52 protein-coding genes (2 of these 52 running past the window's edge) are annotated in these 56,712 nt (G+C 69.5%); 24 read left to right on the top strand and 28 right to left on the bottom strand.

Annotation, left to right across the window (positions count from 1 at the left end):
- The 3 genes in view from A8G15_RS10010 to A8G15_RS10000 are tightly spaced (at most 51 nt apart) and all read left to right on the top strand, a layout consistent with a single transcriptional unit that may run on beyond the window.
- Positions 1-770, top strand: partial view of an alpha/beta fold hydrolase gene (locus A8G15_RS10010; protein WP_068158607.1) — the 3' portion only. The gene continues 10 nt to the left of window position 1, outside the view; 770 of the gene's 780 nt are visible here — the last part of the coding sequence; the start codon falls outside the window, past its left edge; its stop codon occupies positions 768-770.
- A 51-nt stretch (positions 771-821) separates the two neighbouring features.
- Positions 822-1,259, top strand: a complete 438-nt coding sequence (locus tag A8G15_RS10005; RefSeq protein ID WP_245687782.1) for a hypothetical protein — start codon at positions 822-824, stop codon at positions 1,257-1,259.
- Positions 1,260-1,294: 35 nt separating this feature from the next.
- Positions 1,295-2,272 carry a pseudouridine synthase gene (locus A8G15_RS10000; RefSeq protein ID WP_068158605.1) on the top strand — a complete coding sequence of 326 codons (978 nt, stop codon included), beginning with the start codon at positions 1,295-1,297 and terminating at the stop codon, positions 2,270-2,272.
- Positions 2,273-2,324: 52 nt separating this feature from the next.
- On the opposite strand, the gene A8G15_RS09995 is transcribed toward A8G15_RS10000, so the two are convergent.
- The 4 genes from A8G15_RS09995 to A8G15_RS09980 form a co-directional block, all read right to left on the bottom strand.
- Positions 2,325-3,311: a glycoside hydrolase family protein gene (locus A8G15_RS09995; RefSeq protein ID WP_068158603.1), complete on the bottom strand. Its 987-nt coding sequence runs from the start codon at positions 3,309-3,311 to the stop codon at positions 2,325-2,327.
- 128 nt (positions 3,312-3,439) lie between these two features.
- A complete protein-coding gene (gene ychF, locus A8G15_RS09990) occupies positions 3,440-4,519 on the bottom strand; it encodes a redox-regulated ATPase YchF (protein WP_068158601.1) in 1,080 nt (359 codons plus the stop codon).
- Between the two features lie 20 nt (positions 4,520-4,539).
- Complete coding sequence (locus tag A8G15_RS09985; RefSeq protein WP_068158599.1) at positions 4,540-5,136, bottom strand: class I SAM-dependent DNA methyltransferase; 597 nt, start codon at positions 5,134-5,136, stop codon at positions 4,540-4,542.
- A gap of 28 nt (positions 5,137-5,164) precedes the next feature.
- A complete protein-coding gene (locus tag A8G15_RS09980) occupies positions 5,165-5,647 on the bottom strand; it encodes a hypothetical protein (protein ID WP_068158653.1) in 483 nt (160 codons plus the stop codon).
- 185 nt (positions 5,648-5,832) lie between these two features.
- Here A8G15_RS09980 and A8G15_RS09975 point away from each other — a divergent pair, with 185 nt between their 5' ends.
- Positions 5,833-7,023 (top strand): AI-2E family transporter, encoded by a 1,191-nt coding sequence (locus A8G15_RS09975; RefSeq protein ID WP_068158597.1) that lies wholly within the window; start codon positions 5,833-5,835, stop codon positions 7,021-7,023.
- Between the two features lie 16 nt (positions 7,024-7,039).
- On the opposite strand, the gene A8G15_RS09970 is transcribed toward A8G15_RS09975, so the two are convergent.
- Together A8G15_RS09970 and A8G15_RS09965 are read right to left on the bottom strand one after the other, a co-directional pair.
- Positions 7,040-10,018 (bottom strand): AAA family ATPase, encoded by a 2,979-nt coding sequence (locus A8G15_RS09970; RefSeq protein ID WP_068158595.1) that lies wholly within the window; start codon positions 10,016-10,018, stop codon positions 7,040-7,042.
- A complete protein-coding gene (locus A8G15_RS09965; RefSeq protein WP_068158593.1) occupies positions 10,015-11,199 on the bottom strand; it encodes an exonuclease SbcCD subunit D in 1,185 nt (394 codons plus the stop codon). Before A8G15_RS09965 ends, A8G15_RS09970 begins: the two co-directional genes overlap by 4 nt.
- 86 nt (positions 11,200-11,285) lie before the next feature.
- Between A8G15_RS09965 and A8G15_RS09960 the strand changes: the two genes are divergently transcribed.
- Both A8G15_RS09960 and A8G15_RS09955 read left to right on the top strand, forming a co-directional pair.
- Entirely contained in the window at positions 11,286-12,449 is a 1,164-nt protein-coding gene (locus tag A8G15_RS09960) for a DNA recombination protein RmuC (RefSeq protein ID WP_068158651.1), read from the top strand.
- A gap of 22 nt (positions 12,450-12,471) precedes the next feature.
- A complete protein-coding gene (locus A8G15_RS09955; protein WP_068158591.1) occupies positions 12,472-13,413 on the top strand; it encodes a DUF6542 domain-containing protein in 942 nt (313 codons plus the stop codon).
- A gap of 63 nt (positions 13,414-13,476) precedes the next feature.
- Here the strand turns inward: A8G15_RS09955 and A8G15_RS09950 are convergent, their stop codons facing one another.
- Entirely contained in the window at positions 13,477-14,475 is a 999-nt protein-coding gene (locus A8G15_RS09950) for a 4-hydroxy-3-methylbut-2-enyl diphosphate reductase (RefSeq protein WP_068158590.1), read from the bottom strand.
- A gap of 100 nt (positions 14,476-14,575) precedes the next feature.
- Here A8G15_RS09950 and A8G15_RS09945 point away from each other — a divergent pair, with 100 nt between their 5' ends.
- Genes A8G15_RS09945 through A8G15_RS09935 form a run of 3 tightly spaced genes read left to right on the top strand, consistent with a single transcriptional unit; the run spans position 14,576 to position 16,705 of the window.
- Positions 14,576-15,214, top strand: coding sequence for a lipid droplet-associated protein (locus tag A8G15_RS09945; protein ID WP_068158588.1), 639 nt, complete (start codon positions 14,576-14,578; stop codon positions 15,212-15,214).
- Positions 15,211-16,458 carry an exodeoxyribonuclease VII large subunit gene (xseA, locus tag A8G15_RS09940; protein WP_068158585.1) on the top strand — a complete coding sequence of 416 codons (1,248 nt, stop codon included), beginning with the start codon at positions 15,211-15,213 and terminating at the stop codon, positions 16,456-16,458. Before A8G15_RS09945 ends, xseA begins: the two co-directional genes overlap by 4 nt.
- Positions 16,459-16,474: 16 nt before the next feature.
- Positions 16,475-16,705 carry an exodeoxyribonuclease VII small subunit gene (locus A8G15_RS09935; RefSeq protein WP_068158584.1) on the top strand — a complete coding sequence of 77 codons (231 nt, stop codon included), beginning with the start codon at positions 16,475-16,477 and terminating at the stop codon, positions 16,703-16,705.
- Positions 16,706-16,724: 19 nt separating this feature from the next.
- On the opposite strand, the gene A8G15_RS09930 is transcribed toward A8G15_RS09935, so the two are convergent.
- Positions 16,725-17,294, bottom strand: a complete 570-nt coding sequence (locus A8G15_RS09930; RefSeq protein WP_211270139.1) for a DUF4245 domain-containing protein — start codon at positions 17,292-17,294, stop codon at positions 16,725-16,727.
- Positions 17,295-17,479: 185 nt separating this feature from the next.
- On the opposite strand from A8G15_RS09930, the gene glpX reads away from it, so the two are divergent.
- Together glpX and A8G15_RS09920 are read left to right on the top strand one after the other, a co-directional pair.
- Positions 17,480-18,514, top strand: a complete 1,035-nt coding sequence (gene glpX / locus A8G15_RS09925; protein ID WP_068158583.1) for a class II fructose-bisphosphatase — start codon at positions 17,480-17,482, stop codon at positions 18,512-18,514.
- A 90-nt stretch (positions 18,515-18,604) separates the two neighbouring features.
- On the top strand, positions 18,605-20,014 hold the full coding sequence (locus A8G15_RS09920) for a class II fumarate hydratase (protein ID WP_068158582.1): 1,410 nt from the start codon (positions 18,605-18,607) through the stop codon (positions 20,012-20,014).
- A gap of 25 nt (positions 20,015-20,039) precedes the next feature.
- Here A8G15_RS09920 and A8G15_RS09915 read toward each other — a convergent pair whose 3' ends face one another.
- From A8G15_RS09915 to A8G15_RS09900, 4 genes are all read right to left on the bottom strand, one after another.
- Complete coding sequence (locus A8G15_RS09915; protein WP_068158647.1) at positions 20,040-20,231, bottom strand: hypothetical protein; 192 nt, start codon at positions 20,229-20,231, stop codon at positions 20,040-20,042.
- A 56-nt stretch (positions 20,232-20,287) separates the two neighbouring features.
- A complete protein-coding gene (locus A8G15_RS09910; RefSeq protein ID WP_068158580.1) occupies positions 20,288-20,728 on the bottom strand; it encodes a hypothetical protein in 441 nt (146 codons plus the stop codon).
- 10 nt (positions 20,729-20,738) lie between these two features.
- Positions 20,739-20,969, bottom strand: a complete 231-nt coding sequence (locus tag A8G15_RS09905; RefSeq protein WP_068158578.1) for a hypothetical protein — start codon at positions 20,967-20,969, stop codon at positions 20,739-20,741.
- 94 nt (positions 20,970-21,063) lie between these two features.
- A complete protein-coding gene (locus A8G15_RS09900; RefSeq protein WP_068158645.1) occupies positions 21,064-21,675 on the bottom strand; it encodes an LGFP repeat-containing protein in 612 nt (203 codons plus the stop codon).
- Between the two features lie 195 nt (positions 21,676-21,870).
- Here A8G15_RS09900 and A8G15_RS09895 point away from each other — a divergent pair, with 195 nt between their 5' ends.
- From A8G15_RS09895 to A8G15_RS09885, 3 genes are read left to right on the top strand one after another with little or no spacing between them, the layout of a single operon-like run.
- Positions 21,871-23,472 carry a serine hydrolase gene (locus A8G15_RS09895; RefSeq protein ID WP_068158576.1) on the top strand — a complete coding sequence of 534 codons (1,602 nt, stop codon included), beginning with the start codon at positions 21,871-21,873 and terminating at the stop codon, positions 23,470-23,472.
- Positions 23,469-23,897 carry a limonene-1,2-epoxide hydrolase family protein gene (locus tag A8G15_RS09890; protein WP_068158574.1) on the top strand — a complete coding sequence of 143 codons (429 nt, stop codon included), beginning with the start codon at positions 23,469-23,471 and terminating at the stop codon, positions 23,895-23,897. Before A8G15_RS09895 ends, A8G15_RS09890 begins: the two co-directional genes overlap by 4 nt.
- Before the next feature lie 48 nt (positions 23,898-23,945).
- Positions 23,946-24,344, top strand: coding sequence for a carboxymuconolactone decarboxylase family protein (locus tag A8G15_RS09885; RefSeq protein ID WP_068158571.1), 399 nt, complete (start codon positions 23,946-23,948; stop codon positions 24,342-24,344).
- A gap of 68 nt (positions 24,345-24,412) precedes the next feature.
- Here A8G15_RS09885 and phoH2 read toward each other — a convergent pair whose 3' ends face one another.
- The 3 genes from phoH2 to A8G15_RS09870 all read right to left on the bottom strand — a co-directional run bounded on the left by phoH2 (position 24,413) and on the right by A8G15_RS09870 (position 28,604).
- Entirely contained in the window at positions 24,413-25,777 is a 1,365-nt protein-coding gene (phoH2, locus tag A8G15_RS09880; protein WP_211270138.1) for an RNA 5'-3' helicase PhoH2, read from the bottom strand.
- A gap of 246 nt (positions 25,778-26,023) precedes the next feature.
- A complete protein-coding gene (gene glyA, locus A8G15_RS09875) occupies positions 26,024-27,319 on the bottom strand; it encodes a serine hydroxymethyltransferase (RefSeq protein ID WP_068158570.1) in 1,296 nt (431 codons plus the stop codon).
- Positions 27,320-27,413: 94 nt separating this feature from the next.
- Positions 27,414-28,604 carry a DUF885 domain-containing protein gene (locus A8G15_RS09870; protein WP_068158568.1) on the bottom strand — a complete coding sequence of 397 codons (1,191 nt, stop codon included), beginning with the start codon at positions 28,602-28,604 and terminating at the stop codon, positions 27,414-27,416.
- Between the two features lie 174 nt (positions 28,605-28,778).
- Here A8G15_RS09870 and coaA point away from each other — a divergent pair, with 174 nt between their 5' ends.
- On the top strand, positions 28,779-29,711 hold the full coding sequence (gene coaA, locus A8G15_RS09865) for a type I pantothenate kinase (RefSeq protein WP_068158566.1): 933 nt from the start codon (positions 28,779-28,781) through the stop codon (positions 29,709-29,711).
- A 66-nt stretch (positions 29,712-29,777) separates the two neighbouring features.
- On the opposite strand, the gene A8G15_RS09860 is transcribed toward coaA, so the two are convergent.
- On the bottom strand, positions 29,778-30,545 hold the full coding sequence (locus A8G15_RS09860; RefSeq protein WP_068158564.1) for an isoprenyl transferase: 768 nt from the start codon (positions 30,543-30,545) through the stop codon (positions 29,778-29,780).
- A gap of 160 nt (positions 30,546-30,705) precedes the next feature.
- On the opposite strand from A8G15_RS09860, the gene trhA reads away from it, so the two are divergent.
- Together trhA and A8G15_RS09850 are read left to right on the top strand one after the other, a co-directional pair.
- Positions 30,706-31,374 carry a PAQR family membrane homeostasis protein TrhA gene (gene trhA, locus A8G15_RS09855; protein WP_068158561.1) on the top strand — a complete coding sequence of 223 codons (669 nt, stop codon included), beginning with the start codon at positions 30,706-30,708 and terminating at the stop codon, positions 31,372-31,374.
- Between the two features lie 65 nt (positions 31,375-31,439).
- Positions 31,440-32,357 (top strand): mechanosensitive ion channel family protein, encoded by a 918-nt coding sequence (locus tag A8G15_RS09850; RefSeq protein WP_068158560.1) that lies wholly within the window; start codon positions 31,440-31,442, stop codon positions 32,355-32,357.
- Positions 32,358-32,427: 70 nt separating this feature from the next.
- On the opposite strand, the gene A8G15_RS09845 is transcribed toward A8G15_RS09850, so the two are convergent.
- On the bottom strand, positions 32,428-34,509 hold the full coding sequence (locus A8G15_RS09845; protein WP_068158553.1) for an ABC transporter permease: 2,082 nt from the start codon (positions 34,507-34,509) through the stop codon (positions 32,428-32,430).
- 197 nt (positions 34,510-34,706) lie between these two features.
- On the opposite strand from A8G15_RS09845, the gene A8G15_RS09840 reads away from it, so the two are divergent.
- Positions 34,707-35,369 carry a TetR/AcrR family transcriptional regulator gene (locus A8G15_RS09840; RefSeq protein ID WP_068158551.1) on the top strand — a complete coding sequence of 221 codons (663 nt, stop codon included), beginning with the start codon at positions 34,707-34,709 and terminating at the stop codon, positions 35,367-35,369.
- Positions 35,370-35,373: 4 nt separating this feature from the next.
- Here A8G15_RS09840 and A8G15_RS09835 read toward each other — a convergent pair whose 3' ends face one another.
- The 3 genes from A8G15_RS09835 to mca all read right to left on the bottom strand — a co-directional run bounded on the left by A8G15_RS09835 (position 35,374) and on the right by mca (position 38,682).
- On the bottom strand, positions 35,374-37,371 hold the full coding sequence (locus tag A8G15_RS09835; RefSeq protein WP_068158549.1) for a thioredoxin domain-containing protein: 1,998 nt from the start codon (positions 37,369-37,371) through the stop codon (positions 35,374-35,376).
- 64 nt (positions 37,372-37,435) lie between these two features.
- The gene (locus A8G15_RS31765) at positions 37,436-37,807 is read right to left on the bottom strand and encodes a hypothetical protein (protein WP_245687781.1); all 372 of its coding nucleotides are present in this window, start codon (positions 37,805-37,807) and stop codon (positions 37,436-37,438) included.
- Positions 37,804-38,682 carry a mycothiol conjugate amidase Mca gene (gene mca / locus A8G15_RS09825; RefSeq protein WP_068158548.1) on the bottom strand — a complete coding sequence of 293 codons (879 nt, stop codon included), beginning with the start codon at positions 38,680-38,682 and terminating at the stop codon, positions 37,804-37,806. Before mca ends, A8G15_RS31765 begins: the two co-directional genes overlap by 4 nt.
- Before the next feature lie 152 nt (positions 38,683-38,834).
- Here mca and A8G15_RS09820 point away from each other — a divergent pair, with 152 nt between their 5' ends.
- Both A8G15_RS09820 and greA read left to right on the top strand, forming a co-directional pair.
- Positions 38,835-39,269 (top strand): DUF4307 domain-containing protein, encoded by a 435-nt coding sequence (locus A8G15_RS09820; RefSeq protein WP_068158546.1) that lies wholly within the window; start codon positions 38,835-38,837, stop codon positions 39,267-39,269.
- Positions 39,270-39,490: 221 nt separating this feature from the next.
- Positions 39,491-39,985 (top strand): transcription elongation factor GreA, encoded by a 495-nt coding sequence (greA, locus tag A8G15_RS09815; protein WP_068158544.1) that lies wholly within the window; start codon positions 39,491-39,493, stop codon positions 39,983-39,985.
- Between the two features lie 104 nt (positions 39,986-40,089).
- On the opposite strand, the gene A8G15_RS09810 is transcribed toward greA, so the two are convergent.
- Positions 40,090-41,448, bottom strand: coding sequence for a C40 family peptidase (locus tag A8G15_RS09810; protein WP_068158542.1), 1,359 nt, complete (start codon positions 41,446-41,448; stop codon positions 40,090-40,092).
- 218 nt (positions 41,449-41,666) lie between these two features.
- Positions 41,667-42,305: a TetR/AcrR family transcriptional regulator gene (locus tag A8G15_RS09805; RefSeq protein WP_068158541.1), complete on the bottom strand. Its 639-nt coding sequence runs from the start codon at positions 42,303-42,305 to the stop codon at positions 41,667-41,669.
- A gap of 44 nt (positions 42,306-42,349) precedes the next feature.
- Here A8G15_RS09805 and A8G15_RS29795 point away from each other — a divergent pair, with 44 nt between their 5' ends.
- Genes A8G15_RS29795 through A8G15_RS29790 form a run of 3 tightly spaced genes read left to right on the top strand, consistent with a single transcriptional unit; the run spans position 42,350 to position 46,376 of the window.
- On the top strand, positions 42,350-44,113 hold the full coding sequence (locus tag A8G15_RS29795; protein WP_082899792.1) for an alpha/beta fold hydrolase: 1,764 nt from the start codon (positions 42,350-42,352) through the stop codon (positions 44,111-44,113).
- On the top strand, positions 44,110-45,642 hold the full coding sequence (locus A8G15_RS09790; RefSeq protein WP_068158538.1) for an LVIVD repeat-containing protein: 1,533 nt from the start codon (positions 44,110-44,112) through the stop codon (positions 45,640-45,642). Before A8G15_RS29795 ends, A8G15_RS09790 begins: the two co-directional genes overlap by 4 nt.
- Positions 45,639-46,376, top strand: coding sequence for a DUF305 domain-containing protein (locus tag A8G15_RS29790; protein WP_156665325.1), 738 nt, complete (start codon positions 45,639-45,641; stop codon positions 46,374-46,376). Before A8G15_RS09790 ends, A8G15_RS29790 begins: the two co-directional genes overlap by 4 nt.
- Here the strand turns inward: A8G15_RS29790 and A8G15_RS09780 are convergent.
- The 6 genes from A8G15_RS09780 to A8G15_RS31760 all read right to left on the bottom strand — a co-directional run bounded on the left by A8G15_RS09780 (position 46,258) and on the right by A8G15_RS31760 (position 53,451).
- Complete coding sequence (locus A8G15_RS09780; RefSeq protein WP_068158535.1) at positions 46,258-48,132, bottom strand: SEC-C domain-containing protein; 1,875 nt, start codon at positions 48,130-48,132, stop codon at positions 46,258-46,260. The genes A8G15_RS29790 and A8G15_RS09780 overlap by 119 nt on opposite strands.
- A 64-nt stretch (positions 48,133-48,196) precedes the next feature.
- The gene (locus tag A8G15_RS09775; RefSeq protein WP_068158533.1) at positions 48,197-49,348 is read right to left on the bottom strand and encodes a cystathionine gamma-synthase; all 1,152 of its coding nucleotides are present in this window, start codon (positions 49,346-49,348) and stop codon (positions 48,197-48,199) included.
- Between the two features lie 106 nt (positions 49,349-49,454).
- Positions 49,455-50,840, bottom strand: a complete 1,386-nt coding sequence (locus tag A8G15_RS09770; RefSeq protein WP_068158530.1) for a cystathionine beta-synthase — start codon at positions 50,838-50,840, stop codon at positions 49,455-49,457.
- Positions 50,841-50,981: 141 nt separating this feature from the next.
- Positions 50,982-51,836 carry a Bax inhibitor-1/YccA family protein gene (locus A8G15_RS09765; RefSeq protein ID WP_211270137.1) on the bottom strand — a complete coding sequence of 285 codons (855 nt, stop codon included), beginning with the start codon at positions 51,834-51,836 and terminating at the stop codon, positions 50,982-50,984.
- Between the two features lie 107 nt (positions 51,837-51,943).
- Entirely contained in the window at positions 51,944-53,092 is a 1,149-nt protein-coding gene (locus A8G15_RS09760) for a class I SAM-dependent methyltransferase (RefSeq protein ID WP_068158521.1), read from the bottom strand.
- The gene (locus tag A8G15_RS31760; RefSeq protein WP_068158519.1) at positions 53,086-53,451 is read right to left on the bottom strand and encodes a hypothetical protein; all 366 of its coding nucleotides are present in this window, start codon (positions 53,449-53,451) and stop codon (positions 53,086-53,088) included. Before A8G15_RS31760 ends, A8G15_RS09760 begins: the two co-directional genes overlap by 7 nt.
- Positions 53,452-53,593: 142 nt before the next feature.
- Between A8G15_RS31760 and A8G15_RS09750 the strand changes: the two genes are divergently transcribed.
- A protein-coding gene (locus A8G15_RS09750; RefSeq protein ID WP_068158517.1) for a serine/threonine-protein kinase crosses the window boundary here: on the top strand, positions 53,594-56,712 show its 5' portion. It continues 439 nt past the right edge of the window; 3,119 of the gene's 3,558 nt are visible here — the first part of the coding sequence; it begins with the start codon at positions 53,594-53,596; the stop codon falls past the right edge of the window.

The following is a 56,712-nucleotide window of genomic DNA, read 5'->3' as shown; positions in this document are numbered from 1 at the left end:
TCAGTGTTCCGGGAGCCGAACTGGACGTGGAGCTGAGCGACGAGGGTGGCCACCCGGTCGTGCAACTCCACGGACTCACGTCCAGCCGCCATCGCGACCGCCTGATGGATCTCGACCTCGGACGTGGGCTCAGCGGGACCCGGCTCCTCCGGTACGACGCTCGCGGACACGGCCGTTCGACCGGGCGCGCGGTGCCCGAGGACTACCGCTGGCAGGTTCTCGCCGACGACCTGCTGCGACTGCTCGACCACTGGTTCCCCGGTGAACGGGTGCACGGCGTCGGCCCGTCGATGGGTGCCGGAACCCTGCTGCACGCCGCCGTACGTGACCCGGAGCGGTTCAGTGGCCTGACCCTGCTGGTGCCCGCGACCGCCTGGGGTACACGCGCCGCCAAGGCCGAGATCTACCGGCGCAACGCGGTCGTCATCGAAGAACAGGGGCTCGACGCGTTCCTCGGGGCCGACCTCGCCCTACCGCGACCACCGGCAACCGCCGGGACCCCCGAGACCGTGCCGGACGTCGTCGAACATCTGCTGCCGTCGCTGTTCCGCGGAGCCGCACTGAGCGACCTGCCCGACCCGTGCGAGGTCGCCGGAATCGGCATTCCCACAACCATTCTCGCGTGGACCGACGACCCGGGGCACCCGGTGTCCACCGCCGAGGCGCTGTTGGACCTCCTGCCCGACGCCACGCTGGAGGTGGCCCGCACGCCAGCCGATCTCGCCCGCTGGCCGAGCATCCTGTGCACGGACGTGGCACGGCACGGTTAGGCACGACGCTCGTGGCCCGCCGACCCCGCGACGTCTCGTTACGATCGTCCGGTGTCCCACGATTTTCCGGCCGTCCGTTCCGGCTGGGGTGTGTTCGGCCGTGCCTCCACCACGCTGACCGACAGTGAGGTCCTGATCCACGACTGGTACGTCGCGGACGGCGACCCCGAACTCCTGCTCCGCACCGCCGATGCCACCGAGGCGAAGGGTCTGCTCCCACACCTCGCCGCCTTCTTCGCCGAGCGGGCAGCGTGGCACCGGCGCGCCACGGACGCGGTCGTCACACGATTCGGCGACGGCATTCCGACCCCGGCCGAACTCGCCGATGCCGAGACCGATCTCGTCCTGACCACTGTGGAAGCTCATCCCGGAGGGGACCTCGTGCTGCACCTCGACGACTCGTGCCGCACACATTTTCTCCACGGACACTGGCCCGCAGTGCGGTTCGGCGAAGACGGATCCGTGAAGGACGTCACCGTGGAGGCATGAACGATGCCGTTCACGGGCGGCGGCCGGATAGGGGGATGATGACGAGCGTGCCGATGCCCTCACCTCTTCCCGTCCGGAACGGAGTCGGAGCGACGCGACTGCGCGTCCCGGCGTCCGGCCCGTGGGCGACGGTCGCCGAATACGTCGTGGCGAGATTCGACCACCTGGACGCCGACGACCTGCACCGACGGTTCGACGCCGGCGAGATCGTGAGTGCCGACGGCAGTCCGATCCGTCGCGACACCACGTTGGGAACGCACCCGTTCATCTGGTACTACCGCGATCTGCCCGCGGAAGAACCCGTGCCGTTCCGCGAGGAGATCCTGTATGCCGACGACGATCTCGTGGTCGTCGACAAGCCGCACTTCCTGCCCACCACCCCGGGCGGGCGCTACCTGCGCGAGTCCGCGCTCGTCCGGTTGCGGACCCGTCTCGGCAACCCGGACCTGACGCCGATCCATCGACTCGACCGCGCCACCGCCGGACTGGTGATGTTCTCGGCTCGCCCCTCCACGCGGGGCGCGTACCAGTCACTGTTCGAGAAGCGGCACGTGACGAAGGTCTACGAGGCGGTGTCTGCGCTGCCGCCCGAATGGGCCCCGGACGCACCGGCACTCGGCGGGCAGACGTTTCCGTTCGTGTACCGCAACCACATCGAGTCGCGCCGCGGCGAGCTACGGGTCGTCGTCGACGATTCACGTGACCCCAACTCCGAAACCGTGATCGAGTTACGAGGCACCGGCGTGAGCGGATCCGGACATGCTGTGCTGCACACGATCCTGCGTCCCCACACCGGACGGATGCACCAGCTGCGGGTGCATCTGGCAGCACTCGGCCTCGGAATCCTCGGTGACCGCTGGTATCCCGAACTGCTGCCCGAGGCACCGGACGATCATTCCCTCCCGCTCCAATTGCTCGCGCGGGAACTGGAATTCACCGATCCCCTGTCGGGGACGGCGCGGCGGTTCGTCACCCGGCGGACACTGAGCGAAGCGCCCCTGCCGGAGCGCTGAACGGGCCCGATCCCAGCCGCAGACGAGGCAGGCGGCCGATGTGCGCCGATCGTCAGGCTGGCTCGCGTATCACGCCGAAATGGCGCACCGTCCCGGACAGGCCGGGAAGCTCCCGCACGGGCGACCAGGTGTTCAGCCCGTCCGTGCTGTCGGAGTAGAGATATCTTCCTTCGGTATAGGCGTCGAGGTAGATCCGCCACGTGCCGTCCGGCAACTGCACCACCGCCGGCCCCTCGCGCATCGCTCCCCAATCTCCGGCCGGCACGAACGAATAGGGTCCGGCCAACGACGACGCGACCGCATGCTCGACGATCTTTTTGTGCTCGTTCTTGGTGAACGCGTGATACGTCGAGCCCACCTTGACCACGGTGGTGTCGATATGGTCCGCGCCGATCCCGGCGAGCGGAACAGGCGGCCCCCAGATGCGCAGCGACGGTTCCAGCGCGGTCATCAGATACGGCACGAACCCGCCACCGGTCGACATCGACAGGATGACATGCACACGGTCGCCGTCCACGAACCATTCGGGTGCCCAGGCCTTGGTGGTGAACGGGGAGAGCGACGGCCCGTCCCGGAACCCTGCCGACCCCGAGAAGCCCGGCGGGCTCACAGGACCCTTACCGTCGCCCGTGCCCGGCATGAGTGCGCAGCAGAACGGGACCGGCCAGACTCCCAGGAACGTCCAGTCGACGCGGTCGCTGCTGCGGGCGAATCCGATGTTCGCCCCGTCGACCGTCGTGTAGGTGAGGTAGTAGAAGCCGTCCGTGTGCCGGAAGATGCTCGGATCGCGCACCACCCCCGACGGGGGCCGATACGCCGACAGCCGGACGGGCTGGAAGTCCGTGCCGTCCCCCGACTCGTAGACGTCCAGGTCGCGGTCGGAGGTGTTGCTGAACGCCACCATCGTGTATCGCCAGCCGGGCGGTGCGGCGCCGGCGTTCCCCGGAGCCGCGACCAGCAGGCCCGCGACAACGAGCATCACCGTCCACAGGGCGGAAAGGCAGGTTCGTGGGGTCACGATCACCGGTGAAGTATCCATGACCGCACAAGCACCACGGGTCACTTCGGCCACAGATCGTTATCGGTCACAGCCGCCGACGAGAAAGACAGCCGCACGGTGTCCGCACCGCGCGGCTGTCCTGTCGGCACCTTCGTGCCCAGCGGGGCTCAGACGTTGAAGCGGAACTCCACGACGTCGCCGTCCTGCATGACGTAGTCCTTACCCTCCATGCGCACCTTGCCGGCGGCCTTGGCGGCGTTCATGGAACCCGTCTCGGCGAGGTCGTCGAAGGAGACGATCTCGGCCTTGATGAAGCCGCGCTCGAAGTCGGTGTGGATGACGCCGGCGGCCTGCGGGGCGGTGTCGCCCTTGTGGATCGTCCAGGCCCGGGATTCCTTCGGACCGGCCGTCAGGTAGGTCTGCAGGCCGAGGGTGTGGAAGCCGGTGCGGGCCAGCGCGTGCAGGCCCGGCTCGGACTGGCCGATCGAGTCCAGCATCTCCTGCCGGTCCTCCTCGTCCAGTTCGAGGAGCTCCTGCTCGACCTTCGCGTCGAGGAACACGGAGTCGGCGGGGGCGACGGACGCGCGCAGCTCGGCGACCTTCGCCTCGTCGGTGAGCACCGCCTCGTCGGCGTTGAAGACGTACAGGAACGGCTTGGTGGTCAGCAGGTGCAGCTCGCGCAGCAGACCGAAGTCCAGGGTGTCCTTGACGCTGAACAGGGTCTTGCCCTCTTCGAGGACGGCCTGAGCCTTGACGGCCTCCTCGTACTGGGGTTTGAGTTCCTTGTTCTTCTTCGCTTCCTTCTCGAGGCGCGGCAGCGCCTTCTCGAGGGTCTGCATGTCGGCGAGGACGAGTTCGGTCTCGATGATCTCGATGTCCGATGCCGGGTCGACGCGACCGTCGACGTGCACGACGTCGTCGTCGGAGAACACGCGCACCACCTGACAGATGGCGTCGGCCTCGCGGATGTTGGCGAGGAACTTGTTACCCAGGCCGGCACCCTCGGACGCGCCCTTGACGATGCCGGCGATGTCGACGAACGACACGGTGGCGGGCAGGATGCGCTCGGACCCGAAGATCTCGGCCAGCTTGACCAGCCGCTCGTCCGGCAGCTCGACCAGGCCGACGTTGGGCTCGATCGTGGCGAACGGGTAGTTCGCGGCCAGCACATCGTTCTGGGTCAGCGCGTTGAAGAGCGTCGACTTGCCGACGTTGGGGAGTCCGACGATTCCGAGAGTAAGGCTCACGGAATCAGCATTCTACGTGGTTACGCGCGGGCACCGTCAGCCGCACGACATGCGACGGCGACGAACCACTCCGCGTCGTCGTGCCAGGGACGCAGATCCCACGTCGCGAACCGTTGCTCGAGCGTCATTCCGGCAGCGATCAGGTCCGATTCGAACTGCTCCGGCCGGTAGGCGCTACGGGTGGTGAACCCGGCGACGAACACCCCTCCGGGTCGCAGGTAGGCGGCGATCGCAGCGAGCACCCGTCGTTCGCTGCCCGGTTCGAGGAACACCATGACGTTGCCGGCGGCGACGACCGCGTCGAACGGGTCGCCGGGCAGGTCCAGGGTCGCCAGGTCCGCGAGGTGCACGGACAGTTCGGGATGGCGGCGGGCTTCGTCGAGCAGCACCGGATCGAGGTCGACGGCGGTGACGCGGTGACCGCGCCGGGCCAGTTCGGCGCCCACCCTGCCGGTGCCGCATCCGGCGTCGAGCACCCGGCTGCCGCGCGCGAGGACGACATCGACGAAACGGGCCTCACCGTGCATGTCGGCGCCGGACGCCTCGAGCCCGTTGAACCGTTCGATGTAGGCGCGGGAGTCGTCGGCGCTGCGTTCGGCCTGCCATCGGGTGCTCATGCACCCGAACGTACCGAGGGTGCAGCGGCTACGGGCAGGCGACCTGCACGAGCTGCGCGATCCGCGCCGCCTGGTCGTCGGTCGGCACGACCGATCCGTTGGTTGCGAGTTCCTGGACGGTCGCGTTGATGTCCTGCTGCGGCGACCCGTTCTCGATCATCGGGCAGGTGTCGGTGACGATCTTCTCGATCGACTGGGTCTCCCGGTCGGCCGCCAGGTTCGGGTAGGCGGTGCGGAACGTGCCGACGAACGCACTCAGCTTCGCCTGATCGATCGCCTCACCGGCCTGTTCGGCGGCGCTCGACGCGACGCTCTGCACCGACGACACCGCGCCCTCGGCCTGCTCGCGGACGCTCGTCACCACCGCACCGAGCGACGACTGCGCTTCCTCGCTCGCCGGGGTGTTGTCCTCGTCGGAGCTGCACGCGGCCAGTGCGCATGCGACCGCGACCGCCGCCACTGCGGCCGGCACGGACTTCCGGAACCGGGATCCCACGCTTGGTGTGCTCATGCAGTCGAGGGTCCCACGCGCCACGCCGCCGAACGGCGGAAATCGACGAATTCCGGCAGGTACGAGACCCGCAGCCTACGGGCCTGCCGACGGCGGATCCGTGTCCGACGCAACGCGCCCGTGCACCGCGCGCCGGGCCTCGACTCCGTTAGATTGTCGGAACCAGGCCGTCGGAAGGATCACCGTTGAGCGAGACGAAGTCCACGCCCGAGAAACCCGCACGTCCCGTCGACCGGGGCGCGGTCATCGGCGCCGGCGGTATCTGGCTCGCCAAGGTGTCCGCGTGCGTCGTGCTGATCGCAGCCGGCGCGCTCGTCCTCGGCTGGATCATCGAGAAGATGTGGGTGGTCGTGTTGCCGGTCGCCCTCGCCATCGTGGTGTCGACGGTCCTGTGGCCGCCGACCCGCGGACTGATGAAACGCCGTGTCCCACCCGCGGCGGCCGCGTCGATCACCCTTCTGGTGTTCTTCGCCGTCGTGGCCGGCATCATCGCCGGCATCGTGCCGTCGGTGGTGTCCCAGGCCCCGGAGCTGGGCAACAAGGCCACCGAGGGCATCCACAAGGTGGAGGACTGGATTCAGGGGCCACCGTTCAACCTCCGCGACGAGCAGCTCGAGAACGCGGTCCAGGTGGTGGTCGAGAAGGTCCAGGGCAGCGCCGCGTCCATCGCCAGCGGTGTGTTCTCGGGGGTCAGCACGGCCGGCTCGTTGTTGGTCACCCTCGGTCTGGTGCTGGTCCTGACGTTCTTCTTCATCAAGGACGGGCCGCGGTTCATCCCGTGGATGCACGCCGTCGGCGGTGGCCGCGCGGGACGTCACCTCGAAGAAGTGCTCATCCGCATGTGGGACACGCTCGGCGGCTTCATCCGCACCCAGGCACTGGTGAGCTTCATCGACGCGTTCTTCATCGGGCTCGGGCTGGTCATCCTCGGTGTTCCGCTCGCCCCGGTGCTGGCGATCATCACGTTCATCGGCGGGTTCATCCCGATCGTCGGCGCGTTCGTCGCCGGCGCTCTCGCGGTGCTCGTCGCACTCGTCGCGAACGGCCTGACCACCGCGATCATCGTGCTGGTCATCATCATCGCGGTGCAGCAGCTCGAAGGAAACGTACTGCAGCCGGTCCTGCAGTCGCGCAGCATGCACCTGCACGCGGTCATCGTGCTGCTCGCGGTGACGGCCGGATCGTCGTTGTTCGGCATCGTCGGGGCGTTCCTCGCGGTGCCGGTCGCGGCGGTCGCCGCAGTGGTGATCCGCTACGTCGGCGAACAGATCGACGTACGCGTCGAAGCCATCAACAAGGAAGCGGCCGGGAAGGACACGGACGAGACCCTCGCCCTGCCCGCTCCCGGGGAAGGTTCGGCACCCGAACCGAGCTGACCGAGCCCGGCCGGGCTCAGCTCGCGATCTCGACGGTCGAGCCGGCCCGGCCCCGGACGACGTGCAGCCGGCTCGGGATGCGCTGGCGCATCTCGTCGACGTGGCTGACCACACCGACGACACGGCCACCGGCGCGCAGTTCGTCGAGCACCCCCATCACCGAGTCGAGAGCGTCGGCGTCGAGCGTGCCGAACCCCTCGTCGATGAACATCGTGTCGAGCACGAGTCCCCCGGATTCGGCGGCGACGACGTCGGCGAGCCCGAGGGCCAGCGCGAGCGACGCCTGGAACGACTCACCGCCGGACAGCGTCTTCGTCGACCGGACGACCCCGGTGTATTCGTCGTGGATGTCGAGGCCCAGCCCGCCGCGTTTGCCGTGGCTGCCCGCGGCGTCGGAGTGCACGAACTCGTAGCGGCCGCCCGACATTCGACGCAGTCGCGCCGACGCCGCCTCCGCGACCTCCTCGAGCCGCGCCGCGAGCACATACGAGCGCAGCGACATCTTCCGGGAGTTCTGCCCGCCCCCCGCGATCACGTCGGCCAGCCGGGCCAGTTCGTCCTGTTCGGCACGCAACGGCGCCAGCTTCGCGTCCTCCTGCTCGAGACGCATCGTGTACTTGTCGATGTCCGCGAGGCGCCGATCGGCCTCGGAGGCAGCGCCGAGCGCCGCGTGCAGTTCGGCGGCGGCGACAGCCGCGGCGTCCTGCCGCGCCGCGACGTCGGCCGTCTCGTCGCCGGTGAGCGCCGCGATCCCGGGTTCGGCGAGGGTGGCCGCCGCCACCGCCCGGGTCTCGTCCGCGGCACGGACGACCGTGTCGATCTCGGCCAGCCGCGCGTCGGGCCGGACGGCGGCCAGCGCGGTGTCCAGGTCGTCGAATCCGGCGTCGATGGCGGCCTGCGCGGCGTCGCGGGCCCGCTCGTCGGCGAAGGTCCGGGCGCGGGCGGCGGCGACCCTCCGGTCGAGCAGTTCGGTCGCGGCGGACGCGAGCGCCGCCACCCGCGCACGGCGATCGGCGAGCGAACCCCCGTCCCCGACCGCGGCGTGGATGCGCGCCCGGATCTCGTGCGCTTCGGCCGCCGCGACCGCGTCGGCCTGCGCGACCTCGGCGGCTTCGGTCTGCGTGGTGCGCAGCCGCTCCTGCAGGTCGGTGTCGAGCCGTTCGAGCGTGTCGACCTGCGCGCGGCGCCGATCGAGCTCGGCGGCCTCCGCGGCCGCCGTGTCGTGCGCGGACGCGGCGGCCTCGTGTTCGGCGGTGAGTTCGCCGACCGGCCGGTCGCCGCATCGCTGACGCAGGGCCGCAACGATATTCGCTGACTCGGCGACAGCAGCGGTCGCGTCGGCGAGCGCGGTGTCGGCTCGCTGTTCGCTCTCGCGGGCCGCATCCTCGTCCGCCTTGGTGACGGTGTCCGGCGCGGGCCGCGCCGGCGCGGGATGGTCGGTGGATCCGCAGACGGCACACGCCTGTCCGTCGGCGAGTTCGGCCGCCAGTTCGGCTGCCATACCGGCGATTCGCCGCTCCCGGATGTCGAGCAGCGCGGACCGGGCATCGAGGTGCGCGCTGCGCAACTCCACAACGCGCTGCTCCCGCTGTTCGAGTTCGACTCTGCGAGAGGCGAGTTCGGTCGCGGCGGCGACCGCGTCGGCGGTGCGGTCGCGGGCCGCGGCGAGCCCGGGCAGCGATGCAGCGGCCTGTTCCGCGCCGCGCACGGCCGCGGCGGCCTCGGCGCGGCGGGCGGGCAGCGTCTCCCGCTGCGCGGTGAGTCGTTCGGTATCCGCGGCGAGCGCACGGCGACGTTCGTCCAGCCGGGACCGTTCGTCGTCGAGGGTCGCGACGCGACGCTGCTGCGCGATGAGGTCGTCGAGCCGGACGATCTCCGCGGACCAACGCTGTTCGTGCGGCCGGATCCGATCGCGATCGCCGTCCTCCGGACGGTCGGGCAGTGCGTCGAGCAACACACACCCGTCGTCGTCACCGACCAGCGCTGCGGCGGCATCGGCCGCCGTCCGCAGTGCCGCTTCGGCGGTGGCCGCGGCGCGGCGGGACTCCTCACCGCTGATCGCGACGGGGGCGGCCCGCAGCGCGGCCGCCCGCTCGGCGGTGAGCACGGCCCGCGTGTCCGCGGCCGCGTCGAGTTTCGCGAGTTCCGCGTGCGCGGCGGCGCGGCGCTCCAGGCGACGCGCCAGCGCGACCGCGTCCTCGAGGGCAGCGCGGGCGCTGCGATCGGCTTCGCGGGCCGCGTCGAGCGCGACGACGGTGCTGTCCCGGGTGTCGACGGCATCCGCGCGCAGCTTGCGCGCCCAACCGACCGGATCGGCGTCGGCCCCGGCCTCGATACCGGCCGACGCGTCGACCTTCGCGCTGAGCACGTCCACCTTCTTCTGCTGCTCGGCGAGTTTCCGGGCGCCGGTGGCCGCGCGTTCCCGGAACCATTTCTCGACGTCACCGAACCGGGTGGTGTCGAACAGGCGCTCGAGCAGCTTGCCGCGTTCCTTGCTGTCGGCGCGCAGGAACTGCGCGAATTCGCCCTGCGGCAGCAGCACCACCTGGAAGAACTGTTCGGCGCTCATGCCGAGCAACTCCCCGACGACGACGCCGATGTCGGGGATCCGCGAAAGGTTCTGGCCGGATCCGTCCAGCCACGTCAGCGTCGCCTTGGCGTTCTGCTTGACGGTTCCGGTCCCCCGCAGCTTGGCGCGTTCGTAGTCCGGGCTGCGAACGATCCGCAGCCGGCGTCCGGCGATGGTCGCCTCGAGCGTGACCTGCGGTACCGCGCCCTCGCGCGCATGGTCGGACAGCAGGCGACGGCCGTCCGCGCGGGCCCCCGGCACCGTCCCGTACAGCGCGAAGGCGACCGCGTCGAGGATGGACGTCTTGCCGGCGCCGGTGCGACCGTGCAGCAGGAACAGTCCGTCCGCGCCGAGCTCGTCGAAGTCGACCCGAACGGTGTCGGCGAACGGCCCGAACGCGGTGGCCTCGAGGACGTGCAGCCTCATGCCGGCACCTCCGACACGCCGAACGCGACGTCGGCGGCCGGGACACTGTCGCCACCGACGCGGTCCGCCTCCCGCAGCGCCTGTTCGATCCAGCGGGCTTCCCGGGGCGAGGGCTCGGAGCGCACATCCGACAGGAACGCGCACGCGACGTCGAGATCGCCGCGCCCGTGCACCTTCTCCCGGTAGGTGGTTCCCGGCGTCGCGTCGGGACGTTTCCAGACCACGTGCACCGCATGCGGAAACCGCGCCTGCAGCCGCCGCATCGCGTCGAGCGGGCGGACCGCATCGGTCAGTTCCGCCGCCACGTAGTGATCCTCGACGCCCGCGTGCACGGGATCGGCGAGCAGATCCTCGAGCGTCCCGGACAGCTGGCTCAGGCCCCGCACGATCGGCAGGTCCACCCGGTCGACGGATGCGAGTCCGGTCTCGTCGAGATCGACGAGCCACACGGCCTTGCGGTGGCTGCGCTCACCGAACGAGTACGGCAGCGGCGACCCCGAGTAGCGGATGTGCCCGGCGACCGTCTGCGGGGAATGCAGGTGCCCGAGCGCGACGTAGTCCATGGCGTCGAACGCGGATGCCGACACGGTTTCGACACCCCCCACCGAGATGGATCGTTCCGACCCCGTGGCCTCTCCCCCGACGACGAACGCGTGCGCGAGCAGCACCGTCCGGGCGCCGCGCGTCCCGGCGTCGGCGCGGACCCGCGCCATCGCGGCGTCGAGGATTTCCTGATGCGAGCGGGCCTTCGGCACGCCCAGCTCGGCGCGGGTGATCTCCGGCTCGAGATACGGGATGCCGTAGAACGCGACCGGCCCGTGGTCGTCGTCCAGGATCACCGGCCTGTCCAGCTCGGACACCTTGGTGATCAGGTGCAGACCGCCCTTGGCCGCGAACGCTGCGCCGGCGCCGAGCCGCACCGGCGAGTCGTGGTTGCCGGACGTCGCGACGATGATCGCGCCGGCGTCGCGGATCGCCTCGAGACCGGCGTTGCACACCGCGACCGCGTCGGAGCTGGGAATCGACCGGTCGTACACGTCGCCGGGCACGACGACGACGTCGACACCGCGTTCGGCGACGAGGTCGGCGATCGCGGTCAGTGCGCGTGCCTGGTCTCCCAGCAGGTCCACACCGTGGAAGGTGCGGCCGATGTGCCAGTCGGAGGTGTGCAGGATCCGCATGGCGTCGACCGTAGAGGACCGCACCGACACGTCCGGTTCGGGGTGAGTGCGCCCGGATGTCGGTCCGGTGCGGCATCATCCGCCCCATGACTGCTCTCACGGCACTCGGGCTGATCGTGGCGCTCGTTCTCGGGTTCGGGCTCGGATGGCTGGCGCAGGCGTCGCGGACCGGCGACCGGGCCGCACGTGCCGAGGCCCAGCTCGCCGCGCTGCGCGACAACGAGGCGCAGTTGCGGCAGTCGCTCGGGGCGGTGAGCGAGGATGCGGCGCGCAGGCAGTCCGGCGCGATCGGTGAGCAGGTGTCGCGGCTGGTGGGGCCGCTGCAGGACGCAGTGGGGGCGCTGGCACGGCAGGTCGAGCACGTCGAACGCAGCCGGGTGCACGCGTATGCGGGGCTGACCGAGCAGGTGGAGGGCATGCACCGGGCGTCGCAGTCGCTGTCGCAGCAGACCCAGCAGCTCGTGACCGCGCTGCGGGCACCGCAGGTGCGCGGCCGCTGGGGTGAGATCCAGCTCGAGCGGGTCGTCGAACTGGCCGGGATGGTCCGGCACTGCGATTTCGACACCCAGGTCGTCGCCGAGGGGGTGCGGCCGGACCTGCTGGTGTATCTCGCGGGCGGCAAGCAGATCGTCGTCGACGCGAAGGTCCCGTTCGCCGCGTATCTCGACGCGGCGCAGGAGGAGGACGTCGCCGAGCGGGATCGGCACCTGGCGCGACACGCCCGGCAGTTGCGCACCCACGTCGACCAGTTGTCCGCGAAGGCGTACTGGGAGTCGTTCGATCCGACCCCCGAGTTCGTGGTGCTGTTCGTGCCGGGCGATCCGTTCCTCGATGCCGCGCTCACAGCGGACGCGGGTCTGCTCGAGTACGCGTTCGGCCGGAACGTGATCCTCGCGACACCGACGACCCTGGTGGCGTTGCTGCGGACGATCGCGCACACCTGGCGGCAGGAGGCCCTGTCGCGGGACGCCGCGCAGATCCACCGGCTCGGCCGCGAGCTGTATCAGCGGCTCGGCACGGTGGGCAGCCACCTCGACCGGCTCGGCACGCAGCTCGGCAAGGCGGTCGATTCGTTCAACCTGACGGTGTCGTCGATGGAAACGCGGGTCGGGGTGACGGCGCGCAAGCTCAGCGAGCTGGAGATCTTCGACGGCGACGTGCCCGAGGTGCATCGGGTCGATGCGTGGCCGAGGCGCACCACACTCACCGAAACGCCGGATTCGGCCGGTCCGGTCGACGAAGCAATCTGATTCGACCGTCTACTGTTTATGTGTGTCTGCATCCCAACGTGCTCGCTCGGCGGTGCCGCTCGACATGCGCTCGCTGGCTCCGACCATGCCCGGAGTGCCCTGGTGGGGTGCCATCGTCATCGCCGCCGGGGCGACATTTCTCGGTGCCGCGCTCGATGCCTTCCGCGGTGACGAGCTGACGACGGTCTTCTCCGTCTTCTACGTGCTCGGATGCATCGCCGCGATCGTCGCGGTACAGCATCGCGGTGTGTTCACGGCAATGGCACAGCCCCCGTTGCTGCTGGTCGCGGCGATTCCCCTCACCCAGAAGCTGTTCTTCGAATCGAGCGGCTCGGGGTTGCGGGATCTCGCCCTGAACGTCGCGTACCCGCTGGTGAACCGGTTCCCCGCGATGCTCGTCGCGACCGCGGCGGTGCTGATCATCGGTGGCGTCCGGATCTACATGGCGCAGCAGGAAGGCGCACCGGCCCGACCGGGCCGGGCCGCAGCGAAGTCGTCCCGCCCGTCCGCATCGAGAAAGACGGCAGCGAACCGGAACCGTCCGGCGACGAAGACGCCGGCCCGGGAGACCGCCCCGCGCAGGGACCGCGCCGAGCGTGTCGACGACGCGGCCGCGCGGCCACGCGCAGCCGCGGCACAGGCGCGCACCCGGCAGAAACCGGACCGTGCCCCGCAGAAACCCGCCCGCGTGCGCCGCGAACGCGAGGCGTCCGCTCCCACGAAAGCATCGGTGCGTCAGGTCGCCGACACCCGCGACAATCCCGCCGTGCGGCGCCGCCCGGCGGACGAGGAGTACCCGCGTCGAGCCGAACCGGTGTCGCGTCGCGACCCGGACCCCCGCCGCCGCGACTTCGACGACCGGCCCGAACGACAGGCACCGCGACGGGCGACGCCGCGACCGCAGGTGAGCACGCCCGCATACCCGCCGCCCGCGGTGCGCTACCGCGACCGCGTCGAGGACTGAACCGAGCGTCCCGCCCGTGCGTCCGTCGGACTTCCGACCGGACGCATCGGCGGCGCAGCCGCCCTACCGCCGGGCCGCGCGCAGCTCGCGCGGCAGCGCGAACACCAGAGTCTCGTTGGCCGTGGTGACGGTCTGCACGTCGCGGTACCCGCTGTCGGCGAGCAGGTCGAGCACCCCGCGCACGAGGATCTCGGGCACCGACGCCCCCGAGGTGATGCCGATGGTCTCCACCCCGTCGAGCCACGCGGGATCGACCTCGCGGGCGTAGTCGACCAGGTACGCGGCCTTCGCACCGGCACCGAGCGCGACCTCGACCAGACGCACCGAGTTCGACGAGTTGCGTGAGCCGACCACGATCACCAGATCGCATTCGGGAGCCATCGCCTTGACCGCGACCTGACGGTTCTGGGTGGCGTAGCAGATGTCGTCGCTCGGCGGGTCCTGCAGCAGCGGGAACTTCTTGCGCAGCCGGTCGACCGTCTCCATCGTCTCGTCGACGCTCAGGGTCGTCTGGGAGAGCCAGATCACCTTCGCCTCGTCGCGCACCCGGACGGCGTCGACGGCGTCGGGGCCGTCGACGAGCTGCACGTGGTCGGGGGCCTCACCGGCCGTGCCCTCGACCTCCTCGTGGCCTTCGTGCCCGATGAGCAGGATGTCGTAGTCGTCGCGGGCGAAGCGCTTGGCTTCCTGGTGGACCTTGGTCACGAGCGGGCAGGTCGCGTCGATGGTGTGCAGGTCGCGGGCGGCGGCCGCGTCGTGGACCGCAGGGGAAACCCCGTGCGCGGAGAAGACCAGTACCGAGCCGACAGGCACCTCGTCGGTTTCGTCGACGAACACGACGCCGCGTTCGGCGAGCGTATCGACGACGTGCCGGTTGTGGACGATCTCCTTGCGCACGTAGATCGGCGCTCCGTGCTTCTCGAGCGCCTTCTCCACGGTTTCGACGGCACGGTCGACGCCGGCACAGTAGCCGCGAGGTTCGGCGAGCAGCACCCGCTTACCTGCCGACGCGGTTCCCGCCGACCGTGTGATACCGACTTCGAGTGGAACAGGCGCAGACATGCCTCCAGGGTACGGGGAGTCGGAGGGCGGAGCCTTTCCCGGCCACCGGCAGGCCCGTCTCGGCTACCAATCACGGGGCTCGTGAGGCACTCTGGGGGGCATGATCCGTCCACCGTTCATGGCTCGGGTGGCGGCCGGGGTCGCCGTCACCGCCTACGAAGAGACCCTCAAGCTGCCGTCGACGGCCCTGGCGCTGCCGATGACGACGGTCAGCCAGGTTCTGCAGACGACGATGAGGGTCCAGCAGTCGATGACCGCGCTCGCGATCAAGGGGGATCGGTTGCTCGAGGCGCTCGGGGCCTCGGCGGAGGAAACCCCGGCGTGGGCGGTGTTCGACGAGGACGACGCTGCGGCGGCGGACTCGCGACCCGCGAACAACGGCACGGAGGCGTCGGACGCACCCGGCCGCTTCGCCCTCTACTCGATGCCACCTGCGGTCGACGCCGAGCCGCCCGGGGCCGCGGAGCCGGCCCCGGCGCGGAAGGCCGCGACGGAACCCGACGGGCCGAAACCCGCCGAGGGTGCGGCGCCCACCGAATCCGCACCGGCTGCCCAGACACCCGAGATCGCCGAGTACCTCGACTACGGTTCGCTGACCCTCGCACAGTTGCGGGCGCGGCTGCGCACGCTGTCGGTGGACGACCTGACGACGCTGCTCGCCTACGAGAACGCGACGAAGGCCCGGGCACCGTTCGTGACGATGCTGTCCAACCGGATCACGACCGCCAGCGCGAAGTGACGTCGGCACATCCCTCTGCCCAACCGAACTCCGCGGACAATCCGTGGCCGGTGCGCACCGTGTCGCAGAAGGTCGCGGGCTGGATCGATCGGCTCGGCACGATCTGGGTCGAAGGTCAGATCACCCAGATGAACGTGCGCCCGGGGACGCGTACGGCCTATCTGACGCTGCGTGATCCGTCGGTGGACATGTCCCTGTCGGTGACGTGCTCGCCGCAGCTGATCCACAACTCGCCGGTGACCCTCACCGAGGGTGCGCGGGTCGTGATGTTCGGGAAGCTCTCGTTCTGGCCGACGCGCGGCAGCGTCTCGCTGCGGGTCACCGAGATCCGCGCGGTCGGGATCGGTGAACTGCTCGCCCGCATCGAACGACTGCGCGCGCTGCTCGCCGCGGAAGGTCTGTTCGATCCGCGGCTCAAGCGTCCGCTGCCGTTCCTTCCCGGCCGGATCGGCCTGATCACCGGACGCGGCGGCGCCGCCGAGCACGACGTGGTGTCGGTCGCGCAGCGACGGTGGCCCGCGGTGCGGTTCGAGATCCGCAACACCGCGGTGCAGGGCCCGGCCGCGGTCCCGCAGATCCTCGAGGCCCTCGAAGAACTCGACGCCGATCCCGCGGTGGACGTGATCGTCCTGGCCCGCGGCGGCGGCAGCGTCGAAGATCTGCTGCCGTTCTCCGACGAGACGCTGTGCCGCGCGATCGTCGCGTGCACGACGCCGGTGGTCAGCGCGATCGGCCACGAACCGGACAGTCCGCTGTGCGATCACGTCGCCGATCTGCGGGCCGCCACCCCGACCGACGCGGCCAAACGCGTGGTCCCCGACGCCGTCGCCGAACAGGACCTCGTCGACGATCTGCGGGCGCGGGCCGCGTCGGCGCTGCGCAACTGGGTGCGCCGCGAGGAACACGTGGTCGCGCAGTTGCGGAGCCGGCCGGTCCTGGCCGATCCGTTGCGTGCCGTCGAGCAGCGCGGCGAGGAGGTCGAGCGATTGCGGCAGGCCGGTCGCCGTGACATCGATCGGGTCCTGGCCGCGCAGTCCACGACGATCGAGCATCTGCGGGCCCGGCTGGCGACGCTGGGTCCGGCCGCGACCCTGGCGCGCGGCTACGCGGTGGTGCAGCGCATCGTGCCCGACGGCGACCCCGAGGTCGTCCGGTCGATCGACGAGATGCCGCCGGGGACCCAGTTGCGGGTGCGGGTCGGCGACGGTGCCGCCCGGGCCGCTGTGATGGGACGAGAGAAATGACGACGAGGATGACGGTGTGAGTGACACGAACGCGGATGTGGCGGAGCTCGGCTACGAACGGGCCCGCGACGAACTGGTCAACGTCGTGAAGATGCTCGAGCAGGGCGGTCTGGACCTGGACGAGTCGCTGGCGCTGTGGGAGCGTGGCGAAGCCCTGGCCAAGCGATGCGAGGAGCACCTGGCAGGTGCACGGCAACGCGTCGAGAACGCTCTGTCGCACGGCGAGGACGACGACCGGACCGAGTGACGGCCCGGTCACCCGCCGGTCACGGGGTGAGCGGTTGCGCTACGTTCGCCGCGGCCGCGAGGGTCGCGAACTCGGCCTCGTCGCCCGATCCGCCGATGAGGATGCGCACGTCACCGAAATCCGAGACCCACAGCGGCTCGGAGCCCTCCTCGCCGTACACCGTCCAGTCGCGGCCGTCGACGGTCTCCGTGCCGGTGACGAACCGGCTCGAGCCCGCCACGAACCGCACGAGCTCGTCGACTCCCGCGTCGGATTGGGTGAACCGCACGTAGCGACCGGCGGGGGTGATGAACCCGACAGTGCTCGAGTCGCCTCCCTGCTGGCCGGTGATGATGCTGCGGCTACCGGAGTTGGCCTGCCAGTCCTCGGGGACCTCGGGGTGCCGGACGGGGAATCCGAGTTCCTTCGCGTCGTACCGGAGACCGGCGTCGATGTCGAAGCTCGGCACCGGACCGGCCGTGGGACCGCCCGGGTTGAACGAACACTGGCTTGCGATCGCAGCGATGACGAGGCAGGCCAGGACGAGCGGAATGAGCGACCAGGCCATATCACGGGCGTCGTTCAGGATGCGGGGTTTCTCGGAAGCCACGCGTCCAGTCTGACAGCCTCCGCCCGTTCGGGCAGCGACCGGTCCGGGTCCCGGCCTCCACCGACCCGGCGCTGATGAGACAATTGGAACCTGAACCACCATCGGATTCGGCGGCCCCACGACTCGGCGGCCGTCCCTCGTGCCGACGTACCGCGTCGACCGACAGCATCAGGAGGCAGTAGCCCATGACGGCCACCCCATCGCGCCGCGAAGCTCCGGACCGTAACCTCGCCCTCGAGTTGGTCCGTGTCACGGAGGCCGCGGCGATGGCAGCAGGCCGCTGGGTCGGCCGCGGCGACAAGGAAGGCGGCGACGGCGCCGCCGTCGACGCGATGCGTCACATGGTCAGCTCGGTGTCGATGCAGGGCATCGTGGTGATCGGCGAGGGCGAGAAGGACGAAGCCCCGATGCTGTACAACGGCGAGGAGGTCGGCAACGGCGACGGACCGCTGTGCGACGTCGCCGTCGACCCGATCGACGGCACCACGCTGATGTCGAAGGGTGCGCCCGGTTCGATCGCGGTCCTCGCGGTCGCCGAACGCGGAGCCATGTTCGATCCCTCGGCCGTGTTCTACATGGACAAGATCGCCGTGGGCCCCGAGGCCGCCGACGTCATCGATCTGTCCGCCGGTGTCGCCGAGAACATCCGCCGCGTCGCGAAGGCCAAGAACCGCGCCGTGTCCGACACGACCGTCACGATCCTGGATCGTCCGCGGCACGCCGAGATCATCCGTGAGATCCGCGAGACCGGTGCGCGCATCCGCCTCATCTCCGACGGGGACGTCGCCGGCGCGATCGCGACCGCCCGCCCCGATTCGGGTGTCGACATGCTGCTCGGCATCGGCGGTACCCCGGAGGGCATCATCGCCGCGGCGGCGCTGCGCTGCATGGGTGGCGCGCTGCAGGGCAAGCTGGCACCGAAGGACGACGCCGAGCGGCAGAAGGCCCTCGACGCCGGCCACGACCTGGACCGTGTGCTGACCACCGGGGAACTCGTCACCGGCGAGAACATCTTCTTCTGCGCGACCGGCGTCACCGACGGCGATCTGCTCAAGGGCGTGCGGTACTACGGCGGCGGCGCGACCACGCAGTCGATCGTCATGCGCAGCAAGTCCGGCACCGTCCGCATGATCGAGGCCTACCACCGTCTCGAGAAGCTGCACGAGTTCTCCTCGATCAACTTCACCGGCGTCGACGGAGCACAGCCGCCGCTCCCCTGATCGTGCGCTGCGCGCCGGTGTGTCTTTGTGGCGGCCAGATGCGCACAGACACACCGGCGGCGGAGCCGCCGCGGTGGCAAGCTGAGGTTCATGACTGAGAACAGCGAACCGCAGTTCCGCATCGAACACGACACGATGGGCGAGGTCCGGGTCCCGGTCGACGCCCTGTGGCGCGCGCAGACGCAGCGCGCGGTGGAGAACTTCCCCATCTCGGGTCGCGGGCTCGAACGCGCCCAGATCCGCGCGCTCGGCCTGCTCAAGGCCGCGTGTGCCCGGGTCAACAAGGATCTGGGCCTGCTCGACGCGGGCAAGGCCGACGCGATCATCGCCGCGGCCGAGGAGATCGCGGCCGGTGAGCACGACGACCAGTTCCCCATCGACGTCTTCCAGACCGGTTCGGGCACGAGCTCGAACATGAACGCCAACGAGGTCATCGCGTCGATCGCCGCTCGCAACGGCGTCACGGTGCATCCCAACGACGACGTCAACATGTCGCAGTCGTCGAACGACACCTTCCCGACATCGACGCACGTCGCCGCCACCGAGGCCGCGGTCCGCGACCTGATTCCCGCGCTCGAACACCTGCACGCGGCCCTGGCCGGGAAGGCCGCCGAGTGGCGCACCGTCGTCAAGTCCGGTCGCACGCATCTGATGGATGCCGTGCCGGTGACGCTCGGACAGGAGTTCGGTGGGTACGCCCGTCAGGTCGAGGCCGGCATCGAACGGGTGCGGGCGAGCCTGCCACGGCTCGGCGAGCTCCCCATCGGGGGGACCGCCGTCGGCACCGGGCTCAATGCTCCCGACGGTTTCGGGCCGCTCGTCGTCGCGGAACTGGTGAAGGCCACGGGTATCGACGACCTGCGACCCGCCCGCGACAGTTTCGAAGCGCAGGCCGCGCGTGACGGGCTCGTCGAGGCGTCGGGTGCGCTGCGTACGGTCGCGGTGTCGCTGACGAAGATCGCCAACGACATCCGGTGGATGGGGTCCGGGCCGTTGACCGGACTCGGTGAGATCCGGCTGCCTGACCTGCAGCCCGGCAGCTCCATCATGCCCGGAAAGGTCAATCCCGTTCTGCCCGAAGCGGTCACGCAGGTCGCGGCGCAGGTCGTCGGAAACGATGCGACGGTCGCGTGGGGCGGCGCGGCCGGCGCGTTCGAACTGAACGTGTACATCCCGGTGATGGCGCGGAACCTGCTCGAATCGCTGCGGTTGCTCGCGAACGTCTCCCGATTGTTCGCGGATCGCTGCATCACCGGCCTGGAAGCCGACGTCGACCGTCTGCGGACGCTGGCGGAATCGTCGCCTTCGATCGTGACCCCGCTGAATTCGGCGATCGGCTACGAGGAAGCCGCGGCCGTCGCCAAACAGGCGCTGAAGGAGAAGAAGACGATCCGGCAGACCGTCGTCGACCGGGGGCTGATCGGCGACGGCCTGACCGAGGCCGAACTGGATCGCCGGCTCGACGTGCTCGCCATGACGAACGTCGAGCGCGAGTCCTAGCCGACCGCGGGGCGCGGCGCGGTCGTCACTGCGCCGCGCCTTCGGTGTCGTCGAAGAAATGCCAGGTGCCGTCCTCGTGCCGGGCCTCCATCCGCCAGCCGAGTTCGGCATTGTCGGCGCGCTGATCGACGAACCAGGCGTGCGCGTCCTCTGCACTCTCGATGTCGCGGGTCTCCACGACGTCGCCCTCCGGGTTGATCACTCTGTATGTAGCCATGACGACGGTCTTCCCGCCCTCGCGGCCGGTCAAACGTCCCGCGGCACCGTGCGGCCTCAGCCGGTCGCGAACGCGGCCGGTTCCTGCGACACCCGTTCGGGCCGTCCGTCGTTCCGGTCGGCTGCGGCGGTGAGCACATCGAGGTGGTTGTATCCCGGCAGGTCCACCAGCCGTTCGTTCGGGTAGCGGTTCTCGGGCACCGCCGATCCCCCACCGGCCCGCAGCGTCAGGACCGGGTTCCGCGACACCCCGTCCCGGTGGAGATGCCCCGTGCGCCGGGAATCCGTCACGAGGTCGAAGGACAATTTCGCCGGGAAGTACCGTTCGGTGAAATCCAGCGGTGGTTCCGAAAGGCTCCGTGCCAGTTCGGAAATCGAAGTGACCTCCGAGGCCGGATTCGTGTGGCGCGACTCGTCGGGCAGCGATGCCGCGGTGCCGGCCTCGTCGTAATGGAGCCACCGGTGGGCGGCACCCGGGTCGTACCCGGCGGGCGACACCTTCGGCGCGTCACCGAACAGGCCGGTTCGCCGCGACCTCCGGTGTGCCCGGCAGCGGAAAACTCTTGTCCTCCATGGGCGCTCCTGTGATGAACCCGAGGCCGGCCTGCAGGAAACCGACGGTTTGCGAGTTGTCGTCGAGGACCGCGCCGACAACGACCTCGTTCGTGCCGTCAGCGTCCGCACGTCCGGCGTCCCGGAGACGAACATCCCGTAGTCCCACGAAGACCCCCACCGGCATCCACCTCCTCCGCACCCGTTGTGTCCCGGTGTATTGAATCCGGTCTGCCGAAATCACGGAACCGAAGCGACGAGGCGGTGGCCCGTCGGGCGCGCTAGTCGTTGACGACCTGGGTCCGGCCGTCGATGAAGGTGATGTGCCCCATCTCGAAATCGCTCTGCACGCCACCCTCGATGGGATGCTCGTCGCTGATGGGGAACCCGAGATCGCCGCCGGCGCCGCCGACCGCCTCCCACGCGACCTGGATCTCGCCGCCGACGACGTAGGCGCCGGTGTCCGGGCTCCACGCGATGACACCGCCCTGGAACTCGCCGACGCTGCCGTCGCCGACGCTCTCCTGACTGCCGGTCGGCGGACCGAGCGGTCCGGACGCTCCCCCGGTCTCGTTGTACTTGTCGAGGACCGCCCCGCTGATCTCGTATTCCTGGCCGTCGGGGCCGGGCACCACCGTGGTCGCATCGCCCGCGATCTCGTTCCCGGCGCTCTCGGCGGCACTCTCGGCGCTCTCGGCGGCCCCCTCGGCCCCGGATCGGGCGTTCTCCGCCGCGGACTCGGCGGCGGACTGCGCGGCCTCGGCGGCACTGGTCTCGCTGTTGTAGACCGTTTCGGAGGTGGTGTCGTTCTCGTCGCCGCAGCCCGCAACCACGAGTCCGACGGTGGCGAACGCGGCGGCTGCGGTGGCGACCCGGCGTGGTATTCGCTGCATGATTGTCTCCTCGCTGATGAAGTACGCGGTCGGGGACCACGCGTGCGTCCCTTCGCACGGTGCCACCCGGTCGCATGCCTCGCCGCGGTTCCCGGCAGATTCGTCCGAATCGTTGCGGTTCCCCGCCGTCGGCCGCGGTTCCACCGACAGGCGGCCACATGCGGGACTATCATGCGACGGACGGAAAGGTCGCACATGCGCGCATTCCATCGCTTCGCCCTCGGTGCCGTGCTCGCTCTCGCCGCATCGACGGCCGCGTGCGTCTCGGTGGACACGAGTGATCGGGACAGGCCCCCATCACCGCCCGCGACCGCCGACCTCGCGCCCGACCAGGTTGCCGGAGTTCCCATTCCGGACGGGCAGATCGACGATGCGGTAGCGCGACTGGACGATCTCGCGCAGAAACTCCTCGACCGTACCGGCATCCCGGGTATGGCGGTCGCGGTGGTGCACGGCGGGGAAACCGTGTACGCGAAGGGCTTCGGGGTCCGCGCGGCCGGTTCCGACGAGCCGGTCGACGCGGACACCGTGTTCCAGCTCGCGTCGATGTCGAAACCTGTCGGTGCGACCGTCGTCGCCCAGCAGGTCGGCGAGGGGAGCATCGGCTGGGACACTCCGGTGATCGAGCACCTGCCCACGTTCGCGCTCGCCGACCCCTATGTCACCGAGCACGCCACCGTCGGCGACCTGTACGCGCATCGGTCCGGACTGCCCGACCACGCCGGCGACGACCTCGAGGATCTCGGCTACGACCGCGCACAGGTCATCGAACGACTGCGGTTCCTTCCCCTGTCACCGTTCCGGATCACCTACGACTACACGAATTTCGGTGTGACGGCTGCAGCGCAGTCGGTCGCGGACGCGGCCGGTGAGGACTGGGCGGACCTGTCCCGGCGCGTGCTCTACGAACCTCTCGGAATGAACTCGACCAGTTCACGATTCGAGGACTTCGCCGCGCGGGACAACCGGGCACCGGGACACATGCTGGTGGACGGGCAGTACGTCGCACGGGAGGTCCGCGATCCGGACGCGCAGTCACCGGCCGGCGGGATCTCCTCGTCGGCGAACGACGTGGCGAAATGGCTCACCATGCTGCTCGCCGACGGGCAGTTCGACGGCCGCACCGTCGTCGACGCCGCGGCGCTGCAGCCGGCGTTGTCCCCACAGGTGGTGTCGCGCGCTCCGCAGACCCCGGACAGCCGGGGCGGTTTCTACGGCTACGGGTTCAACGTCGGAACACTCGCGTCGGGCCGCACCTCGGTCGGCCACGCCGGGGCATTCGCACTCGGCGCGGCCACCGCGTTCACCGCGGTGCCGTCCGCCGACGTCGCGATCGTCACCCTCACCAATGCCGCGCCGATCGGGGTGCCCGACACGCTCAATGCCGAGTTCGTCGACCTGGTGCAGTTCGGGGAGATCCGCGAGGACTGGGCCGGGCTGTACGAGCAGGCCTACTCGACCTATTCCGACCCGAAGGGTTCACTGGTCGACCGGGCGCCTCCCGCCGATCCGGCACCGGCGAAGCCGCTCGGCGACTACACCGGCACCTACGACAATGCGTACTTCGGACCGGCACGCATCGACGAACGGGAGGGCGGACTGACCCTCTCGATCGGGCCGATGGCGCAGACCTACCCGCTGAGCCACTGGGACGGCGACGTGTTCACGTTCGAACTCACCGGGGAGAACGCCCCGGACGGCACGATCTCGACAGCCACGTTCACCCCCGAGGCGGTCACGTTCGAGTACTGGAACGCCGACGGTCTCGGGACCTTCACCCGACAAGGACCATCATGACCACACCCGAGACAGACGTCACCGCGTCCGCAGTCGCGGTGGTACGCAACTTCCTCGACGCCCTGACCACATCCGACATCGCCGCCGCCGTCGCCCTGCTCGATCCCGACATCGCCTGGTACAACACGGGACTGCCGACGGTGCGCGGTCTCCCGCGGGTGCGTCGCGTGCTCGAGGGAATGGCACGTCCTTCGGTGGGGCTCGAGGTGGTCATGCACCACATCGCCGACGACGGGCACGGTGCGGTGCTGACCGAACGCACCGACGTGCTCCGGGTGGGCCGGGTCTCGTCCCGGTTCTGGGTGTGCGGCACGTTCGAGGTGCACGACGGCCGGATCCGGGTGTGGCGCGACCACTACGACATGACCACGTTCCTGGGAGCTACCGTGACCGGAGTCGCACGGGCGTTTCTGCGCCGGTCGTAGAATTCTCACGCCGCCGAACCGTTCGGCGGCGTGAACAGGAGCAGCACGATGAGCGACGCCGAGCACACCCCCGGTTTCGAGGCCGGACTCGAGATCCGCCGGGAGGTGATGGGCGACGACTTCGTCGAGCGTGCCTTCGACCGGGCCCGAGGCACCGACTCGGAAGCCTTGCAGGAGTTCGTGACCGAGCACGCGTGGGGCGCGGTGTGGTCCCGTCCCGGGCTCGACCGCCGCAGCCGCAGCCTGCTCAACATCGGCATGCTCATCGCCCTCCGCGCCGAGAACGAGCTGCGCGGCCACATCCGCGGGGCTCTCCGGAACGGTCTGACGCGCACCGAGATCACCGAAGCGGTCATCCATTCGGCCGCCTACTGCGGCTCCCCCGCCGCGCTCGCGGCGATGCGCGTCACCCAGGAGGTCCTGGAGGCCGAACTCGGCCCGGCCTGAACCACCCGCAGGGTGATGGGACCATTCGTCCGGTCAGCCCGGACGAATGGTCCCATCACCCAACCGGTTCAGGCGCCGGGGGCGAATTCCTCGAGCATCTCGGTGACGAGCGCGGCGATCGGCGACCGCTCGCTGCGGGTGAGGGTCACGTGCGCGAACAGCGGGTGTCCCTTGAGCTTCTCGATGACCGCGGCGACACCGTCGTGACGGCCCACCCGCAGGTTGTCACGCTGCGCGACATCATGGGTGAGCACCACCCGCGAACCGGATCCCAGCCGCGAGAGCACGGTGAGCAGCACGTTGCGTTCGAGGGACTGCGCCTCGTCGACGATCACGAACGAGTCGTGCAGCGATCTGCCGCGAATATGCGTGAGCGGCAGCACTTCCAGCATGCCGCGGCTGATCACCTCGTCCATCACCGCGGGACTGGCGAGGCCGTCGAGGGTGTCGAACACCGCCTGTGCCCACGGCCCCATCTTCTCGCTCTCGCTGCCCGGCAGGTAGCCGAGTTCCTGACCGCCGACCGCATACAGCGGGCGGAACACCACGACCTTGCGCTGGGTGCGACGCTCGAGCACCGCTTCCAGACCGGCGGTCAGCGCGAGCGCCGACTTGCCCGTGCCCGCCTTGCCCCCGAGCGAGACGATGCCGACCGAATCGTCGAGCAGCAGGTCCAGTGCGACCCGCTGCTCCGCGGAGCGGCCGTGCAGTCCGAACGCCTCCCGGTCGCCGCGCACCAGTTGCACCCGCTTGTCCGGGGTGACCCGCCCCAGCGCGCTGGACGCCCCACCGAGCAGTCGAATGCCGGTGTGGCACGGAAGATCCCGCGCCTCGTCCAGATCGACGACGCCCTCCGAGAACAGATCGTCGATCACGGAGCGGTCGACGTCGAGCTCGGTCATGCCCGTCCAGCCGGAGATCACCACGTCCTGGGCGTGGTACTCGTCGGCGGGCAGACCCGCGGCACCCGCCTTGACCCGCAGCGGAATGTCCTTGCTGACCAGCACCACGTCCTGCCCGTCGGCCGCGAGATTGAGCGCGCACGCCAGGATCCGCGAATCGTTGTCGCCGGTGCGGAACCCGTCGGGCAGCACCGACGGATCGGTGTGGTTCAACTCCACGTGCAGGGTGCCCCCGGCGTCACCGATGGGGATCGGCCGGTCGAGACGACCGTGCTGCAGCCGCAGGTCGTCGAGCAGACGAAGGGCTTCGCGCGCGAACCAGCCGAGTTCGTGATGATGCCGCTTGCCTTCGAGTTCGCCGATCACCACGAGCGGCAGCACCACCCGGTGTTCCGCGAAGCGGGTCACCGCCCACGGATCGGAGAGCAACACCGAGGTGTCCAGAACGTACGTGCGGAGGGCGGACTGCTGCGCCGCGGACTTCGTGGAGCGACGTCCGGTGCGAGCGGGGACGGAGCGTGTTGCGGTCACGTGAGGCTCCTAGTCCTGCGCGGCACCACGCAGGAGTCTTTCTCGGTGGGCCGGTCGTCCCGGGTGTCCGTGCAGGACACGAGGGCCGGGTGCCGGCCCCTCGCACTGAATTCCTCAGCCACGACCAGGACCTCCCGTGTAGCCGGCACCTGTGCCGACCACACCGTCACGCTAACGCCGACACGCCCCGGACGCTCGCAGAGCGTGGGGCGTGTCGGTGAAGAATGCGTTAACGCACGCGGGCGACTAGATGAGGGGCCAGTCCTCCAGGCCCTGGTACAGCGGGACGTCCTGGGCCAGCTTGCTCACCCGGGCGCGCAGCGCGTCGACGTCGCCGCCACCGATGAGGGTCTGCGCGATGATCTCCGCGACCTCGGTGAACTGCTCGTCCCCGAAACCGCGGGTCGCGAGCGCCGGAGTACCGATGCGCAGGCCGGAGGTGACCATCGGCGGGCGCGGATCGAACGGCACGGCGTTGCGGTTGACGGTGATGCCGACCTCGTGCAGCGCGTCCTCGCCCTGCTGTCCGTCGAGCTGCGAGTTGCGCAGGTCCACGAGCACCAAGTGCACGTCGGTGCCGCCGGTGAGCACCGAGATGCCCTTGTCCGCGACGTCCGCCTGCGAGAGACGCTCGGCGAGGATCCGGGCACCCGACAGGGTGCGCTGCTGGCGGTCCTTGAACTCCTCACCGGCGGCGATCTTCAGGGCCACGGCCTTCGCGGCGATCGCGTGCATGAGCGGTCCGCCCTGCTGGCCGGGGAACACCGCCGAGTTCAGCTTCTTCGCCCACTCCTGCTTGGCCAGGATCAGACCCGAGCGGGGTCCGCCGAGGGTCTTGTGCACGGTGGTGGACACGACGTCGGCGTAGGGCACCGGCGACGGGTGCAGGCCCGCGGCGACCAGGCCCGCGAAGTGCGCCATGTCGACCCAGAGGTACGCGCCGACCTCGTCCGCGATCGAGCGGAACGCGGCGAAATCCTCGTGACGCGGGTACGCCGACCAGCCGGCGACGATGACCTTCGGCTTCTCCCGCAGCGCGATGTCGCGGACCTCGTCCATGTCGATGCGGTGGTCTTCCTTGCTGACCCCGTAGGACGCGACGTCGTACAGCTTGCCGGAGAAGTTCAGCTTCATGCCGTGCGTGAGGTGACCGCCGTGCGCGAGATCGAGGCCGAGCAGCTTCTCGCCCGGGGTCATCAGCGCCATGAGCACCGCGGCGTTGGCCTGCGCGCCCGAGTGCGGCTGCACGTTTGCGAATTCCGCGCCGAACAGTTCCTTGGCGCGGGTGCGCGCCAGGTCCTCGATGACGTCGACGTTCTCGCAGCCGCCGTAGTAGCGGCGACCCGGGTAGCCCTCGGCGTACTTGTTGGTCAGCACGCTGCCCTGCGCCTGCAGCACGGCGCGCGGCACGAAGTTCTCCGACGCGATCATCTCGAGGGTGTCGCGCTGACGGGACAGCTCACCGGCCATCGCCTGCGCGACTTCCGGGTCGAGATCGGCGAGCGCGGCGGTGTTGACGTCGGTGCCAGGCACGGGGGTCATCGAGGATTCTCCAAGCTGGGGGCGGCAGGATACGACCTCCAGTCTACGAAGCGCATCCCGATTCCAGGAACCCGGGACCCCGCCGTGACGGGGGTCACCTCAGGGAACTCGGCACCAGCGGTTCGTCGAGCAGCCGGCCGAACCGTTCGGTGCGCTCGGCACCGGCGGGGACCTGCGCGAGCCATCCGCCGAGCAGCCGGTATCCCTCCACGTAGGTGCTGATGTAGGCGCGCCACAGCGGCGACGACAGGAAACGCAGCGACTGCCGGGCCCGTTCCGGGCTCGCCAGCGACCAGCGCTGCAGGAACGCGGCGACGTCGTCGTGGCTGCGTCCGCGGTCGTGCAGCAGCAGCGCGGCGTCCTGACGAACCGACAGCAGGCCCGCCGACGCGTCGTGCAACTGCTCGGCCAGCTCACCGTCGAAACGCAGGCCGAGGTCGGCGTAGATCTCCTGTGCCCAGCGTCCCCAGCCGGGACCGACGATCGCCTCGAGCGCGAGGTCGGCCAGGCCCTCCGCCATGAGGCACTGCGGGGTGTTCACCAGGAACAGCGTCTGCTCCTCCTGCCCGCCCGCGACCAGCCCTGCTTCCTTGCGGCAGTGCTCGGTGTGGTGTCCCGGGTACGCCTCGTGTGCGATCAGGCGCGGCAGGTGCGACATGTGCTGTTCGAGATCGGAGTTGATGGCGACGCGGGAGCGGTAGTCGCCCAGGTAGTAGTTGAATCCGGACCACGGCTTGTCGCCGACCACTTCGTAGTCGATCCGCTCGGTCTCGGGCAGCGGGTACACCGCGCGCACCTTGTCGCGGAGTGCACTCGAGAAGGCCTCGACGCACCCGGCGAGCCGGTCGGCGGGCACGATCTCGCTCTTGCGGTGGGCCTGCAGCCGGTCGGCGAGCGGCCCCGATCCGGGGAGCAGTGCGTCCAGGCGACGGTGTGCGTCGCGGTAGTCGTCCTCGTTGCCGGGAGCGATGCGCACGTCGAAGTACGCTTCGACCTCGTCGATGAATCCGATGTCCTCACCTGCGAATTTGCGCGCCGAGCAGTCCATGGCGCGCAGGTGCACGTCGAGGAACCGGGTGCGCTCGCCGGACAGCCCGGCGCCCGCCAGCTCCCCGCGGAGCCGGTTCGCGGTGTGGGATAGATCACGAGGGTCCGGTGTCGGCGCGTTCTCGACCCGGCGACGCAGCTCCGCGTCGCCGGTGTAGGCGTCGACGAAGCCCTCCTCCAGCCGGTCGAAAGCGAGCCCGAGCAGCAGATATTCACGCACGAAACCGTCCGATCCCATGTCTCGGAACATTAGTCGCTCACGCTGCGACGCGGCGTGAGCGGACACTCCGATCCGGGACCCGGGCGGACGCGCCCCTGTGGCAGCGCGCACAATTCGGTGCATGGACTTCCTTCGTCGCAAGCCGCTCCCGGGCTGTGCCGCCGGTTCGCTCGCCGCGGAAGGGTCGTGCCGATGGCACGTCTGAGCGAGCCGAGCCCGTACGTCGAGTTCGACCGCAAGCAGTGGCGGACGCTGCGCAAGTCGACGCCGCTGGTGCTCACGGAGGACGAACTGATCGGCCTGCGCGGCCTCGGCGAGCAGATCGATCTCGCGGAGGTCGCCGAGGTGTATCTGCCGCTGTCGCGGTTGATCCACCTCCAGGTCGCGGCCCGGCAGCGGTTGTTCGCCGCGACCGCGACGTTCCTCGGGGAGAAGCACCCCGACCATCAGGTGCCGTTCGTGATCGGGGTCGCCGGATCGGTCGCCGTCGGCAAGTCCACCACCGCCCGCGTGCTGCAGGCGCTGCTGGCACGGTGGGAGCATCATCCACGGGTCGACCTGGTCACCACCGACGGGTTCCTGTATCCGACGAAGGAACTGATGCGTCGGAACATCATGCACCGCAAGGGTTTCCCGGAGAGCTACGACCGCAGGAAGCTGCTGCGCTTCGTGACCGAGGTCAAGTCGGGAGCCGCGGAGGTCGCGGCGCCGGTGTACTCGCACATCTCGTACGACGTGATTCCCGGGCAGTACCACGTGATCCGGCAGCCGGACATCCTGATCATCGAGGGTCTCAACGTCCTGCAGACCGGTCCGCGGCTGATGGTCTCGGACCTGTTCGACTTCTCGATCTATGTCGATGCCCGGATCGAGGACATCGAGAAGTGGTATGTGGACCGGTTTCTCGCGCTGCGCAACACGTCGTTCGCGAATCCGGACGCGCACTTCCACCACTACGCGAACCTGTCCGATCGCGATGCGGTGAACGCGGCCAAGGAGATCTGGCACTCGATCAACCTGCCGAATCTGGTCGAGAACATCCTGCCGACCCGTCCGCGCGCCACGCTGGTGCTGCGCAAGGACGCCGATCACGCGATCAACCGGCTGCGCCTGCGCAAGCTCTGACCCCCGGCCCTCGTGCGCGTTTCCGGTAGCGGCTGCTACCGGAAACGCGCACGGGCACGGGTGCGGCTACGCCCCGAAGCGACGGTGACGCGCGGCGAAATCGCGGAGCGCGCGCAGGAAGTCGACGCGGCGGAACTCCGGCCAGTACGCCTCGGTGAACCAGATCTCCGAATAGGCGCTCTGCCACAGCAGGAATCCGGACAGCCGCTGCTCCCCCGAGGTTCGGATGACGAGATCGGGGTCGGGCTGACCGGAAGTGTAGAGATGCCCGTCGACGGCATCGACGGTGACGGCGTCGATCAGGTCCTCGCCGGACAGTCCGGCGACCTGCCGCTCACGCAGCAGCGACTGGACCGCGTCGACGATCTCCTGCCGCCCGCCGTAGCCGACAGCGACGTTGACGTGGGTGCCGGTGCGCCCGGCAGTGCGGCACGCGGCCTCGCTGAGCCGGCGTGCCTGTTCGTCGGGCAGCAGTTCCAGCGTGCCGACGATCTTGACGCTCCAGTTCTGCTCGGGTCCGGAGATCTCCTCGACGACGTCGGTGATGATCTCGAGCAGGACTTCGAGTTCCTCGGGTTCGCGGCGCAGGTTCTCGGTGGACAGCAGGTAGATCGTCGCGGTTTCGATACCCGCCGCGTCGCACCAGTGGAGCAGTTCGGCGATCTTTCGGGCCCCGGCGCGGTGACCGTGGCTGACGTCGGTGAAGCCGTTCTCCCGGGCCCAGCGGCGGTTGCCGTCGCACATGACGGCGACGTGCCGCGGGTGCTGTGCACCGTCGAGTTGGCGCAGTAGACGCCGTTCGTAGAGTTCGTACAACACCCCGCGCACATTCACCCCGAAATCACCACGGGAGTCACACTACGCGCCCCCCGACGCTCCGGTCGCGACGGTGGTCACACCCACACCCGTCGCGGGAGGCACAGGGGTAACGTGACGCCCGAGCCGAAACCTACGGTTGCGTAGGTTACCGAATGGTACGAAGGGGGTCCGGTTCATGGCGGTATTCGGGATCGACGAACTGCCGGTCAAACCGCGCATGCGCGGATGGATCCACCTGTGGGCGTTCGCGGTGTCGGTGGTCGCCGGCATCGTGCTGGTCACCCTCGCCGCAACGGTCGCCGAACCGCCGGCGGGCATCGCCACCGCGATCTACAGCCTGACGGTGTGCGGGGTGTTCGGGGTCAGCGCGCTCTATCACCGGGTGCACTGGCACGATCCCCGGGCGCGCATGTGGATGAAGCGCGCCGACCACTCGATGATCTTCCTGTTCATCGCCGGCAGTTACACACCGTTCGCGACCCTCGCCCTCCCACCGGACACCGGCCGCACGCTCCTGATCGTCGTGTGGTCGGGCGCCCTGGCCGGTGTGGCACTGAAGATGTTGTGGCCGACCGCACCTCGCTGGGTCGGCGTGCCCCTGTATCTGCTGCTCGGCTGGGCGATCGTCCCGGTCGCGGGCACGGTCGTCGACGAGGCCGGGCTCGTCCCGATGCTGCTCCTGCTGATCGGCGGCATCCTCTACAGCGTCGGCGCGGTGCTGTACGCGACGAAATGGCCGAACCCGTGGCCGCACACGTTCGGTCACCACGAGTTCTTCCACGCCGCGACCGTGCTCGCCGCGCTGTGCCACGCCGTCGCGGTGTGGCTTGTCGTCTTCGCCTGATTCGCCCGACAGGCCGGGTTGCCGGATCGCCCGCGAACAGACACATTTCGGTAACGTCGCGGGCAATGTCCATCTCGCTTCTTGCCTTCGAACTGACCGAGACGAATCGCGAGTGGCTGATCCACAAGCCGCTCGCGATCGCGAGTTACATCGCCGTGGCGATCGTGCTCAGATTCGCGCTGCACAAGCTGATCGACCGCGCGACACTGCCCCGCGATCCCGGCCGGCCGCCCAGACGGTCGATCCTGCGTCCCCTGCAGGACCGCACCGGCAGGATCAACGGCGACCCGGCCGCGCGCGAACGTCGCGCCCAGCGAGCCCGGACGATCGGCTCGGTTCTCAAATCGGGTGTCTCGATCGTCGTGCTGATCTGGGTGGTCCTGCAGACCCTCGACCGGCTCGGCTTCAACGTCGCCCCGTTCATCGCCTCGGCCGGTATCGCCGGTGTCGCCCTCGGTTTCGGCGCACAGAACCTGGTCCGCGACTTCATCTCCGGCATGTTCATGCTGCTCGAGGACCAGTACGGCGTGGGCGACGTGGTCGACGTCGGCGACGCGGTCGGCACCGTCGAATCGGTCGGGCTGCGGGTGACCACGATCCGCGACATCGACGGCACTCTCTGGTACTGCCGCAACGGTGAGATCCTGCGCGTCGGCAACATGAGCCAGGGCCACGCCGTGGCCGTGGTCGACGTTCCGATCGCTCCGACGACGAACGTCGACCGGGCGTGCCGGGTGGCGCTGCGCGCGGTGCTCGACCGGGTGGAAGCCGACGACATCGCGCCGGATGTGCTCGACGAGCCGGAGTTGCTCGGCGTCAACTCCGTCACCGCCGGCTCCGTGACGCTGCGCCTGACCGTGCGCGTGCGGGCCGGCAAACAGTGGGGTGTGCGCCGCACCCTCACCCGCGCGGTACTCGAGGCGTTCGAATCCGACGGCATCGAGTCGCCCTCCCTGGTGGCAGCTCCCGCCCACTCGTCCTGAAGCACTGACACACTCACCCCGGCCGGCGGGATGCGCCGGCCGGGGTGAGTCGGTGTCGGGGCCCTTCGGATCAGGCGTCGATCTCCTTCACGGATTCCTTCCGGCCCCGCACGGCGTCGATCGCCGCGACGCACAGCAACGACACCAGACCCCAGATCGCGAGGGTGAGCAGGTGGCTGCCGACCGTGTCGCCGCCGAAGTACAGGATCGACCGGACGGACTCGACCGCCGCCGGCATCGGGAGCACGCCGTGCAGGAACCGGAAGATCTCCGGCGTCATGTACATCGACATCGCGCCGTTCGACGCCGGGACACCGAGGAACATCAGGATGCCCACGGCGGGAAGCACCGCGAGCAGCCCGAACAGCCGCGCCGGGACCGCGGTGAACATCGCGGTCGCGAAGATCGCGACCACTCCCGTGCCGAACAGCGGCAGGAAGTGCCCGTCGACGGCACCGACGATCGGATCGGCGATCAGCCAGATCACGGCGGACATGAAGACCGACCAACCGGCGGCGATGGGCACCAACCGGCGCAGGCGCATCGCGGCGGGCTGGGCGCTGCCGGCCACGACGACGAGCATGAATCCGGACATGATCCAGCCCATCGCGACGTAGAGCGTCACCGTGCCCATCGAGTCGGAACCCGGCAGCGGCGTGATGTTCTCGGTGGTGAGCGGCATCTGCGAGCCGGCCGCGACCTGCCCGAACACCGTCGACACCACCTGCTGCTGGCTCATGCCGGCCGCCTCGCTGGTGATCAGGGTCGCGGTCGGTGACGTCGCGGAGGGCAGGACGTACGCGGCGACGACCGTGCGGTCCTCGACGTCGGCACGTGCGTCGTCGATCGAGTCGGACGCGCGCAGGTCGAACAGCCCGCTCATGTTCTGCTCGAGACCGGCGACAACCTGTTCGGCCTGTTCGGTCGTCGCGGCGACCACGGTGACGGGCATGTCCCGCGGGGCGGGCTGGTACATCGCGCCGAGCATGACCGACAGCATCATCACGACCATGCCCAGCGGGAAGAACGCGAGGGTGATGTAGCGGACGCGGTTGCTCGTGGGACGCGGACCCGCAGTCAGCGACGGCAGTGTCACCTCGGGATCACCGGCGTCGGGGTTGCGGCGACGCTTGAGGGCGTCGACGCCCACGGTTGCGGCGAGGGCGAGCACGGCCCCGATGGCGAGGACCACGAGGTGCCCGCCGAGACCGTTGCCGTCGAAGTACAGCACCGAGCGCAACGATTCACCCGCGGCCGCTGTCGGCAGGAAGCCGTGCAGCGTCGCGTACAACGACGGGAGGGCGTGCACCGACATACCCATGTTGGATGCCGGTACGCCGAGCACCATCAGGAAGAGCATGCCCACCAGGACGGCCATCGGTCCCAGGATCCGGGTGAGGAACAACTGCACCGATCCGACCGCGAACACCGAGAGCCAGCAGATGCCCAGCACGGTCGCGGTGTTGCCCTCGATCGCACCGAGAACCGGGCCCGCGACGAACCACACGAGTGCGGCGATCAGGGCCGACCAGCCCGCCAGCAACGGGACGACGCGGCGGATCCGCAACAGTTCCGGAGAGTTCGACAGCATGATGCTCAGGGGCATGTATCCCGCGAGCATCAAGGCGGTGGCCATGAACATCGCCGCCAGTCCGGCCGTGTCGTGCTCCGGGAGCGGGGCGAGGTCCTCGACGACGAGGTCGAGTCCCTGTCCGATCACCTGCGGGGCGAGCAGGCCGTTGACCATGGACGCCTGCGACGCCCCCGCAGCACCCGCGGTGTACACCGTGGCCTTGCCGTTGTCCGAGAACGAGACCGCGCCCGCGACCTCGCGTGCCAGCACGAGGTCGCGCACCTCGGCGTCGGTCGCGACGACCCGGACGTCCACGGCATCGGGATCCGCGTCCTCGAGCGCCCGGGCGAACCCACCCGCCTGCTGTACCTGCCCGGCGACCGCGATCGGCATGTTGTTGGGAGCCGGCGAGTGCATCGCAGCCAGGTACCCGGTGATCATCATCGAGACCATCACGAAGGGCAGCAGGATCATCGCCACGTAGCGGCCGATGTGTTCCTTGCGCGCGCGGTCGAGGTCGGCCTCGGTGGGTTCACCTCCCGGCGGGCTGTTCTTCTCGGACGCGATGGTGTCTGTCACTTCGGAACTCCTCGATAGCCCTCGGGCGGCGGACCGGCTGCTCCCCCGTGCCGGTGCCGTAGGGGAAATACGCTAACTGACTTAAAAAGTTACGCCGGGTGTCTTAAACTGATCAAGCCGAGTCGTGGTGACCTTCGTCCCACCCGGCCACGGGGCACACTGGTGACCCGAGCGAGAGAAAGGCGGCGGGAACCACCGTGGGCACTTACGGCGACCAAGCACGACGAGCACTGCTCGATTCCGCAGAAGAACTGTTCGCCACCTTCGGGGTCGACGCGGTGTCGAACCGGCGCATCGCCGAGCACGCGGGTAACTCGAACCACTCCGCGGTGAACTACCACTTCGGGAGCCGGGACGAACTCGTGCGCGCCACTCTGCTGCGGTATTCCGAGGACGCCCGGGCTCGGCGCAGAGAACTCGTCGGCATGCTCGGACCCGAGCCGGGACTACGGGACCTGTTGAGCTGCTTGGTCCTTCCTTTCACCGACCAGCTCGCCTCACTGGCCGTTCCCAGTTGGCGGGCACGGTTCCTCCAGCAGATGAGAACGGTGCCGTCGATGGTCGCGACCGTCGCCGCGAACACCATCACGAACCCCGACATCGACGACCTCACCCAGCGGGTCCGGGCACACGTGTCCGAACTCCCCGACACGGTGTACACCGGGCGGTCGTGGCTGCTGGGACGGTTGGTCGTCGACGCGTGTGCCGACTACGAGGAACGCGTCGAGCGGGAGCACGTCGACCCCAACTGGACCGGCTTCGCCAACTTCCTCATCGACGCGTGTGCGGGCATGCTCGAAGCCCCGGTCACCAGCGCGGGCGACTTCCTCAGCGCTCGCGGCGCGTCTGCGTGGGCCTGAGCGGTCAGGACGCGGTCAGCGCCTCGACGAGATTGTCCGCCGAGGTCACCGGCAGGTCGCACACGAAACCGCGGCACACGTAGGCGGCCGGCGACCCGGCCACCAGATCCCGACCGGCGAACAGTGGCGATGACCCGGGCGCCCCGCCCACCACGAGCGACCCGCCCGGAGCCTTCCGCCGCGCGACCCCGAGCAGCTCTCCCCCGCCCACGACGGCAACCTGGATCGGCCCGCTCACGGCGGCCTCGGCGACCGTCAGCCAGTGCCCGGCCGACCTGGGTGCGCGTTCGAGCAGGACGGCCGCGGTGCCGAGCGCGGCGTCGGCGGCATCCCGGTAACGGCCGCCGTCCTCGACGACAGCGGACAACGTCAGCAGCGCTTCGGTGACGAGCGCGGCTCCGGACGGGGTGGCGCCGTCGATCGGGTCGCGCGGCCGGGCGACGAGTGTCTCCGCGTCGTCGGCGGTGTCGAACCAGCTGCCCGTGCGTTGCGGGTCGGCGAACCGGTCGAGCGCGGTGTCGGCGAGTTCGCGGGCCGGACCGATCCACGACGCGTCGCCGGTCGCCTGATACAGCGCGAGCAGTGCGGTGACGAGCGCGCCGTGGTCCTCGAGCACGCCGGCCGGAAGGCCGACGACACCGCCGAGCGACGCGCGGCGCAGCCGGCCGTCGACGAGGTGCAGGTCCAGGAGGCGGCGCGCGCAGGTCGCCGCGGCCTCGATCCAGTCCGCGCGCCCGAACGCGGCACCGGCCTCCGCGAGGGCGGTGACCGCGAACGCGTTCCAGGCCGTGACGACCTTGTCGTCGCGCCCCGGTTGGGGACGGGACCGCCGGGCCTCGAACAGGCGGGCACGGACGTGCTCGGCACGTTCCGCGTCGTCCGGGTCGGACGGCAGTTGCAGCACCGACGCGCCGTCCTCGAACGTCCCGGTGTCGGTGACCTCGAAGAGCTGCGCGGCCCACGCGCCGTCGGCCGGGCCGAGAACCTCGATCAGCTGCGCCGGCGTCCACACGTAGGTCAGCCCCTCGACGCCGGCGGTGTCGGCGTCCAGAGCGGAGGCGAAGCAGCCCTCGGCGGTGCTCAGATCCCGCAGCAGGAACCCGACGGTGTCCTCGGCGATCCGCCGCGTCGCGTCCGACCCGGTGATGCGCGCGAGGTGGGCGTACACCCGGAGCAGCAGCGCGTTGTCATAGAGCATCTTCTCGAAGTGCGGCACCACCCAGGCGGCGTCGACGCTGTAGCGAGCGAATCCACCGGCGAGCCGATCGTGGATACCGCCGCGCGCCATCGCGTCGGCGGTGCGTTCGACGACGGCGAGGGTAACCGCGGAGCCGCTGCGTTCGTGGCTGCGGAGCAGGCCCTCGAGCAGCGCGGACGGCGGGAACTTGGGGGCCCCGCCGAATCCTCCGTGCGTCCGGTCCTCGTCCGCCGCGACGGCAGCAGCGGCGACGTCGAGCAGTGCCGCGTCAACCGCACGGGCCCCGGCCGGCAGCCCGGCGCTGCTGCGCTGCAGTTCGTCGACGACCGCCCCGGCGGCGCGGGCCACGTCGTCGCGCCGGGTCCGCCACGTGTGGGTGATGGCGTGCAGCAGTTCGGTGAACGACGGCACGCCACTGCGTGCGACCTTCGGGTAGTAGGTGCCGCAGTAGAAGGGGGCACCGTCGGCGGTGAGGAAGCACGTCATCGGCCAGCCGCCGTGCCCGGTGGTGGCCACGGTGGCGTTCATGTAGACCGCGTCGAGGTCGGGGCGTTCCTCGCGATCGACCTTGATGCACACGAAATTCTCGTTCATGACGGCCGCGGTCGCGTCGTCCTCGAACGACTCGTGCGCCATCACGTGACACCAGTGGCAGGCCGCGTACCCGATGGACAGCAGGATCGGCACGTCCCGCTCCCGCGCCTCGGCGAGCGCCTCGTCGTTCCATTCCCGCCAGTGCACGGGATTGCCGGCGTGCTGCTGCAGGTACGGCGAGGTGCTGTGGCGGAGACGGTTCGCGGCCATGGTTCGAGCCTGCCACGCCGCGCGCCGTCGGGTCGTCAGACGGGAAACCGTCCGTGCCGGACCTCTAGTTCTCGGACCTCCTGACCTCGGTACCGCCGGCCTCCGCACCCTCGGTCCCGGTGCCGGAGGCACCCTGGGCTTCGGCACCGGAGGCACCCTGGGCTTCGATGCCGGAGGCACCCTGGGCTTCGGCACCGGAGGCGGGGGCGGCTGCACCCCGTTCGGTGCCCTCGTCCGCGGCCTGGTCGGCCTCGGGATGTTCGGGTTCGAACGTCTCCGGCAGCTTGCCGAGTCGCTTGTTCATGTTCCGGATCAGCAGCGCCGTCGCGACGAGCAGGATGACGATCAGCGCCAGCCCGACCGGCGACGCCTTGCCGAACTCGGGGCCTGCGGGGTCCTGTGCGAGAACGTCCGCCGCCAGCATGCCAACCGTCATCGCACTCGTCCGTTCTCGATGCCCGCGAACAGATCCGACTCGGGGATCACGGTGTGCACGCGGGTCTTGGCCAACTCGAATTCTTCGGTCGGCCACACCTTCTGCTGAATGTCCAGGGGAATCGCGAAGAACGACCCGTTGGGGTCGATCTGCGTCGCGTGCGCGCGGAGCGCGTCGTCACGTTGCGGGAAGTAGTCGCCGCAGGTGATCTGGGTGGTCACGCGCGCCATGATGTCGCCCTGCTCGGTGCGCCACCGGCTGAGCCACTCCTCCATCGGGAAGCGCTCACCGCGCCGTTCGTACTCGTCGCGGAACAGTTCGATGCGCCGGCGGATGAAGCCGTGCGAGTAGTACAGCTTGCGGACCTTCCACGGCTCGCCGTCCTCCGGGAAGTAATCGGGGTCGGCGGCCGCGTCGTACGCCGCCATCGACACCTCGTGGCAGCGGATGTGGTCGGGGTGCGGGTAGCCGCCGTTCTCGTCGTAGGTGGTCATCACGTGCGGGCGGAACTCGCGGATGGCCTGGACGAGCTTGCGGGTGGATTCCTCGAGCGGAACGAGCGCGAAGCAGCCTTCGGGCAGCGGCGGCTTGGGGTCGCCCTCGGGCAGTCCGGAGTCGACGAACCCGAGCCAGCGCTGTTGCACACCGAGGATCCGGGCCGCTTCGGCCATTTCCTCGCGGCGCACCTCCTCCATGCGGTCGCGGATTCCGGGGACATCCATCGCCGGGTTGAGGATGTCGCCGCGTTCGCCACCGGTCAGGGTGACGACCAGGACCTCGTTCCCCTCGGCCGCATAGCGGGCCGTTGTGGCGGCACCCTTGCTCGACTCGTCATCGGGATGGGCATGCACGGCCATGAGCCGTAGTCCGCTCACGTGTTTCCTCCACCTCACCGTTGTGTGCTTCGTCCGGCCGCGCGCCCGGCACCGCAGGCGGGGCGCGTCGGTCCTTCCCCTATAGTTCCACCTGACAACTCCTCCGTCAGCCGTGGCCCCGGGCCCGCGCAGCGGGTACGAAAGCAAAAGTGATGAGCGACACCACCGTGAACGACAGGTACCCGGCCGACCGTTACCCGACGAGCGGCGGTTCGCCGCGCCGCACCCGGCGGTGGGTGCTCGCGGCGGTCAGCGTTGCTCTCGGGGCGATCCTGGCGTTCGTGCTGTTCCGGCAGTTCGGTTCGTCGGAGATCGAATCCGAGGTGATCACCTTCGAGGTCATGGACGATTCGACGCTCGATCTGCAGTTCACGGTGACCCGTCAGGATCCGTCGCGGGAAGCGGTGTGCGTGATCCGGGCGCGGTCGAAGGACGGTCAGGAGACGGGCCGTCGTGAGGTGCTGGTCCCGCCGTCCGACACCGGGACGGTCGTCCTGAAATCCACGGTCAAGACCTCGCAGCGTCCCGGCATGGGCGACATCTACGGCTGCAGCTTCGTCGTCCCCGAATATCTGCACCCGCGCTGACGCACGCAGCGGCTTTCCGTGCCCGGAGCTGCTTTGGTGCTAGAATGGGCGGATACACGGTTCCACCCTTTGGGGCCGTGTATTGCTGCATAGTAGGCAGTACGGCTCCGTTCACCACACCCAGTGGGGGTAACGATCAGGGGCCCATGCTGTCGTGGTCGCTGCATGTGCGCGGCCTCTCGACGGAGCCGGGGGCTCCAACCCGAAGGAAGTGATCGAGGATGACCGAGACCCAGGGCACCTGGCTGACACAGGAGTCGTACGACCGACTCAAGGCAGAACTCGACCAGCTCATCGCGAATCGTCCGGTTATCGCGGCCGAGATCAACGAGCGCCGCGAGGAGGGAGACCTCAAGGAGAACGGCGGATACCATGCCGCCCGTGAGGAGCAGGGCCAGCAGGAGGCCCGGATTCGCCAGCTCCAGGAGCTGCTCAGTGCCGCGAAGGTCGGTGTTGCGCCCACTCGTTCCGGTGTCGCGCTGCCCGGATCGGTCGTCACGGTGTACTACGACGGCGACGAGAGCGACAAGGAAACGTTCCTGATCGCGACCCGCGAAGAGGGCGCGCGCAGCAACGAGATCGAGATCTACTCGCCCAACTCCCCGCTCGGCGGTGCGCTGCTGGAGGCGAAGGTCGGCGAGACGCGCGAATACACCCTGCCCAACGGCGGCACCATGAAGGTGACCCTCGTCAGTGCAGAGCCGTACCACGGCTGATCCGGCGCTGCCGTACCACGGCTGATCCGGTACTGCCGATCGGAGACACAGCGATTACGAGGAAGGCCCCGACCGTTCGGTCGGGGCCTTCCTCGCGTCTTCTCTCAGAAGATCCTGCGGGCCTTCATGTCGGGGAAGACCGCGCCGACACGGACGACGTCGCCGGTGGTGGGAGCGTGCACCATCTGGCCACCGCCGATGTAGATGGCGACGTGTCCCGGTCCCCCCGCCTGCCAGTTGCCGAACAGCAGGTCACCCGGACGGGCCAGCTCCAGCGGAACCTCCGTGCCGATGTGCCACTGGGTTTCCGATGTGCGCGGCAGTGCGATGCCGGTCGCCGCGTACACCGCGTAGGACGTGAGACCGGAGCAGTCGAAGCCGCCGCCGGACGGGCCGTTGATGTTGCCACCGCCCCACACGTAGGGCAGACCGAGGAAGCGGAATGCGAGGTCGACGACCTTGTTGCCGGTCTCGGTGACGCCGGGCAGGCCGAGGCCGAGGAACGGCGACAGCAGCCGGGCGAAGGCCGCTTCGGTGGCCCGGATCTTCGCCACGTACGGCTTGGTCTGGTTCTCGTAGTCGGGCGAGCCCGACGGCATGCCGCCGGAGCGGCGGACCGCACCCACACCGGCGTTGTATGCGGCGATCGTCAGATCGAGGGTGTCGCCGTGGACCAGGCCGCGCTTCTTCCAGTCGTCGATGAGCTTGTAGTTGTCGCACAGCAGCGCACCGGAGGCCATCACCGGATCGGCGATGCCGAGGACGTCGGCGATCCCGTCGCCGTCGGCGTCCTTGCCGTATGCGTCCCATGTGCCGGGCATGAACTGGCCGGGACCTTTCGCGCCGGTCGACGACACGGGCGCGGTGGGCCCGTAGCGGAAGCCGTTCTCGGCGGAGTACAGGGCGGCGAGTACCGGCGCGGTGATCCCGTCGCACAGCGAACCCGCCTTCTTGAGCCACGGCGCGAAGACCGCGACGGCACCGATCGGGGCCAGGCTCGTTCCGGGCAGGATCGCCGGGATGGACGGCAGCGTGATGCCGCCGATGGTGACACCGGGCGGGGCCTGCGCGACCGGGCCGGTCGCGACCGCCGGAGGCGGCGTCACCGAGAACGGGTTGGGTCGTGGCGCCGGCGCGGCCGGAGCAAGTCCGGGCGGTGGTCCCCCGCCTTCGGGCGGTGCCACGAGGGCAGCGGCCGCTTCGGGCGGCAGGTGTGGTTCGATCGCCGATGCCACGGAGTTCGTGGCATCCGTGACCGCCTGCTGTGCTGCCGGCTGCACCGCCTCGGGAAGCGCTCCGATCATGTCCGACACCTGCTGGTCGACGCCGGGCGCGGACGCCTCGAACGATTCGATGACCTGTGTGACCTGCTCCTTGATCTCCGTCGGAATATCGACTCCCTGTACCAGTGCGCTTGCGGCCGTAGCCACCGCAACGATCACGGCCGACGCGTCGACTGACATACGCGAACTCCCCACCATCCATATCCCGGAACGACTTCACCGTACGTTGTGATGTCGATCACCGGTGCCGTTTCCCGACGTTCATATCACATATATGTAGGAACGTGTTTCAGTAAGTCGACTCATGTCCGCGATCCCTAACAATCTCCGTTACCAGAGGTTACAGAAAATTCGCCGGGAGTGACCGGCGACACGTTCGCGCGACAACGCGCAGAGCCTCAGCGGGGTATGCCGGTGACGATCGGCGCGATCGCCCGGCGGGCGACGGAACGGGCTACCTCGACGTCGTCCAGGTCGTACACGGCACTCGGGAGCACCAGATAGCTGAGCGTCAGCCTGATGATCGCGTCGGCCTGGATGTCCGCGTCCGCGGCAGGCAGAGCACCCTCCGACTGTCCGGCGACGATGCGCGCTGCGACGAACCGGCGTCCGAGTTCGAGCGGTGACGGATCCCCGGCCGAGAGCATCGACACCAGCGCGGCGCCGTGCGCCGGATCCGACTTCCCCGCGACGAACCTGCGACGGAAGCGAAGGCACGCCACGAAGGCCGCTTCGATGCGGTCCACCGGATCGGGGACGTCGAGGAAGGTCGCGGTGATCTCGGTGAGGAATCCGCGCAGCGCGCGTGCCAGCGCTGCCTCGAACACCGCGTCCTTGCCGCCGAACCGGCGGAAGAGCGTCGCGCGGCTGACCCCGGATCGCGCGGCCACGTCGTCCATCGTCGCGGCCTTCGTGCCTCGCTCGGCGAGCACGGCGAGCGCGGCGTCGAACACCCGGTCGTCCGCCTCGGGAGCCGACGACATCTGCTCGATCGCGCGCCCGAAGAGGCTGGGCAGCGGCGCACCTGGACGGGTCATCCGCCCACTATCGCACCTGAGACTATTTTGATACCAATAATCTCATGACACACGCGGTGGAGTCACGCCCCGATCCGGACACCTCGCCCGCCGACCCGCCTCCGCTGGGCTCCGGCTCGGTGGCCTGGTCCGTGTTCGGCGACCTGACGTTCGTGCTCGGGGCGTCCCGTCGGCTTCTGCTCGACGTCGCGCATCCGATCGTCGCCACGGGGGTGCGCGAGTTCTCGGTCTTCGAATCCGACCCGTACGGACGCGCCCTACGCACCCTCGACATGATCATGGGGGTCGTCTACGGGCAGGAGGAGGCACTCGCCACCGCGCGCCGGCTCCGGGACCTGCACCGCCCCATCAAGGGCACGAATTCCGACGGATCACGCTGGAGTTCGCTGAATCCCGAAGCGTTCCACTGGGTTCACGCGAGTCTCGTGCACGGCGTGTACACCCAGCAGAAGCTCCTCGGTCGCGGCTGGCGGCCCGGTGAGGTCGAGCAGTTCTACCTGGAGATGCGGCAGGTGGGCCGGCTCTACGGAGTCCGCGAGCAGGACATGCCGGCCGACTGGGCGAGCTTCCGCACGTGGTTCTCGGAAATGACGGCGACGAGGCTGGAACGGTCGGACGTCACCGATCGCGTCCTGATGGTCGTCGGATCGCCGCAACCGCCTCCGAACCCGTTGCTGGGCAACCATTTCCTGTGGAACCACACCGCGCGACCGATCGCCGGACGTGTGCTCACCCTGATCACCGGCGGTCTGCTGCCGGCCGAACTGCGCGAGATGCTCGGCGTGCGCTGGAGCCGGAACCACGACCTCGCCTTCGGCACGCTCGCCGCGGTGTCGCGCACCGTCCTGCCGCGACTCCCCCGTCCGATACGGATGGTCCCGCAGGCCCGGCGGGCACTGCGCCGCGCGGAGCACGACGCGCGGTCGCGGCCGACGGCCGGCGCACGGGTCGTCGACGTGCGCAGCACCGACGGCACTCGCCTGCACGCCGAGATCCACGGTCCCGACGAGGCTCCGACCATCGTGCTGGCACACGGAATCTTGTGCTCGACACAGTTCTGGCGCAACCAGATTCGTGACCTTCGCGACGACTACCGGGTCGTCGCGTACGACCATCGCGGGCACGGCCGCAGCGACGCCCCCCGCAGCGGCAGCTACGAGCTCGACCATCTCGTCGACGACCTGCAGTCGGTGCTGGCCGCGACCGTCCCGGACGGACAGCAGGCCGTTGTCGCCGGGCATTCGATGGGCGGCATCGCGGTGATGAGCTGGGCGCAGAAGTACCGGACGGACGCGGCCGCCCGGGTGTCGGCGGTCGCGCTCGTGAACACGACGCCCGGGACCGTCGTCGACCACGTGCGGTTCCTCCGCGGTCCCGAACGCACCCTCGTGCTGCGCCGCCGGGTGGCACGTGCGGTCGCGCCCGCGGCCCGTGTACCCCTGCCACGCCGCCTGCCGCTGCGCAGGCACCTGCTCGCCCACGTCGCGGTCGGCGCGGGTGCGGATCCGTCGATCGGACGCGAGGTCGACGCGATCCTCGCCGCGACCTCGGCCCGCGGACGCGGCGGCTACGGAGCACTGCTGGTGAACATGGTGACCGACGTCGACCCGTCGCACGTTCCGGTTCCGGCCGTGGTGATCGCGGGCCGCCACGACCGGATCGCCCCGCCCGCGCGGTCGCGGGCGATCACCGCGCGGCTGCAGCACCCGTTGGGCCTGCACGAACTCGATTCGGGGCACTGCGGCCCGCTCGAACGCCCGGACGAGGTCACCGCGGTACTGCGGGACCTGCTGGAGACGCACCGGTGAGCCGCGCGGCGCGGGCGGCGGTCACGTTCGCCGCGACGGCCGTCCTGCTCGGCGGATCCGCCGTCGCCGGGGCGGAACCACCGGCTGGATTCGACGAGTTCACCGGTGTGTGGCCGACGGCAGTCGACCCGGCGACCTGCAGACCCGGAGATGGGGTGGAGACCGGGATCCAGGGCGAGGTCCCCCTCGCCGACCGCACGTCCGGTCGCAGCACGGACGGATACAACTGCAACATCGACCTGATCGGGCAGTACCAGGGCCAGGGCGCCGGACCGATCAGCCCCACCTACGGCGACTGTGCGTACATCGCGTCGACGTTCCCCACGAATCTGCTGGGCGAGGACGCCGGTGTGCAGGTCCTCGACGTGAGCGACCCCACGAATCCGGTGCGAACGGTGGTGCTCGCCGAGCCGGCGATGGTCGGGGGCACCTGGGAATCGCTGAAGGTCCACGAGGGTCGCGGTCTGCTCGTCGGAACCGGCGTCGGGCTGGTCGAAAGCGCCGGCTACATCTCGGTGTACGACATCTCCGAGGACTGTGCACATCCGCGCCTGCTGAACACGACCACCGGTTCGCTGCCGAACATGCCGGTTCCCATCACCACCCACGAGGGCGCGTTCTCCCCCGACGGCGACACGTATTGGGCTTCGGGGATCGCGCCCGGCTGGGTGAGCGCCGTCGACCTGACCGATCCCACACAGCCGATGGTGGTGTGGGGCGGTCTCACCGGCGTCGCCGCCCACGGTATGGGCTTCACACCGGACGGGAACACCATGTTCCTGTCGAACCTGGTCGGGATGACGGTGATCGACATCTCGGCCGTGCAGAATCGGCCGCCGCGCACCGTGATCGGTCATCCGCTGCCGCACCTGGGGTCGAAGTTCTGGACCGACGGACTGCTCAGCCAGCACAGCGTGTACGTCACCTACGACGGTGTGCCGCACATCTTCACCGTCGACGAAGGCGGCTCCGGCGGTGTGAAACTGTTCGACGCCACCGAGCCCGCCGCACCACGCTGGCGCACCAGCGCGAAACTCGCGATCAACCTGCCGGAGAACATGGACCGGTGGGCGTCGAGCAGCGCGGCGAACGGCGCATTCGGATACGACGCGCACTATTGCACCGTCGACCGGCACGACGATCCGCGCGCAATGGCCTGCGGCTGGATCCAATCGGGCATCCGCGTGTTCGACGTGACCGACCCGGACCGGTTCCGGGAGATCGCGTACTTCAATCCACCGGCGCAGACCGGGAAGAACCTGCAGTTGCCGAATTCACTGCACGCGACGCTCGGGTCGATCGCGGCACCACCGATCATCGGCACGCTGGCCGTTGCCCGCGCGATCCTGCAGGGCGAAACCGGAACCGACGGCATCGTCGACGACCGCAGCCGGCTCGTCGGCGGAGACCTGTCGGCGGACTGGTGCCTGTCTCCACCGGAGTTCCACGGCGACAAGCTCTACGTGACGTGCATGGACAACGGCTTCATGGCGCTGCGGGTCCATCCGGCCGTGTATCCGCCGCGATGAGCACGGTACGCCGAACGATGCCGGCGCTCGCGGTGGCCGCACTGTGCCTGGTGATCGGTGTCCTGCTCGGGCGAGTCTGCGCCGACGCCGACGCCGACTCCGGCACCGGGGCGGCGGCGCTCACCGACAGCGACATCGCCTTCGCGCAGGAAATGTCGATGCATCATCAGCAGGCGATCGGCATGACCGACATGCTGGGCCCCGGCGCCGCACCGGATGTGCGCGCTCTCGCCACACAGATCCGGTCCTCCCAGTGGCGGGAGATCGGAATCCTCACCGGCTGGCTCGAACTCGCGGGCGCACCGTTCCAGCCGGCGGCCCACACCGATCCCGGCCGTCACGACATGCCGGGCACAGCGTCGAACGAGGAACTGACCCGCCTCCACGACGCGGCCGGCCCCGAACAGGAAACCCTGTTCCTGCAGTTGATGATTCGTCACCATCAGGGCGGGATCGACATGGCGGCGGAGACGGCGCGCGACCGCTCTTCCGGCGGTGCGTGCCCGCACGACCGCGACCGTCGACGAACAGCAGCAGGAGGTCACCCTGACGGCGGTGTCGATGGATGTGTGGGGGAGCGTCCGCCCTGCCCTGTCCGTGACCGGTGCGGCGGCTTCAGTCGGTCCCGCCGGACAGCCTGTCGAGGAGCACTCCCGGATCGAGATCCGGATCGTCGAGTAGTTCGAGCAGCGCGTCGCGCTGCTCCTCGGCGACCCGCTCGGCACCGCCGATGATCCGCCGGTCGTCGCCTGTCGGCGCGAGACGCGTGCACAGCAGCTCACCCGCCCGCACCTGCCGGCTCGCGACCCGGTCGCTGATCACGAAGCTCTCGTCGGTGCGCAGGTCCCGCACGGTCACCGACTCCCCCGGCTGCACCTCGTCGATCTCGAACAGCGAACGCTTCACCGCCAGCCACTGCCCGGCAAGCTCCAGTTCGTCCTCGGGCAGCAGGTATCCGCGCTGCTCGACGAACTGCGCGAACGCCCCGAATTCGAACAGGGCGAGATCGGTGAGCAGCGGATCGGCGAGCGCCGCGAAGTACGCCTCGTCGCTGGTGTCGCCGTGCGCGGTGCGTGCCTCGGCGAGCACGAACAGCAGCGAATTCCATTCGGGTAGCTCGGTGTGCATCGCGGCCTTCTGGTACAGCCACGCGGCACGCTCGGACAGCGGGTGGTCCGCCTTGCCGAGGTGGCACACCTTGTACTTGCGTCCCGATCCGCACCAGCAACGGTCGTTGCGTCCCAGGTCCGGGCGGTCCACCGGCCGGAAGAACTGCAATACCTCGTACAGGGGTTCCTCCGCGCCGCCGTCGACCCGGTCGAGCAGGGTGAGGCCGCGCACGGCGTCACCGCGATCGGAGGCGTACCGCGCCAGCTGAACCAGTGCCGGTGCGAAGTCGACGTCCGCGGCGACGGTCTGTTCGTAGTGCCGCTCGGCGTCCTGCACCCGCCCCTCGAACTCGGCGGCCCGCCCGGCGAACCAGTGGGCGGGTGCAGCGATGCGGTGGGATCCGAAGGACAGCAACACTTCTGCCGCCTGCGCGAGCGAGGAGGGCCCGAGTTCGCGGCCGAGGATCTCTCCCATCGCGACGGACGCGACATACGGATCGGCCAGCCCCTGGTACAGGGCGGCCCCGTGGTCGACGAGCCGCGCGTCGAGTTCGACACCGTCCTCGAACGATTCGACGAGCGCGAGGAACGTCAGGACATCCGGGACCGATTCCCGGTCGAGTTCGAGTTCGTCGGCGTAGGCGGCGAACCTGCGGTCGCGCGCGTACTCCGCGAACGCGAAATCCTTCGGGGCGATCACGTCCCGGTACCGTTCGAATCCGGCGGCGGCGATCCATTCGTTCAGCGGAACGACCGGTTCGGCGAACGCGGCCGGGTCGTCCGCCGCAAGGTTCAGGATCAGATCCTCGAGGAGAATCGGGAAGTCGGCGTCGGACGGGACGAGCGCGGCCAGGTCGGGCCCGGCCGCGAGGTCGCCCCCGACGTGGTGCCATCGCACCCGGCCCTCTGTGACACCGAACGCCACCACGTCGCCCGCCGACCGGCCGGCGAGTGATCCGCGGGGCAGCAGCACGATCTCGAAGTCGGGAAGTTCACCGTCGGACAGCCCCCGCTCGGCGAGTCGCTCGTCCTCCGGGTCGTTGCCGACGATCTCGAATCCGTCGTCGTCCGGGTCGCCGGACGCGGGGATCAGCGCGGGAGCGATCTCGTCGACCCCGACCGCGTCCGCTGCGATCTCCGCGGCCGAGAGCCGATGGGTGAACACTCGTCCCTCGAGCATCGTGTCGACCGCGACGTTGCGCCCGTCGGGAAGCAGATCGAGATAGGGGTGGTCGAGGTCGACGATCGCGTCCGCCAGCTCGTCGGCGTCACCGAATCCGGCGGCTGCGAGATGGGCGGCGAGGTCGTCGTCGGTCAACGGGCCGTTCCGGCGGAGCACGTCGAGTGCGGCGTCGGTGAGGGCGTCGGGATCTGTGCTCACAACCGTCGATCGTACGGGTCCGCCGGCCGGCCGAAGGACGCAGCCGACCGGCGGACCACGACTTCTATCCCAGGGCCTGTTCGATGTCGGCGAGCAGGTCGGCGGCGTCCTCGATGCCGACCGACAGCCGAACCAGGTCCTCCGGCACCTCGAGCGCCGAACCGGCGGTCGACGCGTGCGTCATCGCACCCGGGTGCTCGATGAGGGATTCGACGCCGCCGAGGGATTCGGCGAGCGTGAAGATCTCGGTGCGCTTGCAGAAGTCCAGCGCAGCCTCCCGGCCGCCGGCCAGCCGCACCGAGATCATGCCGCCGAACCGGCGCATCTGCTTGGCCGCGATCGCGTGACCGGGGTGCGATTCGAGGCCCGGGTAGAGGACGTGGCTCACGGCCTTGTGGCCGGACAGCAGGTCGACGATCTGCTCGGCGTTGTCGCTGTGCCGCTCCATGCGCAGCGCGAGGGTCTTGATGCCGCGCAGCGTCAGGTATGCGTCGAAGGGGCCCGGCACAGCACCGGCACCGTTCTGCAGGAACGCGAACGCGGCGTCGAGCTCCTCGTCGTCGGTCACGAGCGCGCCGCCGACCACATCGGAGTGGCCGCCGATGTACTTCGTCGTCGAGTGCAGCACGATGTCGGCGCCGAGCGTCAACGGCTGCTGCAGGTACGGCGACGCGAACGTGTTGTCCACCACCAGCTTTGCGCCACCGGCATGCGCGACCTCGGCGAGCGCGGCGATGTCCCCGACGTTGAGCAGGGGGTTGGTCGGCGTCTCGAGCCACACCAGCTTCGTTTCCGGGCGGATCGCCGCGCGCACCTCGTCGGCGTCGTTGACCGCGACCGGGGTGTACTCGATGCCCCACTGGGTGAAGACCTTGTCGATGAGGCGGAACGTGCCGCCGTACGCGTCGTTCGGGATCACCAGGTGGTCGCCGGGACGCAGCGTCGACCGCAGGACGCAGTCGGTGGCGGCCATGCCGGAGCCGAACGCCCGTCCGTAGGTTCCGTTTTCGAGTGCGGCGAGGTTCGCTTCGAGGGGCCGGCGCGTCGGGTGGCCGGTGCGCGCGTACTCGAATCCGCTGCGCATGTTGCCGACGCCGTCCTGCGCGAACGTGGAGCTCGCGTAGATCGGCACATTGACCGCGCCGGTCTGCGGGTCGGGTTCGTATCCGGCATGGACGGCTCGGGTGGAAAATCCGTGGCTGTGCTGCTCACTCATGCGGTCCAGCCTATCGGCATCGGATACACCGTGGACTTGTGACGTCGGGGACGTCGCGGTCCGGTGACGCCTGGGGACGTCACCGGACCGCGAGGTCGGGTTTTCGTCAGGAACCTGCGCTGATGAAGCCGAGCAGGTCGTGGCGGGTGATCACGCCGACGGGCTTGCCGTCGTCGACGACCATGAGCGCGTCGGTGTCGCCGAACGCCTTGGTCGCCGCGCTGATCGATTCGCCGACACCGATCAGCGGCAGCGCCGGGCTCATGTGCTTCGCGACCGGATCGGCGAGCTGCGCACGGCCTTCGAACACGGCGCTGAGCAGCTCGCGTTCGCTCACGGATCCGGCGACCTCACCGGCGGTGATGGGCGGCTCGGCACCGACGACGGGCATCTGCGAGACGCCGTACTCGCGGAGGATCTCGATCGCGTCGCGCACGGTCTCCGACGGGTGGGTGTGCACGAGGTCCGGCAGGTCGCCGGACTTGCCGCGCACGACGTCGCCGACGGTGGATTCGTCGGGCTTGCCGTCGAGCGGCGACCGCAGGAAGCCGTAGGACGCCATCCACTTGTCGTTGAAGATCTTCGACAGGTAACCGCGGCCACCGTCCGGGAGCAGTACCACGACCACCGCGTCGGGGCCTTCACGCTCGGCCACCTGCAGCGCGGCGACGACCGCCATACCGCAGGAACCGCCGACGAGCAGGCCTTCCTCGCGGGCGAGGCGGCGGGTCATCTCGAACGAGTCGGCGTCGGACACGGCGATGATCTCGTCCGGGATCGACGGGTCGTACGCGCTGGGCCAGAAGTCCTCGCCCACACCTTCGACGAGGTAGGGGCGGCCGGTGCCGCCCGAGTACACCGAGCCCTCGGGGTCGGCGCCGATGACCTTGACCTTCCCGCCGGAGACCTCCTTGAGGTACCGGCCGGTGCCGGTGATGGTGCCGCCGGTGCCGACGCCGGCGACGAAGTGGGTGACCTTGCCTTCGGTGTCGCGCCAGATCTCCGGGCCGGTGGTCTCGTAGTGGCTCTCGGGGCCGCCCGGGTTGGAGTACTGGTTGGGCTTCCAGCCGCCGGGCAGCTCACGCGCGAGCCGGTCGGAGACGGTGTAGTAGCTGTCCGGGTGCTCCGGCGGAACCGCAGTCGGGCACACCACGACCTCGGCGCCGTACGCCCGGAGGGTGTTGCGCTTGTCCTCGCTCACCTTGTCGGGGCACACGAACACGCACTTGTATCCGCGTTGCTGCGCGACCAGGGCCAGGCCCACGCCGGTGTTTCCGGAGGTCGGCTCGACGATGGTGCCGCCGGGCTTCAGCTCGCCGGACGCCTCGGCGGCGTCGATCATCTTGACCGCGATGCGGTCCTTCGAGCTGCCGCCGGGATTGAGGTATTCGACTTTCGCCGCAACGAGTGCCGAACCCGGCTTCACGACCGAGTTGAGCTTGACGAGGGGGGTGTTCCCGATGAGGTCGACGACGGTATCCGCGATGCGCATGGGTTTATGCTCTCATTTCACGATGTGGCCCGGCCTGGCGCCCACCTCGCCGGCCCGGCAGAAACACGACAGAAACACTGCTGCCCGTGCGCGTTTTCGGTAGCGAAACTACGCGAACGGGCAGAAGGTTCGGGGCAGTGACTAGTCACCGCTCTGGAAGTAGCTCAGCAGCCGCAGGATCTCGACGTACAGCCACACCAGGGTGACGGTCAGACCGAACGCGACGCCCCATGCGGCCTTCTCCGGCGCCTGCGCGCGGATCAGCTGGTCGGCGGCGTCGAAGTCCAGCAGGAAGCTGAACGCGGCGATGCCGATGCACACGAGGCTGAAGATGATCGCGACGGTGCCGCCGTCACGCAGGCCCAGACCGCCGTCGATGAAGAACCCGGCGACCAGGTTGCCCAGGGCCAGGACCAGCACGCCGATGAGGGCGCCGACGATCATGCGGGTCAGGCGCGGGGTGACACGGATCGCGCCGGTCCGGTATACGACGAGCATGCCGAAGAACACACCGAACGTGCCGAGCACCGCCTGGGCGATGAGCGTCGCTCCGCCGGCGCCACCGAACGTGATGTCGGTGAACATGAACGACAGCGCACCGAGGAAGAAGCCCTCGGCGACGGCGTAGGCGAGGACGATCGCCGGGTTGTCCATCTTGCGGCCGAAGGTCGCGACGAGGACCAGTACCAGGCCGATCAGGCCACCGCCGATGACGAACGGCGCAGCCAGGTTCACGTTGGAGTTGACGAGGAAGTACGAGACCAGCGCCGAGACCGTGAGCACGGCGAGGGTGATGCCGGTCTTGGTGACGACATCGTCGATGGTCATCGCCCGCGTGGTCGCGGGCCGGGCCCACGGGTCCTGCTGCTGGTACTGCGGCTGACCGAATTGCTGGGTGACCTGCGCGGCGCCCGCCGTCGCAGAGCCGAACGTGGCGTATCCGCCGCCCTCTTGCTTGGGCAGGTTGCGGAACACCGGGTTACTGGTGGTGCGCACCGTGCACATCCCTTCTGGTGGTCGGTTCTGTCCGGTCAACGCACCGCGGGCCGCGAGAGTTCCCGCATACCCCGGATCGGCGCAACCGAGATCGGACGAACCGGACTCTACCGGGTCCGCACGGACCTGGTCACCGTGAACTTGCGGTTCCGTCCGGCGACGTCGGTCTTCCCGACGACCCGTTTCAACGTTCCACGGTGATTGAGATGCGAGTTGTACACCGTCCACAGTTCGCCGCCGTCGCGCAGGATCCGAGCGGCCGCGTCGAACATCTTCTCGGCCGCACCGGTGTGCACCGCGGCGCCGATGTGGAACGGCGGATTGCACACCACCAGGTCGACGGAATCGTCCGGCAGGGTCGAGGCGGAATCGTCGCGCAGCACCTCGACCCGGTCGGCGACGCCGTTCGCGGCGGCGGTCGCGGCCGCGGAGGCGACCGCGGCGGCGGACTGGTCGGTCGCGACGACCCGCAGGTCCGGGTTCCGCCGCGCCAGGGACACCGCGAGGATTCCGGTGCCGCAGCCCAGGTCGACGGCGACCGCCGCGCCCCGCGCCGGGTCGGTCGCCCCGATGCGCGGCAGAAATTCGAGGAGGAACCGCGTGCCGATGTCCAGGCGCGGACCCGCGAACGCCGCGCCGTGCGCCACGACGGTCAGATCGAGGTCGGTGAGGGTGTCGGTCACCGGATAGGTGGACGGGCCGGGGATCGGGGTGCGGGCGGTGAGCACCCTCGATTTCTGCCTGCCGCGGGAGGCGTGCACGTCGGTGAAGGAACGCCCCAGCACGTCGTTCATGGCGTGCGAGATGTGCTTGTCGCGCCCCCCGGCGAAGACGACCACGTCGGGGTCGGCGTGCCGGGCGATCGTCTCGGCGATCTCACCGAGCGCGCTCAGCGACCGCGGCAGCCGCAACAGCACCACCCGCGCGCCCGTCACCAGGGCGGCGTCGAGGTCGTGCCGGGTATAGGAGCCGGTGAGACCCTCGCGGTCGGCGTTGGCGGCCAGGGCCCGCTCCCCCACCACCGAATCCTGATGGACACGCAGGCCGGTGCTGCGGTGTCGCACGGCGGCACCGAGCGTGAGGGCACCGTACTGGTCGTCGACGACCACGACGGTGCCCGCCGGCGCCACCGCGAGCGCGGCGTCGGCTTCGTCGAGGATCAGCCGGTCGGCGGCGTCCACGGCGACCAGGTTGGGCGCCTCCACGTCGGGAAGGCGCCGCAACCTGGTGAACAGCTCCTGACAGTCGGTCAGCACTCGCCCTTGCCGGCGTTCTCGATGGCGCGGAGGGTGTCGGCCTTCTGGTCCTCGTCGAGACCCTCCCAGCCCGGCAGCATCTGCTGGGCGTCGGCGACGGCCTTCGCGGCCTCCTCGCGGTTCTGGCCCCATCCCTCGAGCTGCTCGAAGTACGGCAGCATCGCGGTGCAGATCTCGTCGTAGCTCTGGCCGAGCTCGACTCCGGTGGAGCCGGTGGCCTCGGAATCGCCGGAGGCGGCCACGGTGGTGGTCGTGGTGGTGGCAGCGGCGGCCGAATCGGATCCGTCGTCGGAGGATCCGCACGCCGCCGTAAGCAGGACAGCACCTGCACCCAACAGCGCCGCGAGAGTCTTCTTCATTGATGTCCCACTTCTGATCGCAGTGTCGTTTTCCGGTAGTCCCGGCGGCAACACGGTAAACGAATCGGCGCAATCGATCAGCGCCGGGCAGCTCCTGACGCGACTATCCTGGAGAAACCGCACGACGAGGTGGTTTGCACCGATGGTCGAACAGAATCCTCTCGAGACGCAACGAGCGCCGATACCCGCCGGCACCGACGCCGAGGAGACGGTCGCGCACGATCTGGAAGCGGCCGGTTTCACGGACCCCGAGGAGATCGGCCGCGGTGGCTTCGGGGTCGTCTACCGCTGCCGCCAGGAGGAACTCGACCGCACGGTCGCGGTGAAGGTTCTCGCCTCCACCCTGGAGCAGGAGAACTTCGAGCGTTTCCTGCGCGAGCAACGCGCGATGGGCCGCCTGTCCGGGCATCCGCACATCGTGACGGTGTTGCAGGCCGGGTCCTCCGAGAGCGGGCGGCCGTACCTGGTGATGCACTACCACCCCCACGACTCGCTCGAGGTCCGCATCCGCCGGCACGGCCCGCTGCCGTGGCCACAGGTGCTGTGTCTCGGCGTCAAGCTCGCGGGCGCGCTCGAGACCGCCCATCGCGCCGGAATCCTGCACCGCGACGTCAAACCCGCGAACGTCCTCATCACCGAATACGGTCAGCCGCAGCTCACCGATTTCGGCATCGCCCGCGTCGCCGGTGGGTTCCACACGACCGCGAATGCGATCACCGGTTCGCCCGCGTTCACCGCACCGGAGATCATCGAGGGCAAACCGTCCGCCGTGACCGCCGACGTGTACGCACTGGCCGCGACACTGTTCTGCGCGCTCACCGGACACGCCGCGTTCGAGCGGCGCAAGGGTGAACGGGTGGTCGCGCAGTTCGTGCGCATCACCACCGAGCCCATCCCGGACCTGCGCGGCGAAGGCATCCCCGACGACGTGAGCGACGCGATCGAGCAGGGCATGGCCACCGATCCGGCCGACCGGCCCCGGAGTGCGCTCGCGTTCGGCGACCTGCTCCGACGGGTCCAGGAGGCGAACTCACTCGACGTCGACGAGATGGCGCTGCCGAACCACCCCGACGAAGCGGGCCGGCTGCTGCGTGGATCCGCGTACTCGACCGGGGGGCCCGCCACGGGAGCGATGTCCACCGGGTCGCAGCGGTACACGACGACGACACCGTCCACGACGCCGGCCACCCGGTTCCGCCCGCCCGCGACCACCCGTAAGCTCGTGGAACGCACCCGGCTCATCGATCTGCTGCGCGCCGGGCAGCGTCGCCGGCTCACCGCCATCCACGCTCCGGCGGGGTTCGGCAAGTCCACGCTGGCCGTGCAGTGGCGCGACGTGCTCACGGGCGAGGGGATCCCTGTGGCGTGGCTGGCCGTCGACCACGACGACAACAAGGCCGTGTGGTTCCTCACCCATGTCATCGAGGCGCTGCGTGTGGTGCGTCCCGCCCTGGCACAACAGTTGACGGAGATCCTCGAAGACCACGCGGACGACGAGCCCGAACGGTACGTCCTGACCGCACTCATCGACGAGGTGCACCGGCAGGACCTGCGCACGACACTGGTCATCGACGACTGGCATCTGGTGTCCTCTTCGGAAACCATTGCCGCCCTGGAATTTCTGCTGGACCGCGGATGTCACCACCTCCAGATCGTGGTGACGAGCCGCAGCCGATCGGGACTGCCGTTGAGCCGCATGCGTGTTCGCGACGAACTGGTCGAGATCGATTCGGACGATCTGCGTTTCGACGTCACCGAATCCGATTCTTTCCTGCGGGACGTGAGCGGCCTGCGCCTCGAGCACGACGACGTCGACGGTCTCACCCGAACCACAGACGGCTGGGCCGCCGCACTGCAACTGGCGTCGTTGTCGCTGCGCGACAGCGACGATCCGTCCGGGCTCATCGAGCATCTGTCCGGCCGGCATCACGCGATCGGCGAGTTCCTCGCCGACAACGTCCTGTCCACACTCGAACCGGACATGTACGAATTCCTGCTGACCACATCGATCCCCGAACGGATCAGCGGCAGCCTGGCCTCCGCCCTGACCGGCACGACCCGGGGGCAGGCCATGCTCGAAGAAGCCGAGGAACGTGACCTGTTCGTACGTCACCTCGACGACGAGCGGATCTGGTTCGGCTACCACCATCTGTTCCTGGATTTCCTGCGCCGCCGCCTCGAACGCGACCATCCGGGCCGGATCCCGGAACTGCACCGCACGGCCGCGCAGTGGTTCGGACGGCACCACATGCTCAGCGAAGCCGTCGACCACGCGCTCGCCGCCGACGACGAGCAACTGGCGGTGGACCTGGTCACGGAGGACGGCCTGTACCTCGCCGAACACTCCCATATGGTGACGCTGCTGGCCGTCATCGACAAACTTCCGGCTCGGACCGTCGCAGCGAGCGCCCGGCTGCAACTGAACATCGGGTGGGGCAACGTCCCGTTGCAGCGGCTCCGCCCCGCCCGGAAGGCTCTCGCCGCCGCCCGGGAGGCGTTGGCACACAGCGACCTTCCCGCATCGGAGATCGAACTCTTCCGGGTGGAGGCGGACGTTCTCGAGGCCGCGACCGAGATGCAGGCGGATCGTCCCGACCGGATCGAGGGTCTGATCCGGGAGTGCCTGGCCGCGCCGGACGCACTGCCGCCGTGGGTGCCGTCGGCCGCGGCGGACTTCGGCACCTACAGCGACCTGTTCCGGTTCGACTTCGCCGGTGCCCGTCGACGGCAGGAAGAGGCCGAACGCTTCCACAAGCTCACGAAGGGAACATTCGCCGCCGTCTACGGGCAGTGCCTGGCCGGCATCGCCGCGAACGAGCAGCTCGACACGGCGTCCGCCGAACGGATGTTCCGTACCGCACTGCGCACGGCACGACGCGACGGCGGGCGGCACTCGCACGCCTCGCGCCTCGCCTCGGCGATGCTGGGCGAATGGCTGTACGAGCAGGGGCGGATCGCCGAAGCCGAGGAACTACTCGACGAGAGCGGCCATCTCGGGACCGAGGGCGGCATCCCCGACTTCATGATCGCGCGGTTCGTCACCGCGGCCCGGCTGAAGGCGGCGCGCGGCGATCTGGCCGCCGCGACGGCCCTGCTCGACGAAGGAATTCGCGCGGCGACCGATCCCGACCTGCCGCGACTGCGCGCCCGGATCGACAACGAGCGCGTGCGTCTGGGGCTGCCGACGCCGGCGCCACCGGCTCGTCCGATGCCGGACGACGACACCGTCTATCCGAACGGGGTCGTCGAGGCGACCACGCA

Origin of the sequence: Rhodococcus phenolicus (genome assembly GCF_001646785.1) — a bacterium.
In the GTDB taxonomy this organism is placed as follows: Bacteria; Actinomycetota; Actinomycetes; order Mycobacteriales; family Mycobacteriaceae; genus Rhodococcus; species Rhodococcus phenolicus.
The sequence above is the reverse complement of the archived record's forward strand: the minus strand, read 5'-3'. Positions and strand labels throughout refer to the sequence as shown.

What these genes read in the sequence shown, in the direction of transcription:
- A8G15_RS09985 (WP_068158599.1), bottom strand. Translation starts at nt 5,136, where the DNA reads ATGAGCACCCGATGGCAGGCCGAACGCAGCGCCGACGACTCCCGCGCC.
- A8G15_RS09965 (WP_068158593.1), bottom strand. Translation starts at nt 11,199, where the DNA reads ATGCGGATCCTGCACACCTCCGACTGGCACATCGGCCGCACCTTCCAC.
- A8G15_RS09835 (WP_068158549.1), bottom strand. Translation starts at nt 37,371, where the DNA reads ATGGCCGCGAACCGTCTCCGCCACAGCACCTCGCCGTACCTGCAGCAG.
- A8G15_RS09895 (WP_068158576.1), top strand. Translation starts at nt 21,871, where the DNA reads ATGCGCGCATTCCATCGCTTCGCCCTCGGTGCCGTGCTCGCTCTCGCC.
- A8G15_RS09770 (WP_068158530.1), bottom strand. Translation starts at nt 50,840, where the DNA reads ATGCGCATCGCGGATACCGTCGTCGACCTCATCGGGAACACCCCCCTC.
- A8G15_RS09950 (WP_068158590.1), bottom strand. Translation starts at nt 14,475, where the DNA reads ATGTCTGCGCCTGTTCCACTCGAAGTCGGTATCACACGGTCGGCGGGA.
- A8G15_RS09900 (WP_068158645.1), bottom strand. Translation starts at nt 21,675, where the DNA reads ATGCAGCGAATACCACGCCGGGTCGCCACCGCAGCCGCCGCGTTCGCC.
- A8G15_RS09775 (WP_068158533.1), bottom strand. Translation starts at nt 49,348, where the DNA reads ATGAGTGAGCAGCACAGCCACGGATTTTCCACCCGAGCCGTCCATGCC.
- A8G15_RS09915 (WP_068158647.1), bottom strand. Translation starts at nt 20,231, where the DNA reads ATGGCTACATACAGAGTGATCAACCCGGAGGGCGACGTCGTGGAGACC.
- A8G15_RS29795 (WP_082899792.1), top strand. Translation starts at nt 42,350, where the DNA reads ATGACACACGCGGTGGAGTCACGCCCCGATCCGGACACCTCGCCCGCC.
- A8G15_RS09870 (WP_068158568.1), bottom strand. Translation starts at nt 28,604, where the DNA reads ATGGGATCGGACGGTTTCGTGCGTGAATATCTGCTGCTCGGGCTCGCT.
- A8G15_RS09890 (WP_068158574.1), top strand. Translation starts at nt 23,469, where the DNA reads ATGACCACACCCGAGACAGACGTCACCGCGTCCGCAGTCGCGGTGGTA.
- A8G15_RS09920 (WP_068158582.1), top strand. Translation starts at nt 18,605, where the DNA reads ATGACTGAGAACAGCGAACCGCAGTTCCGCATCGAACACGACACGATG.
- A8G15_RS09995 (WP_068158603.1), bottom strand. Translation starts at nt 3,311, where the DNA reads ATGGATACTTCACCGGTGATCGTGACCCCACGAACCTGCCTTTCCGCC.
- A8G15_RS09850 (WP_068158560.1), top strand. Translation starts at nt 31,440, where the DNA reads ATGTCCATCTCGCTTCTTGCCTTCGAACTGACCGAGACGAATCGCGAG.
- trhA (WP_068158561.1), top strand. Translation starts at nt 30,706, where the DNA reads ATGGCGGTATTCGGGATCGACGAACTGCCGGTCAAACCGCGCATGCGC.
- A8G15_RS09810 (WP_068158542.1), bottom strand. Translation starts at nt 41,448, where the DNA reads ATGTCAGTCGACGCGTCGGCCGTGATCGTTGCGGTGGCTACGGCCGCA.
- A8G15_RS09820 (WP_068158546.1), top strand. Translation starts at nt 38,835, where the DNA reads ATGAGCGACACCACCGTGAACGACAGGTACCCGGCCGACCGTTACCCG.
- coaA (WP_068158566.1), top strand. Translation starts at nt 28,779, where the DNA reads ATGGCACGTCTGAGCGAGCCGAGCCCGTACGTCGAGTTCGACCGCAAG.
- A8G15_RS09885 (WP_068158571.1), top strand. Translation starts at nt 23,946, where the DNA reads ATGAGCGACGCCGAGCACACCCCCGGTTTCGAGGCCGGACTCGAGATC.
- A8G15_RS09980 (WP_068158653.1), bottom strand. Translation starts at nt 5,647, where the DNA reads ATGAGCACACCAAGCGTGGGATCCCGGTTCCGGAAGTCCGTGCCGGCC.
- A8G15_RS09905 (WP_068158578.1), bottom strand. Translation starts at nt 20,969, where the DNA reads ATGCCGGTGGGGGTCTTCGTGGGACTACGGGATGTTCGTCTCCGGGAC.
- A8G15_RS09970 (WP_068158595.1), bottom strand. Translation starts at nt 10,018, where the DNA reads ATGAGGCTGCACGTCCTCGAGGCCACCGCGTTCGGGCCGTTCGCCGAC.
- A8G15_RS09945 (WP_068158588.1), top strand. Translation starts at nt 14,576, where the DNA reads ATGATCCGTCCACCGTTCATGGCTCGGGTGGCGGCCGGGGTCGCCGTC.
- A8G15_RS31765 (WP_245687781.1), bottom strand. Translation starts at nt 37,807, where the DNA reads ATGACGGTTGGCATGCTGGCGGCGGACGTTCTCGCACAGGACCCCGCA.
- greA (WP_068158544.1), top strand. Translation starts at nt 39,491, where the DNA reads ATGACCGAGACCCAGGGCACCTGGCTGACACAGGAGTCGTACGACCGA.
- A8G15_RS29790 (WP_156665325.1), top strand. Translation starts at nt 45,639, where the DNA reads ATGAGCACGGTACGCCGAACGATGCCGGCGCTCGCGGTGGCCGCACTG.
- glpX (WP_068158583.1), top strand. Translation starts at nt 17,480, where the DNA reads ATGACGGCCACCCCATCGCGCCGCGAAGCTCCGGACCGTAACCTCGCC.
- glyA (WP_068158570.1), bottom strand. Translation starts at nt 27,319, where the DNA reads ATGACCCCCGTGCCTGGCACCGACGTCAACACCGCCGCGCTCGCCGAT.
- A8G15_RS09960 (WP_068158651.1), top strand. Translation starts at nt 11,286, where the DNA reads ATGACTGCTCTCACGGCACTCGGGCTGATCGTGGCGCTCGTTCTCGGG.
- A8G15_RS10000 (WP_068158605.1), top strand. Translation starts at nt 1,295, where the DNA reads ATGATGACGAGCGTGCCGATGCCCTCACCTCTTCCCGTCCGGAACGGA.
- A8G15_RS09805 (WP_068158541.1), bottom strand. Translation starts at nt 42,305, where the DNA reads ATGACCCGTCCAGGTGCGCCGCTGCCCAGCCTCTTCGGGCGCGCGATC.
- A8G15_RS31760 (WP_068158519.1), bottom strand. Translation starts at nt 53,451, where the DNA reads ATGAAGAAGACTCTCGCGGCGCTGTTGGGTGCAGGTGCTGTCCTGCTT.